Origin of the sequence: Pandoraea eparura (assembly GCF_902459725.1) — a bacterium.
Taxonomy (GTDB): domain Bacteria; phylum Pseudomonadota; class Gammaproteobacteria; order Burkholderiales; family Burkholderiaceae; genus Pandoraea; species Pandoraea eparura.
In genome coordinates this window covers 56,839-114,509 of record NZ_CABPSH010000009.1, presented here as the reverse complement: position 1 = coordinate 114,509, position 57,671 = coordinate 56,839, and the positions used below count along the sequence as shown (strand labels likewise).

Genomic DNA, 57,671 nt, shown 5'->3' with positions numbered 1-57,671 from the left:
CGACAAGGTGGCCGAGCTGCAATACGGCAAGCTGCCACAGCTCGAAGCGCAGTTGAAGGACGCCGATGCGGCCGAAGCGGCCGGTCAGCAGGCGCATCCGCGTTTGTTGCGCACGCAGGTGGGCACCGAAGAGATTGCCGAAGTGATCTCGCGCGCCACCGGCATTCCGGTCTCGAAGATGATGCAGGGCGAGCGCGAAAAGCTGCTCCACATGGAAGACAAGCTGCATGAGCGTGTGGTCGGGCAGGACGAGGCGATTACCGCCGTGTCCGACGCCATCCGGCGGTCGCGTGCCGGGCTGTCGGATCCAAATCGTCCGTATGGGTCGTTCCTGTTCCTCGGGCCGACCGGTGTGGGCAAGACCGAGCTGTGCAAGGCGCTGGCGATGTTCCTGTTCGATGCCGAGGATCACCTCATCCGCATCGACATGAGCGAGTTCATGGAGAAACATAGCGTCGCGCGGTTGATCGGCGCGCCGCCGGGCTATGTCGGTTATGAAGAGGGTGGCTACCTGACGGAAGCCGTGCGTCGCAAGCCGTACAGCGTGATCCTGCTCGACGAAGTCGAAAAGGCGCACCCGGACGTGTTCAACGTGTTGCTGCAGGTGCTTGACGACGGACGCATGACCGATGGTCAGGGCCGCACGGTGGACTTCAAGAACACCGTGATCGTGATGACGTCGAATCTTGGGTCGTCGATGATCCAGTCGATGGTCGGCGAGCCGCAGGAGCGCATCAAGGACGCCGTGTGGGGGGAGATCAAGGATCACTTCCGTCCGGAGTTCCTGAATCGCATCGACGAAGTCGTGGTGTTCCACGGTCTCGATCAAAAGCACATCGAGTCGATTGCCACGATCCAGATCGAGATCCTGCGTCAACGTCTGGCCAAGCTCGACATGACGCTCGAGGTCAGCAAGGCGGCGCTTACGCACGTGGCACGCGAGGGCTTCGATCCGGTGTTCGGGGCACGGCCGCTCAAGCGGGCGATCCAGCAGGAGATCGAGAACCCAGTCGCCAAGCTGGTGCTGGCGGGCACGTTCGGGCCGAAGGACACCATCCCGGTCGACTGGCGCAACGGGCGATTCACGTTCGATGGCGGCGCTGCCCGGCAGGCGGACGAGGTGAGCCAGGTGAGCCAGGTGAGTCAGGTGAGCGATGAGACTGAACCGGCCGCCAAGTAAGCCCGGGTGTGGCGTTCACCGCGCCTCGTAAGATCAGCACAATCCGCACGCGCTATCCCCGCGTTCCGACAGGCACGCGGGGATTTTTTCGTCGACCGGTGACGCGCGCCGCGCTCAATCGTGCAGGAAACGTCGTCTTGCCGGCGGTCTGCGGGTGCATCCCCATCCGCGCGACGGGATGTCGCAACGTGATCCATGATGCGCACCGTCGTGCAGCTTGCCAAGGCCTCGCCGTCGGGTGGTCGACGTGGGACTCACTCGTTTATGGGGCTGTCGGCGCGCACGGAGGGCGCGTCGGGTGCGGTGGCGAAGAACTCGCTGGGGGTGCGGCCGAAAGTGCGTTTGAACATCGCGGAAAATGCGCTCTGGCTGCGATAGCCCAATTCTCGGGCGATGCGCGCCAACGGATATCCCTTCGACGCCATCGGAATGGCCTGTGCCAGCACGACCTGCTGGCGCCACTGCACGAAGCTCATGCCGAGTTCCTGCCGGAACAGCCGGCCGATGGTGCGTGGGCTCGCGCCGGCGTAGCGGGCCCATTGATCGAGCGTCCAGGTGCGGGCCGGGTCGGCCAGCATGGCGTTGCACAGCGTAAGCAGCCGCTTGTCGCGCGGTAGCGGCACCGCCAGCGGCAGCGGCGACGCGCGCCGCAGTTCGTCGAGGATCAGTGCGCCCAGCAACTGTTCGCGAGGGGCATCGAGTGCGGCCTCGGGCACGTCAATGGCGGCGATCAACTCGCGCAGCAGCGCCGAGACTTCCACGACGCGGCAATGATCCAGACCCGTTGGGACGACGTCAGGATGGACGTACAGCGTGCGCAAGTACGAGGGCTCGTTGACCTGCAGACTGTGCATGACGTTTGGCGGAATCCAGATGGCACGAGAAGGCGGCACGATCCACGCCGCGTCGGCCACCGCGATCTGAATGACGCCGCGCGGCGTGTACGCGACCTGAGCCCAGGCATGCTGATGATCGGGGACACGGATGCCGTCGCGCAGCGGCCGCGCGCGCAATCGCACCGGACGCTCGCGAGTCGGCGTGAACGCCATCGGCACGACGTGCGCTCCGGGGTCGGCCGGTGTGTCGGCGTCGAGATCGAGGTTGGGCGGTTGGACGTCCCACGGATCGGACGGCGCGGGCATGGGGGTGGGCATGGCGTAATCGCGACAATTTGGGTTTCATCAGTGTAAATCAGCCGTGCGTGGCAGTTCGCGCGAGTTGGGCTGCCATGAGAAAACTTGACCCTGTGCAGCCAACACGTCCTTCGCAGGACGCATGCGCACCGTAGCTTTCCGAGCGGCAATGACGTTATGCTTGATGGCAGTGCGCGGCAGACGACGTGTGGTCCGACGCGTCGCCGTCGTTTCCGCGTTCCCGCTTTTTCCAATCTGAATGCTCGTGATGAACACTGCAACGCGTGACCGGTATGACGCCCATGTCGCCGATGACGCCCACGGCTTGCTAGGCACGCAAGATTCGAACGACGAGGCGATCTACGTTTTCGTCTATGGCACGCTGCGTGCTGGGGAAATCAACGACGTGACGTATGCGGCCGAGCGTCACGGCATCGAGGCGCCCGTGTATGTCGGTACCACGTCTCTCGGCGGGCGGCTCTACGATTTCGGTGACTACCCGGGCATGGTGTTCGACGCCGCCGCGGGTGACGGCCACGACGCGGGCCGTGTGATCGGCGATGTTTATCGCATCGCGGCGGCGCTGGTGCCCGTGCTCGACGAGATCGAAGCGGTGTATCCGGGCGAGGCCGGGTTGTTCGTTCGCGAAATGCACGACGTTGCCTGTGAAGGCGCCACGTATCCCTGCATCGTCTATCCGGTGAGCGAAGCGGCCGTGCGCCAATTGCCGCGGATTGCCGGCGGGGACTGGGTCACGTATCGCCTTGCGCGCGACGGCAGCGCGGCCTGACCCTGGCGTCGCTACGGCTACCTTTGCTGCCACTGCCGTCGCTGCTGCCCGGGAGTCCCGGGAGTCCCGACAGTCCCGACAGTCGTCGCGCGTGAGCGACACGTGCTATCGGAGGTCAGCGGATGGCTGCGGCAACGATGCCCGAAAGCGGAACGGATTCAGCGAGGTGCCGACGTCGTAGTGATCGATGCCGTCCACTCGCTTGAGCCCCCGCGCCAGTCCGACCGTGAGCGGCAGTACCAGCCATTGCATGGCGCACTTGAAGACGAATTCGAGTCCGGCCATGCGGGCCATCGCGTCCAGGTCGAGCACGTAGGCGAACGCCACCACCACGAAGACGACCGTATCGAGCAGCGCGGCAAGCGCGCTGCCGAGCATGATGCGAAGGCCCGCGAGCCGTCCGCGCATCGCCACCTTCATGCGCGCGAGCGTGGCGGCGTTCGCGAACTCGCCCACGAAGCACGCCGAGACCGACGCCAGGAACATATGCGCGATGGCCTCGTACCAGTGGCGCTGCACCTCGTCCGTGAAGCCCGTTTGTTCCGCCCAGGCCCCTTCGGTCGGCAGCAGGGTCATCAGCCATAGAAAGCCGATCATCACCAGATTGGCCGCGAGACCGCTCCAGATGACGATACGACTGATGCGATAGCCGTAGACCTCCGTGAGCACCGACGCAAACAGGTAAGCAAACGGGAAGCTGATGAGGGCGGCCGAGAACGTCAGGCGCAGCGGCTCGCCTCGGACCGACCAAGGCAGGGTGACCTCGCACACGCGCGCGCCGAGGGCATTCGAGATCAGCAGGAAGCTCACGAAGGCAATCGCGAGCACGATCACGGCCGGCGTCATGCGCGTGGCCTGGCGCGCGGTGAGCGCGGCGGGAAGGGGAGGCGTGCAGACAGTAGCGGTCATTGGCGAATGGTGCGCAGGTTGGTGAGGGCGATGGCGTGCGTCGAGCGTACGGGATTGATATCGAGTCCGTAACGTCGCGTGAAACGTGCGCCGACTGCCAGCCGCGTTGGCGCGCATCGCGCGAGGACGTCGCTGAAGAGTGTCTCCACGCATTGTTCGATGAGCATTGCACTATCGCGAAACGACAGCACATACGCCAACAGCGAGCGACGACAGATCGGCGCGCCCGTGTAGTCGAACCAGACGGTGCCGTAGTCGACGCCCTCGGTGAGCGGGCATCGCACGCTCAGCAGGTCGGAGACCAGGCATTCGCGAAGCGGCGACGCCTGCGTCGTGTCGGCATCGCTGGTCAGGCACAGGAGATCCGCCTGCACGCCGCCGCGTATCACGCTGACCGGCGCCAGATCGAGGCTTTCCGTGTCCGGCCCGCAGGCGGCCGTGGTGCGAACGGCTTGCCTGACCGGCGTCGTGCGCACGAGCACGTAAGCCTGCAGGCAGCGTGACAACTCGCCCGCCACGTGCGCTTCCAGCGCATCGGGTGATTCGAAGCATTGCTCGCGCAGCGCCAGAAAATAGTGTTGCGCGTTCGACATCTCCAGGGTGTAAGGGGAATCGCAGGGAATCACGAGTTCCGCAACGGCGATCTGGGGCCGCTCATGCATGTCGAGCCACGCAACCTCGTAGTGATTCCAGAGGTCGTACCCGCGCGGCACCACTGTCGGCGATGCGTCGGGCGAGGCGTCGGGCGAGGCGGTCTGCGACGTCGCCCGGTGTTGATATCGGGCGCGGGGAATCGGATGAAGGATGGGGTTCTGGCTGAGCGGCGGCGGGGCGCACAGGGGCCGCGCCTCCTGAGGGGAGAGGGCGCGCGAATCGTGATACGTCATGGATGTGAAATCTCCGATCGATCGGTCAATCACCATATCGCGCGGCATCGGGTTTGTTCAATGCGAGGATTCCGAAAACTGGCTGGCCGTGAGTGACTCACGACGGGCGGCAATCAGGTTTGACGACGAACGCAACCGTGCCAGCGTCGCCATGTCCGATTTTGACCAGCAGGCCGGGCGCCGATGTGGGACGATTCACGCGTTCCCATCCTTCCCGACGGTCATTGGTGCCGTCTTCCCGACCATGCGTTCGTCCGACATTGCCCGTTTGCTGACGCTCTCCGCCATCTGGGGCGCGAGTTTTCTTTTCATGCGCATCATTGTCCCGGTGCTCGGGCCGCTGCCTACGGCGTTCCTGCGTGTGACCCTCGGCGCCATCGGTCTGGCAGTGATCCTGCTCGTGTTGCGCGTGCGCTGGACGTTCAAGGGACGGCTCGGCGCGTCGATGGCGCTCGGCGTGATCAATTCCGGCATCCCGTTCGTGATGTACTGCCTCGCCGCGCGCGTGCTGCCGGCCGGATACTCGGCAATTCTCAACGCGACCACGCCGCTCATGGGCGTCGTTATCGGCACGCTGTTCTTCCGGGAGCGTCTGACCGGGGCCAAGGGGCTGGGCGTGTTGCTCGGACTCGCCGGGGTTGCGGTACTGACACGCACCGGGCCGGTCACGATGTCGGGGCCGGTACTCATGGGGGCGCTGGCATGCCTCGTGGCCACGTCCTGCTATGGGCTGGCGGGTTATCTGACCAAGCGCTGGATTTCCGAGCGCGGCGGCCTCGATGCGAAGCTGGTCGCCTTCGGCAGCCAACTGGGCGCGGCCGTCGTGCTGCTGCCGTTCTTCGGCTACGTGTCGGCGACGTCCGGCATGCCCGGCCCAGCCACCGGCGGCGTCTGGGCCGCGATGGCCGCGCTCGGCTTCCTGTGCAGCGCGGTGGCCTATATGTTGTTCTTCCGGCTGATCGCGGATCTGGGCCCGCTGCGCTCGCTGACCGTCACGTTCCTCATTCCGCCGTTCGGCGTGCTGTGGGGCGCGTTGTTCCTGAATGAAGCGGTGACGATGGCGCACGTCTTCGGCGGCTGTTTCATCGCGCTCGCCGTGTGGCTCGTGTGCAAGCCGCCCAAGTCGCTGCCGGCGCCCCGTCGGGCGGCATCGTAATCACCGTTCCCGGGCGCGTTCGCCCGGTCGCGCACCCCGTTGATAAAGCCGGGACGCGCTGTCACCGGCTTTTTTCATGATGTGGAATGGTCTTGCGGTGCGTAAAAATTTGCGCTGCTTGGCACAACGGTGTAATTTCAGGAGGGGAAATATCATTTCATATAAAGAAATTATTCTCATATATCATTGATTAATATCGATAAAAAATATTCGATGACATCGTAATTCGTTCTGTTGCGTTGCGTGAGAAATCTCTAAACTCTTATACAAGACCTGCCGATTTTGAGACCCCGACAGCGGTCAACCGCGGTTCCGGCGATGCCCAGGCAGCGAAGCGTCACCCGCTTGATTTGTATCGATACACCAGGAGAGATCATCATGACGACGCGCCAGGAGCAAGTGGAGCAACTCGAGCAGGACTGGGCGACCCATCCGCGCTGGAAGGGCATCAAGCGCGGCTACTCGGCCGACGACGTGGTGCGCCTGCGTGGTTCGATCCAGCCGGAACAAACGCTTGCCCGCCGCGGTGCGGAGCGTCTGTGGCGCATGATCAACGACGAGCCGTTCGTGAACGCGCTGGGTGCGCTGACTGGCAACCAAGCCATGCAACAGGTCAAGGCGGGCCTCAAGGCGATCTATCTGTCGGGCTGGCAGGTGGCCGGCGACGCGAACATGGCGGGCGAAATGTACCCCGATCAGTCGCTGTATCCGGCCAACTCGGTGCCGCAAGTCGTGCGCCGCATCAACAACACCTTCACACGTGCCGACCAGATTCAGTGGTCGGAAGGCAAGAATCCGGGTGACGAGGGCTATATCGATTACTTCGCGCCGATCGTGGCCGATGCGGAAGCCGGCTTCGGCGGCGTGCTCAACGCCTTCGAGCTGATGAAGGCCATGATCGAAGCGGGCGCCGGCGGCGTGCACTTCGAAGACCAGCTCGCGTCGGTCAAGAAGTGCGGCCACATGGGCGGCAAGGTGCTCGTGCCGACGCGCGAAGCCGTGGCCAAGCTGGTGGCGGCGCGCCTGGCGGCCGACGTGCTTGGCGTACCCACTGTCCTGATTGCGCGCACCGACGCCGAAGCGGCTGACCTGATCACCGCCGATGTCGATCCGCTCGATCAGCCGTTCTGCACCGGCGAGCGTACGGTCGAAGGCTTCTACCGCACGCGCAATGGCCTCGATCAGGCGATTGCCCGCGGTCTGGCCTACGCGCCTTACGTCGATCTGGTGTGGTGCGAGACCGGCAAGCCGGATCTCGAATTCGCCAAGCAGTTTGCCGAGGGCATCCACAAGCACTTCCCGGGCAAGATGCTTTCGTACAACTGCTCGCCGTCGTTCAACTGGAAGAAGAACCTCGACGACGCAACCATCGCCAAGTTCCAGAAGGAACTCGGTGCGATGGGCTACAAGTTCCAATTCATCACGCTGGCTGGCTTCCACAGCCTGAACTACTCGATGTTCAACCTGGCGCATGGCTATGCCCGCCGTCAGATGAGCGCCTTCGTGGAGTTGCAGGAAGCCGAATTCGCGGCGGCCGACAAGGGTTTCACCGCCGTCAAGCACCAGCGCGAGGTGGGGACGGGCTACTTCGATGCCGTCACGCAGACGATTGAGCGTGACGCCTCGACCACGGCCCTGAAAGGTTCGACGGAGGACGAACAGTTCTTCGACGAGAAGAAGGCACAGGTCAAGGCAGCCTGACAAGGCTGAGGGAGGGCGCGGTGCGCCCCCTCGCGGCGATGCGCGTGGGGGCACATCGTCAGCGAGGGGGGAACGACACTGCGCCATGACCGCGCGTCCGGCCTATCCGGCCGGGGCGGTCCTGACAGCGGTCCCGTCGCGGTCAGGGTTGCGATGCACGCCTGAACGAGAGGAGGCTCGTGAGCGTATCCCGCTCACGGGCCTTTTTTCATGCGCCGCCGAGTCGGCGGCCCGCGATCAGCGATAGACGAGGACCGGAATCTTGGAGTGCACGAGAACGCGTTGCGTCTCGCTGCCGAGCAGCAGACTGGTGAGCCCGCGCCGTCCGTGGGAGGCCATCAGGATGACATCGCAGCCATGGCGTTGCGCCGCGTCGATGATGCCCAGATAAGGCGCCGGGAAGGTGGAACTGTCGCGCTCGAACGGCACGCCCGCCGCCGCGGCGGCTTCGGCCAGCTTGTCGAGATGCGCGCATGCCTCGTCGGCAATGCGTTCGCTGAAGGTGGCCGGCGCTTCCAGCACATACTCGCTGAAAGGGGAGTACGGATACTCCGCAAGACAGCAATAGCCCGTCACCTTTGCGCCGAGCGCGCGCGCCAGTTCGAGTCCGCCCGTGACCGCTTTTTCGGAAAGCTCCGAGCCGTCGGTCGGAATGAGGATGTGGGTAAACAGCATATGACCTCCCGCAGTTGGCGTTGCTGAACACGCGTTCACAGGCTCGCGCAGGTATCACGGTCTTGCATCCCGTCCGCCGTCCCGAGGCAGTCGATGCCATTCGGTGCCATTCAATGCCGTCGAGCCTGCGCATTGCCAGCGGACCCTTCGTTTCGATTCTATGGCTTTGGCGCGACGCAACAACGGGGGCAAACCCGATAGTCCCGATAGGGCGGTGATTCCTCACGCCCCCTCACACCGCCGCGCGTCGCCGCTCATAGGTCCGCGCTGGGCGACGCGATGGGCACCGCGTCATCTTGCCAGTAGACCGAACTGCTGTAGTGATGCTTGAGGTGGTCGATGAACAGGCGCACGCGCAGCGGCAGATGGCGGCGTTGCGGGAACACGGCATGAATGCCGATGGGCGGCGCGGCAAAGTCGTCGAGCACGCTCATGAGCCGGCCCGCCCGGATGTCGTCGCCCACCTCCCACCACGAGCGCCACGCGAGGCCGTAGCCGTCCAGGCACCAGTCGTGCAGCACGGCGCCGTCCGTGCATTCCATCGTGCCGTTCACACGGATGGTCACGACCTTGCCGTCCTGCGAGAAGGTCCAGCCGCGCTGTTGATTAGCCGTCGATCCGAAGGCGAGGCAGTTGTGACGGGCGAGGGCGTCGAGCGATTCGGGGCGTCCGTGTCGTGCGAGATATCCCGGCGACGCCACGCACACGCGCCGGTTCTCGCCCAGGCGCAGCGACACGAGGCTCGAATCGGGCAACTCACCCAGCCGGATCGCGCAATCGAAGCCTTCGTTGACCAGATCGACAAGACGGTCGGAGAGGTCGAGCGTGAGCGTGACGTCCGGATGCGATTCGATGAACACCGGCAGCAGCGGGGCGACGTGCCGTCGCCCGAACCCGGCCGGTGCCGAGAGCCGCAGATGGCCGCTGGCCTTGACCCCGCCCGCCGATACGGCGGCCTCGGCGTTGTGCATCTCGTTGAGAATGCGTTGGCAGTCCTCGAGAAACGCCGATCCTTCGAACGTGAGCGTGACCCGCCGCGTCGTGCGCACGAGCAGCTTCACGCCCAGGCGGGACTCGAGCGCATCGATGCGCCGCCCGATCACGGCCGGCGCCACCCCTTCGAGTGCGGCGGCCGCAGACAGACTCCCCTTGGCGGCCACGGCGACGAACGTTTCGATTTGTTTGAAGCGATCCACGCGGCGGATTATGTACTAAAAAGTCAAAGATAAAGTGATTTTTGTGCGCTTTTATGGCGCCTGCCATCAATAATACAATTGGCAGGCAATGACAAGTGATATTGAGTGATACCCAGGTTATGGCTTCGCGTATTCAGGCAGTGATTTTTGATGCTTACGGCACGTTGTTCGACGTATATGCCGTCGCGGCGGCCGCCGAGCAGCAGTTCCCGGGCCGCGGGGCGGCGCTTGCCGAGCTGTGGCGGGCGAAGCAGATCGAATACACGCAACTGCGCACGCTGTCGGGCCCGCGTGGCGAACGCTACCGCCCGTTCTGGGACATCACCATCGACGCGCTGCGCTATGCCGCCGCCCGCCTGAACCTCACGCTCTCGCCCGTCGCCGAGAAGCGGTTAATGGACGAATACACCTGTCTGTCCGTTTTCCCCGAGAACCCGTCCGTGCTGCGCGCCTTGCGTGCGAAGGGTCTCAGGCTCGGCGTGCTCTCGAACGGCGATCCGCGCATGCTCGACGTGGGCCTGAAGAGCGCCGGGATCAAGGACTTGTTCGAGCACGTGCTGTCGGTCGACGCCGTACGCAAGTTCAAGACCGCCCCGGAGGCCTATCAACTCGGCCCCGACGCGTTCGGCCTGCCTGCCGACGCCATCGTTTTCGTCTCCAGCAACGGCTGGGACGTGGCCGGTGCCACCTGGTTCGGTTACCCGACGTTCTGGGTCAACCGGGCCGGGCTGCCGGTCGAGCAACTCGGCGTGACGCCGCAAGGGATGGGGCGCGACATGCGCGACTTGCAGCGGTTCGTCGACGCAGTGACGGGAGCGCGCGCCTGACGCCCAACGCGGCGTGAGGCCTTGTGCAAAGCCCCTGACGTTTTTCCTTGCGGCGCACTCCCTTATATAAATCAAGATCGTTGGAGATCCCCGATGTCCCTGATTCTGCCCCCCGGCATGCAACTACATGTCGATGCCAGCACCGATATTCGTCCTGAGTACGAAGCGATCCTGACCCCCGAGGCGCTTGCGTTCATCGTCAAGCTGCACCGCGCCTTCGAGCCGCGCCGTCAGGCCTTGCTCGCCGCCCGCACGGCGCGCGCTGCACGACTCGACGCCGGCGAGGTGCCCGACTTCCTGCCCGAGACGAAAGCGATCCGCGACGGCGACTGGCGCATCGCGCCGTTGCCGGCGGCGTTGCAATGCCGTCGTGTGGAAATCACGGGGCCGGTCGAGCGCAAGATGATCATCAACGCGCTGAACTCGGGGGCGGACAGCTACATGACCGACTTCGAGGACTCGAACACGCCGAACTGGCATAACCAGTTGCAAGGGCATATCAACGTGCGCGACGCCGTGCGCGGCACCATCAGTCTCGAACAGAACGGCAAGCGTTACGCCTTGAACGACAAGGTCGCCACACTGATCGTGCGTCCGCGCGGCTGGCATCTCGACGAGAAGCACGTGAGCGTGGACGGTGTCCGCATGTCGGGCAGCCTGTTCGACTTTGGTCTGCATGTGTTCCATAACGCCAAGGCGTCGCTCGAGCGCGGCTTCGGGCCTTACTACTATCTGCCGAAGCTGGAGAGCCACCTCGAGGCGCGTCTGTGGAACGACGTGTTCGTGCTTGCTCAAAACGAGCTGGGCCTGGCGCAGGGCACGATCAAGGCGACGGTGCTCGTCGAGACCATTCTCGCTGCGTTCGAAATGGACGAGATCCTCTACGAGCTGCGTGAGCACAGTGCGGGCCTGAACGCCGGCCGCTGGGACTACATCTTCTCGTGCATCAAGAAGTTCAAGGTCGATGCCGACTTCTGCCTGGCCGATCGCAGCCGCATCAACATGACGGTGCCGTTCATGCGCGCCTACGCGTTACTGCTGCTCAAGACGTGCCATCGTCGCCATGCCCCGGCCATTGGCGGCATGAGTGCGCTGATTCCGATCAAGAACGATCCGCAGGCCAACGAACTGGCGATCGCCGGTATTCGTGGCGACAAGGCACGCGACGCTGCCGACGGTTACGACGGTGGTTGGGTGGCGCACCCGGGTCTTGTGCCCGTGGCGATGGAAGAGTTCGTCAAGGTGCTGGGCGATCGCCCGAACCAGATCGACAAGCAACGCGACGATGTGAGCGTCAAGGGGCGCGACCTGCTCGCGTTTCAGCCCGAAGGGCCGATCACCGAGGCGGGCCTGCGCAACAACATCAACGTCGGCATCCACTATCTCGGGGCGTGGCTGGCCGGCAATGGCTGCGTGCCGATTCACAACCTGATGGAAGACGCGGCAACGGCCGAGATTTCGCGCTCGCAGGTGTGGCAGTGGATCCGCTCGCCGAAGGGCAAGCTCGACGACGGCCGCAAGGTCACCGCCGAGCTGGTGCGCGAGCTGATTCCGCAAGAGCTTGCCAACGTGAAGGAGCTTGTGGGGCAAGTGGCGCCGACGTACGACCGGGCGGCCATCATCTTCGAGCAGATGAGCACAAGCGACGACTTTGTCGAATTCCTCACGCTGCCGCTGTACGAAGTGGTCTGACACGCTGAGCCGGTTCGACGAGCGCCTAAGCGGGCCGGGATCGACGGGTAGTGCCGCAGTGATGCCGTGGTAGTGCGGCGGTAGTGCAGTGGTAGTGCAGTGGTAGTGCGGCGAGCTTCGCCGCCTGAATGGGACGATGGCAACATCGTCCCATTTTGTATTGGGCGCGCGCTTTGTCTTGTTCGAGAGGCCGCGCTACACTGAACGCCGACGTATCTGTCCTCGTCCAGCTCGTCCGAATTTTCAGGATTGCCGTTGCGCTCGCGCGCGACGTTGACGACGCCCCGACCTTTGTTCACGTGAGGATGCCGATGTCGCTCGACTCTCCCGATGATGCCCCCCGAACCCTGCCGAACGGTTCACGCGCGCAGCCCCTTGCGCCGCATCGTGCGCCGCGTGGTCTCGGCAAGGTCGTAGAGACGCGCCCGGATGTGCTGCGCGGCCTGTACCCACCGATCGAACCCTTCGAGAGCGGCATGCTCGACGTCGGTAATGGGCACCGCATTTACTGGGAGCGGTGTGGCGATCCGAACGGCAAGCCGGCGGTGTTTCTGCATGGCGGTCCGGGCGGAGGATGCTCGCCGGAGCACCGTCGGTTGTTCGATCCGGCGCAATACTGCATCACACTATTTGATCAGCGTGGCTGCGGGCGCTCGGTGCCCCATGCGAGTCTCGAGCACAACACCACATGGGATCTGGTGGACGACATCGAGCGCTTGCGCGTCAAGTTTGGATACGAGCGTTGGCTGGTGTTGGGCGGCTCGTGGGGCAGCACGCTGGCCCTGGCCTATGCGCAGGCGCATGTCGAACGGGTGAGCGAATTGATCGTGCGCGGTATCTTCACCGTGCGCCGCGACGAGTTGCACTGGTACTACCAGAAGGGTGCGTCGTGGCTGTTTCCGGATCGCTGGGAGTCGTTCCTCGCGCCGATCCCGCTCGAAGAGCAGGGCGATCTGATGCGCGCGTACCAGAAGCGCCTGACGCATCACGATGACGCGGTGCGCATCGAGGCGGCACGCGCTTGGAGCGTATGGGAGGGGAGCACCATCACGCTTCTGCCTGACGAGCCTCTTGCCGAGGCGTTCGGCGATCCGCGCTACGCGATTGCGTTCGCGCGCATCGAGAACCATTACTTCGTCAACGATGGTTTTTTCGTGCCGAATCAGTTGATCGACGGCGCGCACCGACTGCGCGACATTCCGGGTGTGATTGTCCAGGGGCGCTACGACGTGGCCACGCCCGCGCGCACCGCGTGGGAATTGCACAAGGCCTGGCCGGAAGCGGATTTCTACTGGGCGCCCGACGCCGGGCATGCCTTCAACGAGCCCACCATCCTGCACTGGTTGATCGAAGCGACCGATCGGTTTGCATCAGCACCGTGAGATCGACGGCGATGCCTGACGATGATCGAATGGCGCGGCTTGTGTCTGCGCCCCGTCATCTCGCGACCGAGCGTGCATAAGCAAAAACCCCGGCGTTGACGGTTGACGTCAACATCCGGGGTTTTCGCGGATTTGCGCAGGACCGAGGTATCACCGGTCCTGTCGGCATCCTACCGCTCAGTCGTCGCGACGCTTGTTGAAGCCGCCGCCGTTGCCGTTGCGATTGCCGTAGCCGCGGTCTTGACGCGGGGCGTCGAAGCTGCGGTTGCCACGATCCTGGCGGTAGCCGCCTTCGGCCTGGCGCGGAGCGCGACGCTCGAAGCGGTCGGTTGCGCTGCCGTTCGAGAAGCCGTTGCCACCATTGCCGCCATTACCCGCGCCGCTCTGCTGGTAGCCCTCTTGGAAGCCATTGCCCTCGCGACGCTCGAACGGCGCACCGGCCGGCTTGTTGCCGCCGAAACGCTGACCGCCCTGATAACCGGCGCTACCGCTGCCGCCATTGCCGCTGCTGTTGGCGTGACGCGGGCCGTTATTGCTCCAGCGGCCGCCGCCGTTGCCTTGGCCGTGACGCGGACCGCCGCGGCCCTGGCCCGGACGCTTGCCGCCGGCACCGGCCTTCGGCGCGGCACGGCGCGGTTCGAAGCCGGCCACGACGTTCACCGGCAGCAGCTCACGCGTATAGCGTTCGATGCGACGCACCGCACCGATTTCGGCGTGTGCGGCCAGGCTCACGGCCACGCCACGACGACCGGCACGGCCCGTACGGCCGATTCGGTGAACGTAGTCTTCCGCGAACTTCGGCAGATCGTAGTTGAACACGTGCGTGATGCCCGGCACGTCGATGCCGCGTGCGGCCACGTCGGTGGCGACCAGCACGCGCACACGACGCTCGCGCAGCGCGCGCAGCGTCCGGTTACGCACGCCTTGCGGCATGTCGCCGTGCAGGGCGGCGCTGTCGAAACCGGCTTGTTCGAGCTGGTCGGCGATCAGATCGGCGTCGCGCTTGGTCGACGTGAAGACGATGGCCTGGTCGAGCGAGTCGTTGCCGAGCAAGTGCGTGAGCAGACGATCCTTGTGGGCGCGGTCGTCCACGTAGTGGAGCGTTTGCTCGATGTTGGCGTTGGTGCGCTGATCGGAACCGCGCGTGATCTCGATGGTTTCCGGATCGCGCAGCAGACGACGCGTGATTTCGCCCATGCGGCCGTCGATCGTTGCCGAGAACAGAAGCGTCTGGCGCGATTCGGGCGTGGCGTCGACAATGGTCTGGATGTCGTCGATGAAGCCCATGTCGAGCATGCGATCGGCTTCGTCGAGCACCAGCATCATCAGTTGCGACAGATCGATCTTGCCGCTGGAGATGTGATCGAGCAGACGGCCCGGCGTGGCCACGATGATCTCGGGCTGCTTGGCCAGCATTTCAAGCTGACGCGGGTAGGGCATGCCGCCCAGAATGCTCACCGTGCGCAGACGGCGCAGTTGCTTGCCGTACGTGTCGGCAGCGGTCGACACCTGTTGCGCCAGTTCACGCGTCGGCGTGAGCACGAGCAGCAGCGGTTGCGCGGCAACGCGACGCACGCGTTGGCCCTTGCGCGGCTTTTCACCCGGCTCGGCCGGCTGGTTGCGCGGATGCGCGGCCGGGGCGCGGCTGTTCAGCTCGCCGCTGGCCTGCATTTCCGCGAAGCGGTGGATGGCGGGCAGCATGAAGGCGGCCGTCTTGCCGGAGCCCGTCGGGCTCGACACGAGCAGATCGCGACCGGCGAGCGCAGCGGGAATCGCGCGCTGCTGCACCGGCGTCGGGTGGGTGTAGCCGGCGGTGGTGAGTGCCGACAGAATCGCTGCGTTCAGGCCGAGTTCGGCGAACGTGGGCTTGCCGTCTTCGCTGGCTGCCGGCGCGGCATCAGCAACAATAGCGTCGATGTTTTCTTCGGACGAAGGGAAATACGTCTGCGCGAGCGCAGACATCTTGGAAGTTTGTTCCATGAAGCCTCTTGCGGATCAAAAAGGTGATGTCGGGGCGTTGGCGCCAATCGGCAAACCCAATTCGTCGCAAGCAGGAAGCAAATCGCGGATGGGGCAGAAAGCGGATCGAAATCCGTATCGTAAGCCAGGGACGGTGGCGGGTCGTTCCTTGTCAGGAACGCCAGTACCGGCAAGAACTACAGCGGCTTATCACAGGATTGGGGCAAAACGCAGTTTTTCGTCACTTTACGGGAGGTTCACTAACGTCCCGCGAAGCGAAGCGCGGATTATAGCAGCGTTTTGAGAAAAGTGCACGTTCGGATTTGCACGGGGTGATGTGGGGCGTGGGTGTCGGTGAGCGACAGGCGATGCGCGATGTCGCGTCGGTCCCGCTAGGTGGCTCGCGGTTCACCCGATTACAATAGCGCCATGTCTTCGATTACGCTTCTCGCCCTCGACACCTCGACCGAATTCTGTTCGGTTGCCGTATACCGTCACGATCCCGCCAGCGGTACGCCGGCCCTTGTGGTCGAGCGTCACCTCGATACCGGTCCGGTCTCCAGTACGCATATCCTGCCCGCCGCACGCGACGTGCTGCGCGAGGCCGGCATTACGCTTGCCGAATGCAACGCGATTGCCTTCGGCGCGGGCCCGGGGTCGTTTACCGGGTTGCGCACGGCCTGCGGTGTCGCGCAAGGTCTGGCGTTTGGCGCCGGGCTGCCCGTGGTGCCGGTCGGTACGTTGCTCGCGTGTGCCGAAGCCGCGCGCGCGTTGCACGCCGACACGCAACGCGTGCTGGTGGCGCTCGATGCGCGCATGAACGAGGCCTATTGGGCCGATTACGTCTGGGACACGGCAGCGGGAGACTGGCGCGAAGTGCAGCCGCCATCGCTCGATGCTGCCGAGCAGGTGTGCGCGCCCGACGCGGCATTCGTCGTCGCGGGCAATGCTGCGGTGGCGTTTGGCGATCGTCTGCAGGCGAGCGCGCAGGCGCAAGCGGTGTTGGCCGACGCCATGCCGCGAGCCCGTTACGTCGCCGCGCTCGCCGCCCGCGCCTTTGTGCGGGGCGAGGCCATTCCCGCCGATCAGGCGATGCCGGTGTACATCCGCAACAAGGTGGCGCAAACGACGGCCGAGCGCGAGGCGATCAAGCAGGCGGCTGCAAAGGCGGCTGAGGCGACTCAAGCCGAGCAGGCCGAGCGGGCCAAGCCGGCAAACGGCCCGGAGGTGCGCTGATGCGCCAGGCCGGCCCGAACCATTATTCGCCGATGACGTTGGCCGATCTCGACGAGGTCGTGTCCGTCGAAGTGCGCGCGTACCCGTATCCCTGGACGCGCCAGAATTTCACCGATTCGCTCGACGCCGGGCATCAGGGCGTTTGCCTGCGCGCGGTCGACGGCACACTGCTTGGTTATTTCCTGTTGATGCCGGTCGTCGACGAGTCGCATTTGCTCAACGTGTGCGTCGCCCCGGAAATGCAAGGCAATGGGCTGGGCGTGCAGTTGCTCGAAGAGGTGGTGCGCGTCTCGCGTGCGCAGGGCATGGGCGGCGTGTTGCTGGAGGTGCGCCCGTCGAACGTGCGGGCGCTGCGCATCTACGAGCGTTTCGGCTTCGTGCAGATTGGCCGCCGCAAGGGATACTATCCGGCGAACGGGCGTCGTGAAGACGCCATTGTGATGCGTCTGACGTGGGAGACCGACCGTGCCGTGGCCTAAAGCGATTCTGGAAGAGTTCGGGCTATGGCCAGTGTGGATGTCGCACGAGGCTGTGGCCAAGGCGGCAACGGCCGCCGGGCAGGAGAGCGACGTGGCAACAGTCGCCGATGTGTCGGCCCCGCAGGGCGACGTGCCCGCCGACGATCTGCCGCCGTGGGACGTGGCTCCGGGCGTCGCCCCGACGATGGCGCGTCCTGCCGCACGTGCCGCGACGTTGGACAACGTGCCGGTTGCGCCTGCCCGACGTGAGACAGCCCCGGCGATGGCGCCGACACCGATATCCGCGCCGCGCAGCGGCAATCGTCGCGTGACGGATCTGCCCCCCGACGACAGGCCGATGTGGCTCGACAGCGATGGCAACGGTGACGGCGATGCGGCCGCCGATGCCGCGTTGTGGTCGATCATGCGCGATGCGGGCGAGACCGAGGCGCCGTCGCGTCCTGCGCTGCCGGGTGTCGAGACGCTCGATTGGGAGGCGCTGACGGAGCGCGTCGCCAATTGCCGCCTGTGCGGCTTGTGCGAGACGCGCACGCAGACGGTGTTCGGCGTGGGCGACCGCGAGGCCGATTGGCTGCTCGTGGGGGAAGCGCCGGGCCAGCAAGAGGATTTGCAGGGCGAGCCGTTCGTCGGACAGGCCGGCAAGCTGCTCGACAACATGCTGCGCGCCGTGACATTGCAGCGCGGCGAGAACGTGTACATCGCCAACGTGCTCAAGTGCCGTCCGCCGAACAACCGAGATCCCGAAGCGGACGAAGTGGCGAGCTGCGAGCCGTACCTGAAGCGCCAGGTGACGCTGCTCAAACCGCGCGTGATCGTGGTGATGGGCCGCTTCGCCGCACAGAGCCTTTTGCGCACGCAGGCGAGCATTGCCAGCCTGCGCGGGCGAGTGCATGAGTATGAGGGCGTGCCGGTGATCGTGACCTACCATCCGGCCTACCTGCTACGCAGTTTGCCCGACAAGGCCAAGGCCTGGACGGATTGGTGCCTGGCGCGGGCCACCTACGAGACCGTGTGCGAATCGACCCCGTCCAACCCGCCTACGGCGAACTGATCGAGACGCTGCGCGAGGCGCCGGTGCGCGACCTCGCGTGGCTGCTGTTGTCCGCCGACCTGCTCAGCGCCAGCCGCTTTCCCGCAGCGCTGGCGCAGTTCGATGGCGCGCCGGCGGTGGCCAATGCGACCGGCGAGCCTGCCGCCCCGGTTGATCCGGCTGCCCCGACTACCCCGACTACCCCGGCTGATCGGGTGGATCCGGCAGCGGGCATCGCGCCCGCGGCGCCCCCCGGCATCGCCGAACCCATCCCCCATTCCCGGCATCACACGCGTTTGCAAGACTGGCTGCTGACGTGTGATGCCGACGTCGACCCGTTGCGCGAATTTCTGGCGCGTGGCGAAAGCCACCGCCTGGGCCGTTACGCGGAGCAGCTATTGCATTTCGCTCTGCTGCACAGCCCTCGATTCGACCTGCTCGCAGCGGGTTTGCAGGTGCGCGACGCCCGGCGCGGCAACATGACGCTCGGCGAGTGCGACTTCCTGCTGGCGCGTCGCGCAGACCGACAATTGCTGCATTGGGAATTGGCGGTGAAGCTGTACCTGTTCGTGCCGCCCGCGACACCGTCGCCGGCGCTTGACGAGCGCGCCGTGCAGTTCCATTGGCTTGGGCCGAACCTGGCCGACAGTCTGGCCGACAAGGTGGCGCGGTTGCTCGATCATCAGTTGCGCCTGACAACGCTTGAAGCCGCGCGAAGTGCCTTGCCCGCCGTCGGTCCGTGGTTGCCGCAAGTGTATCTGAAGGGCTGGTTGTTCCATCCGCTCGCGCAACCAGGACAGTTGCCGGCAGTCGCGTCCGAAGCGCACGGTCGCGGTTGGTGGGCAACGCTCGATGCGTGGTGGGCGCACGCGCAGTCGACGCCCAGCGAAGCCGTCGCAGCGCGCGAGCGCCGATGGGCATTGCTGCCGCGTGCTCGTTGGCTGGCGCCGGCGCGTGTCAGCGATTCAGCGGCGCTCTCGCTTGCCGCGATGCATGCCCGAATCGAGACGCATTGGCGCGAGCGCGGCATTGCCGAGCCGTTGCTGATCGTCTCGTTGACCCGGCCGGCAGGCGAGGGGGATTGGTTCGAAGGCGAGCGCGGCTTTATCGTGCCGGATTTCTGGGCGCCGCGTGCCCGGCATCGCATTGAAGAATTGAGCGAACGCGCCGATGCGGCGGCGCGACGCGCGCTCGCACAGAGTGCTGACGATGGCGCGCCGTCGATCTGATTCGGTGCGATGCGCGGGTTAGCGCGTCATGACTTGGGCCAGACGGCGTGAAAGTGATGCACGGGACCGACACCGTGGCCGATGTCGAGGGTGTCGCTGGCGGCAAGCGCACCGTTGAGGTACGACTTTGCGTCGCGCACGGTGTCCGACCAGTCATGGCGGCGCGGTCGCAACGCGGCCAGCGCGGCGGAGAGCGTGCAGCCGGTGCCGTGAGTGTTGTGCACGGCGATGCGCGGGGCGGTGAAGCGCTCGACCCCTGCCGCGCTCACGAGCCAGTCCGGGCTGAGATCGCTGGCCAGGTGGCCACCTTTTACCAACACATTGCGCGCACCCAGCGCGCGTAACGCTTGCGCTTGTTGCTCCATCTCGTGTTCGTCGGTCGCCGGCTCGACGCCGAGCAAGGCCGCGGCTTCCGGCAGGTTGGGGGTGATCAGGTCTGCCAGAGGCAGCAGCTCATCGCGCAGCGCGGCGACCGCGTCCGGTTGCAGCAACGCATGACCGCTCTTCGAGATCATCACGGTATCGAGCACGACGAAACGCGGCTTGTACTGCCGCAATCCAGCGGCGACGGCACGCACGACCTCGGCATTGGCCAGCATGCCGAGCTTGACGGCGTCGACGCTCAGGTCCTGGAAAACGGCATCCATCTGCGCCGTGACAAAGCTCGCCGGCGGCGTGTGGATGCCGGTAACGCCTTGCGTGTTCTGCGCGGTGAGGGCCGTGATCACGCTCGCACCGTAGGCGCCGAGCGCGGAAAACGTCTTCAGGTCGGCTTGGATACCTGCGCCGCCGCTGGAATCCGATCCGGCGATGGTGAGGGCAATGGGGACGGACGACTGACGCAATGCCATATCAATGCTTGATTTCGCCGATGAGCGCGACCGAATCGAATTCACGCTGATTGGCCTGGTGACGCTTCATGACGAGCCACATCGTGCCCGACACAAACACGCCGAAGAGAATGATGACGACCCCGACCGGCACGTTGCACCAGATCAGCAGTGCGTAGAGGCACAGCATGATGAGCACGGAGAGGTTTTCATTGAAGTTCTGCACGGCGATGGAATGGCCGGCCGAGAGCAGGACGTGGCCGCGATGCTGGAGCAGGGCGTTCATCGGCACCACGAAGAACCCCGCGAGCGCGCCGACGATGATGAGGAAGATGTACGCAATGATCAGGTACAGCGGCACGGCCCAATCGGTGCCCCACGGCAGCAAATCCTTCGAGAAGAAGGCCATCGCCATGACCGCGATGCCCATGGCGATGCCGACCGGCAGCACCGAGAGCGAACGCTTGAGCGGAATGCGCGAGGCGGCGGCGATGGCGCCGATGGCTACGCCCACGGCCGACACGGCCTGCAGGATGGCGCCCTCGGACAACGTCATGCCCAGCGCCTTTTCGGCCCAGCGCAGCACGATGAACTGCAGCGTCGCCCCCGCGCCCCAGAACAGCGTGGTGACGGCCAGCGAGATCTGACCCAGCTTGTCGCGCCACAGCGTGACGAAGCAGTCGGCGAAATCGGAGACGAGCCGGATCGGATTGTGTTGCTGACGCGCGTAACGCGCGCCCGTATCGGGGATACGCAGGTTGAACAGCGCGGCAATCACGTAGATGACCATGATGACCACCATCGAGGCCATCGCCGGCGTATTGATGACGTCGGGCGTGCGATGAAGCACCCATTCGGAGATATGCGGACTGATCAGGGCGCCGCCGAGCACGGTGCCAAGAATGATCGAACTGACGGTCAGCCCTTCGATCCAGCCGTTGGCCGCGACGAGTTTCTCGGCGGGCAGCAGTTCGGTCAGAATGCCGTACTTCGCGGGCGAGTAGGCTGCCGCACCGAAGCCGACTACACCATACGCGATCAGCGGGTGTGAGCCGAACAGCATCATCAGGCAGCCGGCGACCTTGATCGAGTTGCTGATGAACATGACCTTGCCCTTGGGCATCGAGTCGGCGAAGGCCCCGACGTAGGCGGCGAGAATGACGTACGAAAGCACGAAGAAGAGCTTGAGCAGCGGCGTCATCCACTGCGGGGAGTGCAGGTCTTTCAGGAGCGCGATTGCGGCGATGAGCAATGCATTGTCGGCCAGCGACGAAAAAAACTGCGCGGCCATGATGGTGTAAAAGCCTTTCTTCATCGGTACTTGAGTCGATCCCGTGCTGCGTAAAACTTGCGTGTCTCGGTTGTCGGTTTCCGCAGTGGCCGCAACGGGCGCCCCTTCGGAAAGAAACCGGGCTTAAACATCGGGGTATCGGCGCGCTTCGGCCGCTCAACTGTCGCTATTCGACCGTATATTCGGTCTTGGTGCTCCCCCGTGTCGGGCGCCCGGTCGCCCTCGGTCTGAGACCGATCTTGTTATCGGGAGAAAGATTTCGGCAAAACAAGTTGTGCGCACGGCTTTATAACACGAAAATATGCCGATGCGTTATGCCGCCAGCCCGTCCCGGCGCGCGTCTCCTTCGATTCCGTATTCGCTTATGCCTCGTCCAATCAAAGTCTCGATTCATACCGCAGCCCTTGCCCACAATCTCGATGTCGCCCGCCGCAGCGCGCCCAATGCCAAGGTATGGGCCGTCGTCAAGGCCAATGCCTACGGACATGGCATCGAGAACGCGTATCCCGGATTGCGCGACGCCGATGGCTTCGGCCTGCTCGACCTCGACGAGGCCGTGCGTGTGCGCGAACTCGGCTGGGCCGGCCCGATTCTACTGCTCGAAGGGTTCTTCAAGCCCGAAGACCTGGCCATCGTCGACAAGTATGGTCTGACGACCACCGTGCACAGCGACGAACAACTGCGCATGCTGGAGATGACGCGTCTGAGCAAACCGCTCAACGTGCAGCTCAAGATGAATTCGGGCATGAACCGTCTGGGCTTCGCGCCCGAGCGTTTTCGCGCTGCATGGGAACGGGCTCGCGCCATTCCCGGCGTCAGCCAGATCGTGTTGATGACACACTTTTCGGATGCCGACGGTCCGCGCGGGATCGCCTATCAGATGGAAGCGTTCGAGCGTGGCGCATGCGATGTGCCCGGCGAGCGCAGCCTTGCCAACTCGGCCGCCACGCTGTTCCATCCGGAAGCGCACGGCGCGTGGGTGCGCCCGGGCATCATGCTCTATGGCTCGTCGCCGAAGGGTGTCGACGTGCCGGCGGCGGCGCTCGATCTTCAACCGACCATGACGCTCGAAGCCGAGCTGATCGGCATTCAGGATGTCCCGGCAGGTGGCACGGTGGGCTACGGCAGCGCCTTCACCGCCGAGACACCGATGCGGGTGGGCACGGTCGCCTGCGGCTATGCCGACGGCTATCCGCGCGTCGCCCCCTCGGGCACGCCGGTGCTCGTTGACGGGGTGCGCACGCGCACGGTGGGCCGCGTGTCGATGGATATGTTGGCGGTCGATCTCACGCCGGTGCCGCAGGCACGTGTGGGCACGCCCGTGACGCTGTGGGGACGGGGCCTTTGCATCGACGAAGTCGCGGCGTCGGCCGGCACGCTCGGCTACGAGCTGATGTGCGCCGTGGCGCGCCGCGTGCCGGTGCACGCGAACTGAGCGTCACGACGGGATCGCCACGCATGGCCAAAGCCAAGACTGTCTATATTTGTACCGAATGCGGCGGGCAGACGCCCAAGTGGGCGGGGCAATGCCCGCACTGCAACGGCTGGAATTCGCTCGTCGAATCGGTGGCGGAAGCGTCGACCGGTCATCGCTATCAATCGCTCGCCAAGAGTACGCCGGTGCGCAAGCTGGCGCAGATCGAGGCGGCCGATGTGCCGCGCTTTTCCAGCGGCGTGAGCGAATTCGACCGCGTGCTGGGCGGCGGTCTGGTCGCGGGTGGCGTGGTGCTCATCGGCGGGGATCCCGGGATCGGCAAGTCGACGCTGCTGCTCCAGTCGCTCGCGCATCTGGCGCGCGAGCGGCGCGCGCTGTATGTCAGCGGCGAAGAGTCGGGCGCGCAGATTGCCTTGCGCGCGCAGCGCCTGGGCCTTGGTGCTTCGGGCGAGGGGGGCGGCGAACTGGATCTGCTGGCGGAAATTCAGCTTGAGAAGATCCTGGGTGCCATCGAGTCGGAGAAGCCCGACGTTGTCGTGATTGACTCGATCCAGACGATCTACTCCGAAGCGCTCAGTTCGGCCCCGGGCTCGGTGGCGCAGGTGCGCGAATGCGCGGCGCAACTCACCCGCAGTGCGAAGCAAAGCGGCGTGACCGTGATCATGGTCGGTCACGTGACCAAGGAAGGCAGTCTGGCGGGGCCGCGCGTGCTCGAACACATCGTCGACACGGTGCTGTATTTCGAGGGCGATACGCACTCGTCGTACCGGCTGGTGCGGGCGTTCAAGAATCGTTTCGGCGCCGTCAACGAGTTGGGTGTGTTCGCGATGACGGAGAAGGGGCTGCGCGGCGTGGCGAATCCGTCGGCACTGTTCCTCTCGCAACACGAGCAAAGCGTGCCGGGCTCCTGCGTGCTCGTCACGCAGGAGGGCACACGGCCGTTGCTCGTCGAGGTGCAGGCGCTGGTCGATACGGCGCAGGTGCCCAATCCGCGGCGGCTGGCGGTGGGGCTGGAGCAGAACCGGCTGGCGATGTTGCTCGCGGTGATGCACCGTCATGCGGGCATCGCCTGTTTCGATCAGGACGTGTTCCTGAACGCCGTCGGCGGTGTGAAGATCTCGGAGCCGGCGGCCGATCTGGCGGTGTTGCTGGCGATCCATTCGTCCCTGCGCAACAAGCCGCTGCCGCGCGGCATCGTGGCGTTCGGCGAGGTTGGGCTGGCGGGCGAAATCCGGCCGAGCCCGCGAGGTCAGGATCGCCTCAAGGAAGCCGCGAAGCTCGGCTTTTCGATAGCGATCATCCCGAAGGCGAATGCACCGAAGCATCCCATTGACGGCCTCGAAGTGCACGCCGTCGATCGCCTGGAGCACGCGATTTCTGCGGTGGCAGGGTTGTAGTGCCTCGCGCTCGGGGCCACTGACCCGCCGCCTCATCTCTGTCAGACGATCTGTTCGAGCGCTTCCTGCGCGTCGAGCCACTCGGCTTCGATGTCCGAGAGTTTGGTCGTGATGTCCACCTGCTGCTTGAGACTGTCGGTCAGCAAGGCCTTTTTCGCGTCTTCGTAGGTACTGCTGTCGGCGAGGATCGCGTCGAGGCGCGCCTTCTCGTCCGAGAGCTTCGCCATCGACTGTTCCAGCTTCTCGATCTTGCGTTGCAGCGGTTTGCGAAGCTGCGACAGCCGCTGACGCTCCTGCGCCTCGGCACGCTTCTGATCCTTGCGATTGACGCCGTCGCCGCCATCGATCCCTTCAGCGCTACCGCCCCCCGCGCTGCTGGCGTCGCGCGCCGCGGCGCGTTGGTCGGCCGCATGTTGCAGCAACCAGTCGCGGTAGTCGTCGAGATCGCCGTCGAACGGCGTCACTTCGCCGCCGGCCACCAGCAGGAACTGGTCTGTGGTCGCACGCAGCAGATGTCGATCGTGTGAGACGAGAATCAACGTACCGTCGAATTGCGCGAGGGCCATCGTGAGCGCGTGGCGCGTTTCGAGGTCCAGGTGGTTGGTCGGTTCGTCGAGCAGCAGCAGGTTCGGCTTGCGCCAGATGATGAGCGCCAGCGCCAGACGCGCCTTCTCGCCACCGGAGAACGGGGCGATCGACGATGTGGCCATGTCGCCGCGGAAGTTGAAGCCCCCCAGGAAATCCCGCAGCTCCTGCTCGCGCGTATCCGGCGCGAGACGCTGCAAGTGCTGCAACGGCGAATCGTCGTGGCGCAGCGTTTCAACCTGGTGCTGCGCGAAGTAGCCAATCTGCAGGCCCTTGCCGGTCTTCACCGGGCCGGTGAGCGTCGCAAGCGTGCCGGCAAGCGTTTTGATCAGCGTCGATTTGCCCTGGCCGTTTGCGCCGAGCAGGCCGATGCGTTGCTCGTTCTGCACCGACATCGTGACGTGCGGCAGGATTACCTTCTCGCTGCCGTCCTCGAGCGGGTAGCCGCAGCGTACGCCTTCGAGCACGAGCATCGGGTTCGGCGCGCTGTCAGCGGGACGGAATTCGAACGTGAACGGCGACGCAATGTGCGCGGGCGCGATGCGCTCCATCTTTTCGAGCGCCTTCATGCGGCTTTGCGCCTGACGCGCCTTCGTCGCCTTGGCCTTGAAGCGCGTGATGAACGACTCCAGGTGCGCAATCGTCTTCTGCTGCTTCTCGAAAGCGCTTTGCTGCAGCGTCAGTTGCTGGCCGCGCAGGATTTCGAACTGGCTGTAGTTGCCGCCGTAACGCTTGATCTGCTGGTTCTCGATGTGCAGTGTGACGTTGCAGACCTCGTCGAGAAACTCGCGGTCGTGCGAAATCACGATGAGCGTGCCCGGATAACGCTTTAGCCAGTCTTCGAGCCAGACGATGGCGTCCAGATCCAGGTGGTTGGTCGGTTCGTCGAGCAGCAGCAGGTCGGACGGGCACATGAGCGCCTGCGCCAGGTTCAGACGCATGCGCCATCCGCCCGAGAATCTGGCGACGGGCAACTGCGTTTGCGCCAGTGTAAAGCCGAGGCCAAGCAGCAGCGCTTCGCCACGCGCCGGGGCGGTATAGCCGTCGGCATCGGCAAACGCCGCGTGGGCGTCGGCCTGGGCATGGCCGTCGTGCGCGTTCTCGGCGGCCGCGATGTTCGCTTCGATCTCGCGTAGCCGCGTGTCGCCGTCGAGCACGTAGTCGAGCGCACTCCGCTCGACCGCCGGCGTCTCCTGCATCACGTGCGCGACACGCCAGCGGCTGGGCACGAAGACATCGCCACCATCGGCGTGCAACTGCCCGCGCAACAGCGCGAACAGGGTGGACTTGCCGGCGCCGTTGGCGCCGACGAGGCCGACGCGCTCGCCCGGATTGAGCGTGACGGAGGTGTCCTCGAAGAGCGGCTTGGTGCCGCGCGCGAGGGTAAGGTGTTCGAATCGGATCACGAAAAAGGCCGTGGGGAAAAGCAGGTCGGAGCGTCCTGGGTCTGCGCGGTACGCAGGCGTCGCCGATCCGATCCGGATCGAACGCGCACTGCCGGCGAACTCGCGCGCAGAGGACGGCAAAACCGGTATTTTACCGGTCCGCGCAGGCGAATGCGATGTGCGCCGTCGGCGGGCTACAGAATTGGGGCGAAAAGCCGCGCCACGCGCATCACAATCTGGCGCCATTTCGGAATCGTCCGAAAGTCGTCCTTGTTCAGCAGGGTGGCATGCGCGAAGTCGTGCGTGAGCATGAGCGCGACGTCATCCGCGAAGGCGCGGTCGACGCTCAGCAGCATGATCTCGAAATTGAGGCGGAACGACCGGTTGTCGAGGTTGGCGCTGCCGACGGCGGCCGCGCTGTCGTCAATCAGGACGACCTTCTGGTGAACGAAGCCGTGTTGATACCGATAGACGTTGATGCCGCTGCGCGCGGCCTCGAAGGCATACGACGTGGTGGCTTCGAACACCACGCGGTGATCGGCCCGGTCGGGGATCAGGATGCGCACGTCCACGCCGCGCAGCACGGCCAGGCGCAACGCGGAGAACACCGCTTCGTCGGGCACGAAATAGGGCGTGGTGAGCCAGACCCGTTGTTGCGCGGCGTTGATGGCGGTGACGAAGAAGAGCGACGACGTTTCGAGTCGGTCAGCCGGGCCGCTGGGCACCACCTGGCAGTGCATGTCCTCGCCGGAGGCGACCGGCTGAAGGTTGAGTTCCGGTACGGTGCCCGTACTCCAGTGCCAGTCTTCGGCGAAGGCGCGTTGAATGCCGACCACTGCCGGACCGCGCACGGCGATGTGCGTATCGCGCCAGGGCGCGAGTGGCGGCTTCTCGCCGAGATACTCGACGCCGACGTTGTGGCCGCCGATGAACGCCTCGTTGCCATCGATCACGACGATCTTGCGGTGATTTCGAAAGTTGAGCTGGAAGCGATTGACGAAGATGCCGCGCCTGGCGGCCGCGAACTCGTGCACGAGAACGCCGCCTTGGCGCAGCGTCTCGCAAAAGTGGCGCGGCAGGTCGTGGCTGCCGATCCGGTCGTACAGGAAGTAGACCTTCACGCCCGTGGCGGCGCGTGCGAGCAAGCGCGCGGCAAGGGCGCGTCCGAGGGTGTCGTCCTTGACGATGAAGAACTGAATGACGATGTAGTCGCGCGCGCGGTCGATGGCGGCGAAGATGGCGTCGAACGTGGCGTGGCCGTTCACCAGCAGACGCACGCGATTGCCGGCGACGAATGGCATGCCCGTCATCGCGGTGAGCGCGGCAAACTCCGGGTGAGCCTCCACGGCGACGGGCGGCTCGCCGTGCCATTGTGTGTCGCCGATGCGCGACTGTAACGCCTGATTACGGGCCCGACGGGCTTCGACATAGCCGATGAACTTCGACCGGCCAAGGAACAGGTAGGGGATCAGCGTGAGGTAGGGCATCGTGACGAGCGACACCGCCCACGCCACCGCGCCCTGCGAGGTCCGCACCGTCAGCACGGCATGGATCGCAGCGATCGCCCCCAGTGCATGGATACAGGCGACGGCAAAGCCGACGTCGAGCCAATTGAGCACCATGACGGACAATCTTCCTCCATGCCGAGAGTCGCGCGGACCCGGGAACCCGAGTGTAACCGGGCTGCATGACCTTGGGCGAGGGCTCGCTGCAACGGGCGAGCCCCGAGGGGATTATGGCAGGTCGGCGGCCTGCACCAGGAACACCATGTCGTCGCCGGCACTGGTGGCCAGCCACGTGATCGGCAGGTCGGGGAACGCCGCTTCGACAAAATGACGTTCGTTGCCGATTTCCACCACAAGGACGCCGTGGTCCGTCAGGTGCTCGCGTGCGCCGGCAATGATACGCCGTACCACGTCCATCCCGTCGTTGCCCCCCGCCAGGGCAATCCGGGGCTCGTGGCGATACTCGGCCGGCAGCACCTGCATCGAGCCTTCGTTCACATATGGCGGATTGGTCAGGATGACGTCATAGCGCTTGCCCGTGGGCAGCGGCGCGTACAGATCGCCCAGGTGCAGCGCGATACGGTCGTCGAGGCTGTAGTCGGCCACGTTGATCTTCGCCACGGCGAGCGCGTCGGGCGAAATGTCGACGGCATCGATCTGTGCGGCCGGGAAGGTCTCGGCGGCCAGGATCGCCAGGCAGCCCGAGCCGGTGCACAGTTCGAGGACGTCGGACACGTCGTCGGCGTGATCGACCCACGGTTGCAAGGCATCTTCCAGCAACTCGCCGATGAACGAGCGCGGCACGATGACGCGCTCGTCCACGTAGAACCGGCGGCCGTGCATCCACGCTTCATTCGTGATGTAAGACGCCGGCACGCGCTCGCCCGCGCGACGGTTGACGACCGACAGCACGCGCTCGATTTCGTCGGGCAGCAAACGGGCGTCGAGAAACGGATCGAGCGTATCGATGGGCAGGTGCAGCGTATGCAGCAGCAGGTATGCAGCCTCGTCGTACGCCGTGGCGGTGCCATGCCCGAAGGCCAGCTCGGCCTCGGTAAAGCGCGAGACGGCGTAGCGCAGCAAGTCGCGCAGCGTCTGGAAGGGATGGGGTGCGTGTGTCGTCATGGGGATTGCCGCGTGCGCCTCAGGCCACCAGGCGCGTCAACACGCCCCGATAGATGTTCTTGAGCGGCTCGATGTCGGCCACTGCAATGTGTTCGTCGATCTTGTGGATGCTCGCATTGCACGGGCCGAATTCGATGACCTGCGGGCAGATGCGCGCGATGAACCGGCCGTCGGACGTGCCGCCCGTGGTCGAGAGTTCGGTCTCGAGCCCCGTCTCCTCGCGGATGGCGCTCGAGAGCGCGGCCGACAGGTCGCCGCGCGGCGTGAGGAACGGCTGGCCGCTGATCGACCAGTCGAGCGTATAGGTCAGGCCGTGACGGTCGAGCAACGCGTGCACCTGTTGCTGGAGGCCGTCGGACGTGCTGGCCGTCGAAAAACGGAAGTTGAACATCACCGTCAGTTCGCCGGGAATGACGTTGGTCGCGCCGGTACCCGCGTGAATGTTCGAGATCTGCCACGTGGTGGGCGGGAAATAGTCGTTGCCGTTGTCCCAGACGGTCTGCGTCAGCTCGGCCAGCGCCGGGGCGAACAGATGCGTCGGGTTCCGGGCGAGGTGCGGATAGGCGATGTGGCCTTGCACGCCCTTGATGACGAGCTTGCCCGACATCGACCCGCGACGGCCATTCTTGACCATGTCGCCCAGCCGCTGGCTCGAGGTCGGCTCACCGACGACGCAGTAATCCAGTCGCTCGCCGCGTGCGGCGAGCGCTTCGACGACCTTCACGGTACCGTCGGTGGCGGGGCCTTCTTCGTCGCTGGTCAGCAGGAAGCCGAGGGTGCCGGCGTGATCCGGATGTTGCGCGACGAACTCCTCCGAGGCGACCACGAACGCGGCGAGCGACGTCTTCATGTCGGCGGCGCCACGGCCATAGAGCATGCCGTCACGATGCGTCGGGGCAAACGGATCCGAATGCCATTGCTCCAGCGGACCGGTCGGTACCACGTCGGTGTGGCCCGCGAAGACGAGCAGCTTGCCGTCGGTGCCCCGCGTGCCGCGCTTGAGCGCCCAGAGGTTGGTCACGCCGTTCGACGCGATGGTCTCGCACACGAAGCCGATGGCTTCGAGGCGGCGCGCCAGAATGGCCTGGCAATCGCGGTCTTCGGGCGTCACCGAATGACGGGCGATCAGTTGCTCGGTAAGCGCCAGCGTGGCGCCTTGGGAGAAGGTCATGAAATCAGAATCGTGAGGCGTAACTGTCGGGCGTGAAGCCCACGGAAACCTGGCCGTTGGCCACCAGCACCGGGCGCTTGATGAGCGACGGGTTTTCGATCATCAGCGTGCGGGCCACCGACGCGTCGGCGGCCGCCGCCTGTTGTTCCGGCGAGAGTTTGCGCCAGGTCGTGCCCTTGCGGTTGAGCAGCGTGGCGAGCGGTACCTGAGCGAGCCAGACGCCGAGCAGCGCGTCGTTCACGCCGGCCTTCTTGAAGTCGTGAAAGTCGTACGCCACGCCGTGCTCGTCGAGCCACGTGCGCGCCTTCTTCACGGTGTCGCAGTTGGGAATGCCGTACAGCACTGCCGTCATCGCCGGAACTCCTGGTGTCGCCATTGCAAAAATGCGCCGAGGCGTCGCCGCAACAAGCGTGGCGACGCCTCGGGGGCTGCGTTGTCTTACTCGCCGCGCAGCAGGTCGTTGATCGCGGTCTTGGCGCGCGTTTGCGCATCGACCTTCTTCACGATGACGGCGCAGTAAAGGCTGTACTTGCCGTCCTTCGAGGGCAGGTTGCCCGGCACGACGACCGAGCCGGCCGGCACGCGGCCATAGTGCACTTCACCGGTTTCGCGGTCGTAGATCTTGGTCGACTGGCCCAGGTACACGCCCATCGAGATCACCGAGTTCTCTTCGACGATCACGCCTTCCACGACTTCCGAGCGGGCGCCGACGAAGCAGTTGTCTTCGATGATGACCGGGTTGGCCTGCAGCGGTTCGAGCACGCCGCCGATGCCGACGCCGCCCGAGAGGTGAACATTCTTGCCGATCTGGGCGCACGAACCGACCGTGGCCCACGTGTCGACCATCGTGCCTTCGTCAACGTAGGCGCCGATGTTCGTGTACGACGGCATCAGCACCACGTTCTTGCCGATGAACGAGCCACGACGCGCCACGGCCGGCGGCACGACGCGGAAGCCGCCACGCGCGAAATCGTCGGCGGTGTAGTTCGCGAACTTGCTCGGCACCTTGTCGTAGAACTGGCTGAAGCCGCCCGCGGGCATCACGGCATTGTCTTCGAGGCGGAACGACAGCAGCACGGCCTTCTTGATCCATTGGTTCACGATCCATTGGCCGTCTTGCTTCTGGGCCACGCGCAGGGCACCCTGGTCCAGTTCGGCGATGACGTGGGCGACGGCCTCACGCACCTCGGCAGGTGCCGACTTGGCCGAGATCTCGGCACGGTTGTCCCAGGCTTGGTCGATGATGGTTTGCAGTTGTTGCGACATGGCGAGAATCGGTTGCAGTGAGAATTAAAGGGATTGGCAGAACTGCACGATGCGCTGGGCGCCTTCGGTGCATTCGTCCACATCGGCCACGAGGGCGATGCGCACATAGTTCTCGCCCGGGTTGGTGCCGTGCGCCGCGCGGCCCAGGTACGCCCCGGGCAGTACGGCCACATTGTATTGCGCCAGCAACTGGCGCGTGAATTCCGTGTCGGACAGGCCGGTTTTCGCGTCGACCCGGGCCCACAGGTAGAAGCCCGCGTCCGGCAGACGCACGTCGAGCACGTCGGCCAGCATCGGCGTGACGGTCTGGAACTTCTTCAGGTACTTGCTGCGGTTCAGTCGCACGTGGGCTTCGTCGTTCCACGCGGCGACGCTCGCCGCCTGCACGGCCGGGCTCATGGCGCAGCCGTGGTAGGTGCGGTACAGCAGAAATTTCTTGAGGACGGCGGCGTCGCCCGCCACGAAGCCCGAGCGCATACCCGGCACGTTCGAGCGCTTCGACAGGCTGGAGAATACGACCAGACGGTCGAAGCCCCGGCCCAGTCGATGGGCAGCCGCGAGGGCGCCCAGCGGGGCGTGCTCTTCGTCGAAGTAGATCTCGGAATAGCATTCATCGGACGCAATCACGAAGCCATATTCGTCGCAGAGATCGAACAGACGCTTCCAGTCGGCCAGGCTCAGCACGGCGCCGGTCGGGTTGCCCGGCGAGCAGAGATAGACGAGTTGGACGTCGCGCCAGACATCGGCCGGCACGGCGTCGTAGTCTGGGGCGAAATTACGCGCGGGGTCGCTGTCGACGTAATAGGGCGTCGCCCCGGCGAGCAGCGTGGCGCCTTCGTAGATCTGGTAGAACGGGTTCGGACACACCACGCGTGCGCCGGGTTTGCTGCCGTCGACGACCGCCTGTGCGAATGAAAAGAGTGCCTCGCGCGAACCCGTGACCGGCAGGACTTCCGTGGCCGGGTTCACGTTGGGCAGTGCGTACCGGCGCTCCAGCCACTCGGCGATCGCCGCGCGCAGCGGTTCGCCGCCCGCGGTGGCCGGATAGTTCGAGAGGCCGCCCAGCCCTTCGATCAGGGCCTCCTTGATGAACTGCGGCGTCGGGTGCTTGGGCTCCCCGATGCCGAAGCTGACGGCCTTGTACGCGCTGGCGGGCGTGATGTCCGCCACCAACGACTTCAGGCGTTCAAAGGGGTAGGGCTGGAGCTTGTCGAGTAATGGGTTCACGAGAATTCAAACAGACTCAGGACTAGGGTTCGCGCCGCCATGCAGGGCAACGTTCGAGACAATTCGGGGCCGTGCCGCCCGGCCGGGTGTTGCGCCGAGCCGACGCGCCGCGCACGACAACCGCTTTCCGGGGCCGCGCTTGCGGGCATAGCCCCACAGGTCGGCGAGCATCGTTCGTCACAACCCGCGAAGGACGGTTCCCGAACGCGCTAAAGAATGGCAAGATCGGCAAAGCGAAAATTATACCGTCATGGCGCGTACAAAGCGCGACCGCCGCGTAATTCAGCCTATTCCGAGGCGCCGATGGGGCAAGCCCGCGGAATATCCCTCTGTTTTCAGGAGTCAATCGTATGACCGCAGCCGGCAACGGCACGCGCGACCCGGCGTCGATGTCGGGCGCTTCGTTGCGTGCCCGGGCGGCGCCCGCCTTGGCCATTCTCATCGGGTCGTCGGTGTGGGGGCTGGCCTGGTTTCCCTATCGTTGCCTCGCCCAGTGGAGGGTGGCAGCTGTTCCTGCGCAGATGGCTACCGCAGGCGTTGCGCTGTTGCTGCTCACGCTCGTGTACCGCCGCTCGCTGGCCACGCTGCGATGGTCGTGGCTGCTCGCGGGTGTGGCGTTCGCCGGCGGCGCGACCAACGTCGCCTTCGTCTGGGGCACGACGCACGGCCATGTGATGCGCGTACTGCTGCTGTTCTACCTGACCCCGGTCTGGACGGCGTTGTTTGCGCATTGGTTGCTTGGCGAGCGAGTCGGGCTGCGCGGTGTGGGGCTGATCGCGCTGGCGCTTGGCGGGGCGGGGCTGATGCTCTGGTCGCCCACGCTGGGCTGGCCGGTGCCGAACAACCCTGGCGAGTGGGCGGGCGCCATCGCTGGGGCGGCCTTTGCGCTCAATAACGTGCTCCTGCGGCGCGTCAGTCAGGCGTTGCCTGACGTGCGTGCCGAAATGCGCAGTTGGACGCTGTATCTCGGCTGCGTGGTCGGCGGGTTGCTGGTGTTGCCGTTCGATGGCGGGGCCGACACGGCGCGCGCTGCCGTCTCTGCGCTCACCTCGGGCGCGGCAGCCGTGAGCGTGGCGGCCGTTGCGCTCGCCCTGGGGTGCACGATTGCGCTGACCAACGTCGTGGTGCAGTTCGGCCTGGCTCGGGTGCCGGCCAACCAGGCGGCGCTCATCATGCTCTTCGAGATCGTGGTGGCGGCGATATCGTCGTGGTGGCTGGCCAGCGAAGCGCTCGGCGCGCGCGATATCGCCGGTGGACTGTGCATTGTCGCGGCTGGCGTGCTGTCCGGTATTTTGCCGGATTCCGGGCGTTGTAAATCCGCGACGGCGGAGGATGCGATGGTATGATGCGAACCGATGTTATGTCGATGTCAGCGGCCGGTGCGCGGCAGTTCGCGCAAGGCCCGACAGGACCAGCTAAACGCGTCTGCGTCTTTCCCACCATTCCATGACCGATAAAGCGAACCTGCCGTGCGTCTGACCTCCATCAAACTCGCTGGCTTCAAGTCATTCGTCGATCCGACGAACTTTGCGGTGCCCGGCCAACTGGTCGGGATCGTCGGCCCGAACGGGTGCGGCAAATCCAACATCATCGACGCCGTGCGCTGGGTGCTCGGCGAATCGCGCGCCTCGGAGCTGCGCGGCGAATCGATGCAGGACGTGATTTTCAACGGGTCGACGGCCCGCAAGCAGGCAAGCCGCGCCAGCGTCGAACTCGTGTTCGACAACAGCGCCGGGCGTGCCGCCGGGCAGTGGAGCCAATACGCCGAAATCGCCGTCAAGCGCGTGCTCACGCGCGATGGCACCTCCAGCTACTACATCAACAACCTGCCGGCCCGCCGCCGCGACATTCAGGACATCTTCCTCGGGACCGGTCTCGGGCCGCGCGCCTACGCCATCATCGGGCAGGGGATGATCTCGCGCATCATCGAGGCCAAGCCCGAAGAGCTGCGCGTGTTCCTCGAAGAAGCCGCGGGCGTCTCCAAGTACAAGGAGCGGCGTCGCGAGACCGAGAACCGTCTGCAGGACACCCGTGAAAACCTCACGCGCGTCGAAGACATCCTGCGCGAACTCGGCACCAATCTCGAGAAGCTGGAATCGCAGGCCGTGGTGGCCAATCGATTCAAGGACTTGCATCGCGACGGCGAAGAAAAGCAGCAATTGCTGTGGCTGCTGCGCAAGAATGAAGCGCAGAACGAACAGGCGCGTCAGCAACGGGCGATCGAGTCGGCCCAGGTCGATCTCGACGCGCAGATGGCGCGACTGCGCGGCTCGGAATCGGATCTCGAAACGCTGCGCGCCGCCCACTACACGGCCACCGACGCCGTCCAGGCGGCGCAAAGCGCCATGTACGAGGCGAATTCGGAAGTCAGCCGGCTGGAAGCCGAGATCCGCTACGTCGTCGAGTCGCGCAATCGCGTGCAGGCGCAACTGGCGGCGCTCACCTCGCAGCGCGAGCAGTGGCAGGCCCGCTCTGCGCAGTCGGAAGAGGCCCTGGCGCTTGCCGAAGAAGAACTCATCATCGCCGAAGAGCGCGCGGCCACGGCACAGGATCAGGCGGCCGATCAGAACGACGCCCTGCCGGCGCTCGAAGCCGGCTGGCGCGATGCGCAGACCCTGCTCAACGAGCAGCGCAGCGAGATTTCGCAGGTCGAGCAGAGTCTGAAACTCGAAGCCGCGCATCAGCGCAATGCCGATCAGGCGTTGCAGCAGTTGCAGCAACGTCAGGAGCGGCTGCAAGGCGAGGCACGCGGGCTCGACAAGCCCGACGAAGCCGAACTGGAGATGCAGCGCGCCGATCTCGCCGAACATCAGGCGATGCTCGAAGACGCGCAAGCCGAACTCGCCGACGCCCAGGAGCGGCTGCCGCGACTGGAAGCCGAGCGTGCCGAGGCACAGGCGCGTGTGCAGGCCGAAGCGGCGTCCATCGCGCAGCTTGAAGCGCGTCTCGCAGCGCTCAAGCAACTCCAGGAGAGTGTGCAGACGGAAGGCAAGGTGCAGCCATGGCTAGACAAGCATGAGCTGGCGCAATTGCCGCGGCTGTGGAAGAAGTTGCATATCGAGCCGGGTTGGGAAAACGCGCTCGAATCGGTGTTGCGCGAGCGCCTTGCCGCCCTGGAGATCAGCAATCTCGACTGGGTGAAGGCGTTTGCGAGCGATGCACCGCCGGCCAAGCTGGCGTTCTATTCGCCGCCGCCAGCCGCGCGATCGCTCGACGCCCCGGCGTCGCTGCGCCCGCTGCTTTCGTTGCTACGCATCGACGATCCTGGCCTTCGCGCCGTGCTGCAGGAGTGGCTCGGTCACGTGTTCGTGGCCGACGATCTCGCGCAAGCGATGGTCGCCCGGGCGCAACTGCCGGAAGGCGCGTCGCTCGTTGTCAAGGCGGGGCATCAGGTCACGCGCGTGGGCGTGCAGCTATATGCCGCCGACTCAGAGCAGGCGGGCTTGCTCGCGCGCCAGCAGGAAATCGAGAACCTGGGCAAGCAACTGCGTGCGCAGGTGTTGCTCTCGGACGAAGCCAAGGCCGCCGCCGTGCGTGCTGAGGCTGGCTACAGCCAGGCTGCGCAGTCGCTGACGGAGGTGCGGGGCCGTGCCGAGCGCGCCACGCAACGCGTGCACGCGTTGCAGATGGATGTGCTCAAGCTCACGCAAGCGCATGAGCGCTTCAACGCCCGCAGCACCCAGATCGACGAAGAGTTGCGGGAAATTGCCGCGCAGATCGAGGAGCAACTGGCACTGCGTGCCGAGTCCGAGGCGAACTTCGAGCAGAGCGATGCCCGACTGGCCGAATTGCAGGCAACGTTCGAAGACGGACAGCTCGAATTCGAATCGCTCGACAGCCGGCTCTCGGACGCGCGCAACCGCGCACGTGAGCTGGAGCGCCTGGCGCAGGAGGCGACGTTCGGTCAAAAGGGGATTTCGAGCAAGATCGATGAGCACCGCCGCAGCATCCAGACGGCGCTCGAGCAGGCCGAACGTCTGGTGGTGTCGATCGAGCAGGCGCAGGCCGAACTTGCGCAGATCACCGAGCAGACCGTTGAAAACGGCTTGCAGGACGCGCTTGAACTCCGCTCGGAGAAGGAAGCGATTCTTGGTGCCGCACGCATCGAACTCGAGGCGCTCACGCAGAAGTTGCGCCAGAGCGACGAAGAGCGCCTTGCCGCGGAGCGCGGACTGCAACCGCTGCGCGACCGGATTACGGAATTGCAGTTGAAGGAACAGGCGGCACGCCTGAACGGCGAGCAGTTCGTCGAGCAACTGGCGGCCGCCGAAGTCGACGAGGAAGCCCTCGCCGTCAAGCTGACGCCCGACATGAAGCCGTCGTATCTGCAAGGCGAAGTCACGCGCATCAACAACGCGATCAACGCGTTGGGTCCGGTCAACATGGCCGCGCTCGAAGAGTTGGAGACGGCGCGCGAGCGCAAGGTCTTCCTCGACGCGCAGTCGGCCGACCTGAACGACGCCATCGACACCCTTGAAGGCGCGATTCGCAAGATCGACGAAGAGACGCGGGTACTGCTCCAGGGCACGTTCGACGAGGTGAACAAGCATTTCGGCGAGCTGTTCCCGATGCTGTTCGGCGGTGGACAGGCCAAGCTCATCATGACCGGCGACGAAATTCTTGACGCCGGCGTGCAGGTCATGGCGCAGCCGCCGGGCAAGAAGAACTCCACGATTCATCTGCTGTCTGGGGGAGAGAAGGCGCTCACGGCCATTGCGCTGGTGTTCGGCATGTTCCAGCTCAACCCGGCGCCGTTCTGTTTGCTCGACGAGGTGGATGCGCCGCTGGACGACGCCAACACCGAGCGCTACGCCAAGATGGTGGCGCGCATGTCGGACCGTACCCAATTCGTATTTATTTCGCACAACAAAATCGCGATGGAAATGGCCAATCAGCTCATCGGCGTCACCATGCAGGAACAAGGGGTGTCGCGGATCGTTGCGGTGGACATGGAGTCTGCGATCAATCTGGCCGAGATCGTCTGACCCCGCGCCCACGATGGAGAAGAGAGAGGAACGCCGCGCATGAATGAACTGCAGCTCAGCTTGATTGGCGCAGGGGTAGTGGTACTGCTGGGGGTCGTGGCCTATAACGCCTGGCAAGGCAGCAAGGCGCGAGCCCGAATACCGCGTCGCATGCCGGTCGACGGTGCCGGCATCGATGCGACCGCCGGCGTGCCGGATGCCGACGACGATCGTCCGTTCATCGAACCGACGCTTTCGCCGCCGCGGGTGCCGGCGCAGTCGGGCGAGCGCCGCGAGCCGACGCTGGGGCCGGCCGTGGCGGCGAGCACGTCGATGCAGGATGCATTCGCGATCAACGAGGATGCCTGGGACGCGCCGCCGGCGTCGCGCAAGCGCGCCGCGCAGGACAATGCGGCCCATGCCGCGCATGCCACCCGCGCTCCCCACGCGGACGAACCCGTCGCCGAGATGGCCGCGATGGCGACGACGGCCGACGGCATCGATCTGGACAAGCAAGCGCAGGCCCGTGACGCGCAGCAAGCCGCGGCCGCGAGCGCGGTCGCACGCCTCGATGCGGAACTGGCGTCCGATGACACGGTAGACGCGGCAGCGGCCGGTGCGGTCGCTACGGCGGCCGGGGCCCCCGATGCCCCCGATGCCCCCGATGCCGACATTGTCGAGTCCGTCGCGAACGCTCATGAAGGCACGGCGCATGCCGACGCGCCCGAAGCTTCGGCTGCCCCGGTGGTGCCGGTGGCGGCGCAGCCGGCGGTGCCGAGCGGTCCGCCCCCGGTCATTGACGAGCGCATCGACTGCGTGGTCTGCCTGCCGTTGGCGAACGTGATTGCAGCAGAGCGCTTGATGCCGCTGACGGTGCGCATGCGCCGCGCGGGCAGCAAGCCGGTCAACATCGAAGGTCGGGCCGACGAACATTCGCCGTGGGAGTTGATTCGCTCCGGCGGGCGCTACCACCAGTTGCGCATGGCCGTACAGTTGGCCAACCGCGCCGGCGCCCTCAATGAAGTCGAGTTCTCCGAGTTCTCGAATCTCGTGCAGACGCTCGCCGATGCGGTCGATGCCTTGCCCGAACTGCCGGACATGATGGAGACCGTCGCCCGCGGCCGTGAACTCGACAGCTTTGCGGCGCAATGCGACGCCCAACTGTCGGTCAACATCCTCTCGGACGGCGCGCCGTGGTCGGCCAACTACGTGCAGGCGGTCGCCACGCAAGACGGACTGCTGCTCTCGCGCGACGGCATGCGTTTCGTCAAGCTCGATACGCGCCAGAATCCGGTGTTCATGCTGCAGTTCGGCGACACCAACTTCCTGCGCGACGATCTGACGTACAAGGGCGGCGACCTGATCACGATGCTGCTCGATGTGCCGGTGGCCGACGAAGACCTGTTGCCGTTCCGTCTGATGTGTGATTACGCGCGCTCGATCGGGCAGCGCATTGGCGGCCGTGTGGTGGACGATCAGCGTCGGCCCCTCTCGGATGCTGCGCTGCAAAACGTCGACAAGCAGTTGCTCAAGCTCTACGAACGTCTGGAGGCGCGTGGTCTGCCGGCGGGCTCGCCGGTCACGCGCCGCCTGTTCAGCCAGTAAAGTCGAGGCGATCGTTCAGGCGATCGCCAAGACGATTTGCGGCAGACGACGAATCGTCGCATGCCGCGTTCGATGCACGCCGTTCACCGTCGGGTGAACGGCGTTTTTGTTCTGATCGATGTATCCGTGCTTTCGATCGCGCGCAGGGGGCGTGCGTCGAAGGCATAATGTTCTCACTTCCCGTATCCCGAGTCTCCTTGCATGTCCCAAACTTCTGTTCCGGGTCAGGGCGCGAACGCCCCTACCGCTACCGATGCAACGCTCGCCGCCCGCCGCGCGACCGAGTTGCGTGCCGAGTTGGTGCGTCACAACCGCGCGTATTACGAAGAGGATGCGCCGCTGATTCCCGATGCCGAGTACGACCGCCTGTTTGCCGAACTGGTCGCGCTCGAGACAGATCATCCCGAATTGAAGCGTCCCGATTCGCCCACGCAACGTGTGGGCGGCAAGCCCGTGGAGGGGTTCGCGCCGGTGGTTCACCGGGTGCCGATGCTCTCGCTGAATAATGGCTTTGCCGACGAGGATGTTGAAGCGTTCGACCGTCGCGTGTCGGACGGGTTGCGCGATGGGGGGGCGCCGTCGGGCGATCTGTTCGGTGCGCCGGTCGAATATGCGGCCGAGCTGAAGTTCGATGGGCTGGCAATCGCCTTGCGCTACGAGCGCGGCGTACTCGTGCAGGCGGCCACGCGCGGCGACGGCACGACCGGTGAGGACGTGACGGCGAACATTCGCACAATCAAGAAGATTCCGCTGCGCCTGTCGACCGACACTCCTCCCGAAGTGCTGGAGGTCCGGGGCGAAGTGCTGATGTTCCGGGCGGACTTCGACAAACTCAATCGGGCGCAGGAAGCCGCGGGCGAGAAGGTGTTCGTCAATCCGCGCAATGCAGCGGCGGGCAGCCTGCGACAGCTCGATTCGAGGATCACGGCGAAGCGACCGTTGTCGTTTTTTGCCTACGGGGTGGGCGAACTGGTGGGCACCCCGATGCCGGAGACGCATTCGGCATTGCTCGACTGGTACGTCACGCTTGGCATTCCGGTCAATGAGCGGCGTGAAGTCGTGCAGGGCGCGCCGGGCTTGCTGGCGTTTTACCGCGCGGTCGGCGAGGCGCGTGAGTCGCTGCCTTACGACATCGATGGCGTGGTCTACAAGGTCAACCGTCGCGACGAGCAGGATCGTCTCGGCTTTGTCTCGCGCGCGCCGCGCTTCGCGTTGGCGCACAAGTTCCCGGCGCAGGAAGCGCTGACGACCTTGCTCGACATCGAAGTGCAGGTAGGGCGAACGGGAGCGATCACGCCGGTGGCGCGGCTGGCCCCGGTCTTTGTCGGCGGGGCGACCGTCACCAATGCTACGCTGCACAACGAGGACGAGATTCGCCGCAAGGACGTGATGATCGGCGATACGGTGATTGTGCGCCGGGCGGGCGACGTCATTCCGGAAGTCGTCGGGTCGGTGCTTGAACGCCGGCCGGCGGATGCGCGGGCGTTCGTCATGCCGACGGCCTGTCCGGTGTGCGGGTCGGCCATCGAGAAGCTGCCCGACGAGGTCATCGCACGCTGCACGGGCGGTTTGATTTGCGCGGCACAGCGCAAGCAGGCGTTGCTGCACTTCGCGCAGCGCCGGGCGCTCGACATCGAGGGGCTCGGCGACAAGCTGGTGGAGCAACTGGTCGACCAGCACATCATCCGCACGCCGGCGGATCTGTTCAAGCTGGGCGTCGCGAAGCTGGCGGCGCTTGACCGGATGGCCGACAAGTCGGCGGCCAACCTCGTGGCGGCGCTCGAGGCGGCCCGGCACACGACACTGGCGCGGTTCATCTTCGCGTTGGGCATTCGCCATGTGGGCGAGGCGACGGCGAAGGATCTCGCGCGTCATTTCGGCACGCTCGACAACGTGATGGCGGCGAGTGCCGAGGCGCTTCTGGCAGTGCCGGACGTTGGTCCCATTGTGGCGCAGTCCATCGCCAATTTCTTCGGCGAACCGCATAATGTCGAAGTGATCGAACAGTTGCGGGCGGCGGGCGTGACCTGGGCGGAGGCCGAGCCGGCGGCGGCGGCACCGCTGCCGCTGGCCGGCAAGACGTTCGTGCTCACGGGCACGCTGCCGACGCTCTCGCGCGACGAGGCGAAAGCCATGCTGGAGGAGCGGGGGGCGAAGGTTGCCGGCTCGGTCTCTGCGAAAACCGACTATGTGGTCGCCGGCGCGGAGGCGGGGAGCAAGTTGGCGAAGGCCGAGGCACTGGGGGTGCCCGTGCTGGACGAAGACGCTATGCGGGCGATGTTGGCCGCGCTTTGATGGGAGGATCCAATCGATGATTCGCGACATCCTGAAGATGGGCGATCCGCGCCTGCTGCGCATCGCCAAACCCGTGGAGCAGTTCGATACGCCCGAGCTGCGTGAGCTGGTTGCCGACATGTTCGACACCATGAAGCACGCGAACGGCGCGGGACTGGCGGCCCCGCAGATCGGCGTCGATCTGCAGGTGGTGATCTTCGGCTTCGAGCACAACGAGCGCTATCCGGACGCGCCTGAAGTGCCTGAAACCGTGCTCATCAACCCGGTCGTCACACCGCTCACGCAGGACATGGAAGAGGGCTGGGAAGGCTGCCTGTCGGTGCCGGGGCTGCGCGGCATGGTCAATCGCTATTCGATGCTGCGCTATGAGGGGGTCGATCAGTACGGTCGGGCGATCGACCGCGTGGCAGAGGGTTTCCATGCCCGGGTCGTGCAGCACGAATGCGATCATCTGATCGGCAAGCTCTATCCGATGCGGATTACCGACTTCAGCAAGTTCGGCTTTACCGAGATTCTCTTTCCGGGGCTTGACCCCAAGAGCGACGACTGACGGGTGGGGCAATAGGGTGAGGTAGCGTCAGTTGGCTCGTGTCCGGGCGAGGCGGGATTGCCGGTCAATCCAATATCGCGCTCGCCGGAACGACGATTTCTGGCTGCATCACGTGATGCATGATGGCCTCCAAAATGAGAAAAACCCTACCGCGTTACCCGCGTGTAGGGCGGAATGGCCACCTACTTAACCCCATGCGCCGAAACACATGCGGTTTGTCAGGCAGCCAAGCCCGCCTCGATGGCGGGCGCTTTCATGGACTGTGTCGCCGACTCAGAAGCCTTCGCCAGCACGAAGGTAGCGCCACTCACCCACGGGCAGGTTGCCCAGCGTGATGCGTCCCATGCGAACGCGCTTGAGGCCGGTCACGTGCAGGCCAACCAGCTCGCACATCCGGCGGATCTGGCGTTTCTTGCCTTCCTTGAGCACGAAGCGAAGCTGCTCCGGGTTTTGCCAATCGACCTGTGCGGGCTTGAGCGGTTGATCGTCGAGTTCCAGACCATGACGCAGCAGGGCCAGGCGGTCGGCCGGGAAGTGCGCCTGAACGTTCTCCACATGCTCGTTGTAAGCGACGCGCACGAGGTATTCCTTCTCGATCTCCGAATCTTCCCCGATCAGTTGCTTGGCGATGCGACCGTCCTGTGTCAGGACGAGCAGGCCGGTTGAGTCGATGTCGAGGCGTCCGGCCGGCGCGAGACTGCGCAGATGTGACGGCGAGAAGCGCACGCCGGCATCGTCTTCGGCCCAGTGATGCTCACGCGTGACCAGGACGACGGCCGGCTCGTAGCCGTCTTCGGCCTGACCGGAGACATAGCCGATGGGCTTGTGCAGCAGGATCGTCATGCGATTGGCTTGCTCCTTGCGAGCGGCCTGCACGACGGTGATTTCCTGCGTCGGCAGGATCTTCGTGCCGAGTTCCGTCACGACCTTGCCGTCGACGCGTACCCATCCCTTGGCGATCCACTCGTCGGCTTCGCGACGCGAGCACAGTCCGAGTTCCGACATGCGCTTGGACAGGCGCAGCGATCCGGCGGCGTCGTGGTGAATCTTGACGTCGTCGGCATCGTGTTCGACGCGTGGCGCGCGCGTGGGGCGTGCCTGGCGTGCGGGTTGGGTGTCGCGATCGTCGCGGGCATAGCGGCCGCTCGGTGCACCTTCAGCGCTGCGACGCGGGCGGTCTTCGTCGAAACGACGCGGAGCACGGTCATCAGCGCCGCGCTTCGCCGGGCGAGCGAAATCGCCACGGGCACCGCCTTCGGGGGCGCGGCGCGGGCGGTCTTCATCGAAACGACGCGGTCGCGATTCGTCGTCAAAACGCGCCGGACGTGCACCGGCAACACGCTCGCGCTGGCCACGTGCGGGCGGGCGCGCTCCCGTGGGACGCTTTTCGTACGGCGTTGCGCTGCCGGCTGCGGGCTTGCGCGGTGCGGCACCACTGCCCGCCGGACGACGTGCCCCCGCGGGCGCGGGCGCCTCGTTTACCGGGCGCGGGCGCGCCGGTTTCGCGGCGGGCTTCTTTTTTGCGCCGCTGGCATCGAGCATCGACGCGGGCACGGCTTTGGTCGGACGGCTCAACGCGCCGGACGAACGCACCGGGGCGCGAGTCTTGTCGAGAGTGCGGGGATGTTTGGCGCTCAGTTTGGCGCGCGGGGTATCGCTCATGATTCCAATGCTTCGAGTAATTCGGTCTCGACGGCGATTTGCAGACGACTGTCTTGCAAACGGCTGCCATCGAGCAGGAACGTGTCTTCGACACGTTCGCCGAGAGTGTTGATGCGGGCGGTACGCACGCTTACGCCGTGACGCGCAAGCACGCGAGCGACCGCGTACAGCAGACCGGTGCGGTCGTTGGCCGACACCGATAGCAAGTAGTACTGACCGCGATCGTCGGGCCGCAGGTCGACGCGCGGGGTGACCGGGAAGCTGCGAGAACGTCGCGGCAGCCGGCCTTTGCTGGGCTCCGCCAACGGCTCGGCACGGGTAAGCAGCGACACCAGTTCGCTCTCCACCAGATTGATGATGTCGCGGTAACTCGTGTCGAGACCCGGATCGGTCAGCAGAAAGCTGTCCAGCGCAAAGCCTTGGCTGGTCGTGTGGACCTTGGCATCGAGAATCGACAGCCCTTTGCGCTCGAAATAGCCGCAGATGCGCGCGAACAGGTCGACCTGGTCGCGCACGTAGACCATTACCTGCAATCCTTCGCCAATCGGCGAAGGCCGCGCCTTGACGATGGGGGCCGCACTGTCCACGTGCCGCCAAAGATGGCGTGTCTGCCAGGCGACATCCGCCGGGTCGTTGCGCAGGAAGTACGCGACGTCCAGCGTGTTCCAGAGCGCCTCCTGCGCGCGTTCCGGCACAGTGTACAGCCGCAACAGCCCGAGGGCCTCTTCCTTGCGCGTTTTCAGTTGCGAGCGCGGGTCCGGGTTGGCGCCGCCGAGCACCTGCAACGTTAGCCGGTAGAGGTCTTCGAGCAGCTTGCCCTTCCAGGCGTTCCACACTTTCGGGCTGGTGCCGCGAATATCGGCGACGGTCAGGAGATACAACGCCGTCAGGCGGCGCTCGTTGCCCACCTTCGCCGCAAAACGACGGATAACCTCCGGATCGGTGGTGTCCTGCTTCTGCGCGACAGTGCTCATCGTCAGATGTTCGCCCACCAGCCAGGCGATCAGTTCCGTGTCCTCCTTGTCGACGCCGTGACGCGTACAGAAGCGTCGGGCGTCGGTCATGCCGAGCGTGGAGTGATCGCCGCCGCGGCCCTTCGCGATGTCATGGAAGAGGGCCGCGATCGTCAGCGCCCAGGGGCGATCGAAGTTTGCGATCAACTGGCTGCAGAACGGGTACTCGTGGGCATGTTCCGCCACGGCGAAACGGCGGATGTTGCGCACGACCATCAGGATGTGCTGATCGACCGTGTACACGTGGTAAAGATCGTGCTGCATCTGGCCGACGACGCGCCGGAAGTTGATCAGATACCGGCCGAGCACACTCGTCTGGTTCATCAGGCGCAAGGCGTGCGTGATGCCCTGCGGCTGCTGCAGAATGCCGAGAAACGTGTTGCGATTTTCGGGGTCGGCACGCCACTGCGCGTTCATCAGCTCGCGGGCGTTGTACAGCGCGCGCAGCGTGCGCGCCGACAGCCCCTTCACGCCGACGACCTGCTCGTAAAGCAGGAATGTTTCGAGGATGGCATTCGGGTGACGCTGGTACAACTCGTCGTCCACGATCTCGATCATCCCCTGCTTCTCGACGAAACGGTCGTTGATCACGCGCGTGACCCCGCTGGATTGCGGGAACAGGCGGGCTTCGACGTTGAGCAGCAGTACCGTATTGAGTTGCGAGACGGCCTTGGCGGCCCAATAGTAGCGCCGCATGAGCTGCTCGCTGGCCCGTTTGGTGGTCGTGGCGTCGAAGCCAAGACTCTGGGCGAGCGGTGTCTGCATGTCGAACACGAGCACGTCCTGACGCCTTCGCGCCAGCAAGTGCAACCGCGCGCGAAGGCCTTTCAGGAACTGCTCGTTGCGGCGCAACTCCTTGAGTTCGCGGTCGGTTAGCAGATCTCGCGCGAACAGTTCCGACCAGCTATTGCCGAGGCCGGCCGCCTTCGTCATCCAGAGAATGACCTGCAGGTCGCGCAGTCCGCCCGGGCTTTCCTTGCAGTTCGGTTCGAGGCTGTAAGGGGTGTCCTGATATTTGGCGTGACGCTGGCGGATTTCCAGTTGTTTGCTGCGGAAAAAAGCGCGCGGATCCAGATCGGCCGAGAAACGATGCTCGAATTCGTCGAACAGCGTCGCGTTGCCGGTGAGCAGGCGCGCTTCGAGCAGACTGGTTTGCACCGTGACGTCGGCATGGGCTTCGGTGATGCATTCGTCGACGGTGCGGACCGACGATCCGATCTCGAGTCCGATATCCCACAGGAAGCCGATGAACGGCTCCACGTGCGACGTGAGTGCCTCCGGGTCGGCATCGTGGTGCAGCAGGAGAATGTCGACGTCCGAGTGCGGGTACAGTTCACCGCGCCCGTAGCCGCCCACGGCGACCAGCGCGAAACCGTCGGGCATCTGGCACTCGGCCCAGGCGTCGCGCATGGCCTGATCGACGGCCTGGCACAAGCCATGCAGCAGCACGTCGATCTTGCCGTGTGTGGAAAAGCGTTCGACGAGTTCGGCCTTGCGGTCCTTGAGGGCCTGACGTAGCGGAGACGGGGCGTGCGCACGCGCGTGCATGGCGGCTTCCTGGTGGTGAAGGTAACGAGTCAGGCCGAATGGCCGCCGTGATGACGGGCGGCCGCGCGACGGTGGCTCAGGCGGCAGTGGCGAACGATGTCACGTACGACGATCCGGGCGGCGGCGGCGGCGCGAGGGCCGAATGCGTGAGCACCTCGTGGCCCGTTGGCGTCACCAGCACCGTGTGCTCCCATTGCGCCGACAAACTGCGATCGCGCGTCTTGACCGTCCATTGATCGGGCATCGTCCGAATCTCGCGCTTGCCCGCGTTGATCATCGGCTCGATGGTAAAGATCATGCCGGCCTGCAATTCGAGACCGGTGCCTTGACGACCGTAATGCACGATCTGCGGATCCTCATGGAACACTTGGCCGATGCCGTGCCCACAGTACTCGCGCACTACGCTGTACCCCTGGGCTTCGGCATGCGTCTGGATCGCATGGCCGATGTCGCCCAGATGCGCGCCGGGGCGTACCTGATTGATGCCGAGCCACATGCATTCATATGTCACCTGCGCCAAACGCTTCGCGAGGATCGAGCCTTCGCCAACCATGAACATGCGGCTCGTATCGCCAAAGTAACCGTCCTTGATGACGGTGATGTCGATGTTCAGGGCGTCGCCGTTCTTGAGCGTCTTGTCGCCGGGAATGCCGTGGCAGATCACGTCGTTGACCGAGATGCAGGTGGCCTTGGGGTAGGGCGGATAGCCCGGCGGCTGATAGTTCAGCGGTGCCGGCACCGTGCCCTGCTCGTTGAGCATGTACTCGTGGCAGAGCCGGTCGAGTTCCCCGGTCGTGACGCCGGCACGCACGTGCGGCGTAATGAAATCGAGCACCTCGCTGGCCAGTCGGCAGGCGACGCGCATCATTTCAATGTCGTGAGCATTCTTGAGGGTGATGGCCATTGCGGAATCGGAGAAATTGCGTAAACAGTGGCGCATTATCGCACCAAAGGGCGGTGTTCGCCCCGTCCGGCGTGGATTTCGGAGCGTTCCGACGATGAAATTTCAAGGTTCCGAGCACATCACGCCGTGGCGAGGCGAAATGGCCGGCGCGCCGCGCAAACCGGGCGTTTCCGGGTTGTCATCGCAACTTCACGCGTCGCTTGAGTGATGGTGCGCTGCGATGCTATAATCTCGGGCTAAGTCGAGGACGAATTGCTGGCAAACCCAAGGGTTTTCCCTTGTGTTTCAACGGTCTTCGCTGGGTTTTTGGGGAGATTTTGCCCCAGTGTGGTGCCAAAAGGCGCTGCGTCCGGCGATGTTCGGGGGGGCATGTTTGTCATCGGCTTGGAAATTTTGAAATCGCGGGCCGGCGCACCCAGGGTGCCCGATCTTCGCAGGCGGGTCATGCAAAGCTGTGTGGCAGTCTGGCGAAACGGGTACGGCAGCCGGTCTAAGACCTAACCCTCACGGAGAATCACATGTCTGTCACGATGCGTCAGATGCTGGAAGCGGGCGTCCACTTTGGTCACCAAACCCGTTTCTGGAACCCCAAGATGGCCCCCTATATTTTCGGCCATCGCAACAAGATTCACATCATCAACCTCGAAAAGACGTTGCCGATGTACCAGGACGCCCTGAAGTACGTGCGTCAACTGGCAGCAAACCGCGGCACGATCCTGTTCGTGGGCACGAAGCGTCAAGCGCGTGACATCGTGGCGGAAGCCGCAGGTCGCGCCGGCATGCCTTACGTCAACAACCGTTGGCTGGGCGGCATGCTGACGAACTTCAAGACGCTGAAGTCGTCGATCAAGAAGCTCAAGGACATGGAGCAGGCGCTGGAAGCCGGCGAGCAAGAGCGCATGAGCAAGAAGGAAGCGCTGCTGTTCGATCGCGAAATGGCCAAGCTGCAGAAGTCGATCGGTGGCGTGAAGGAAATGGGCGGTATGCCCGACGCCATTTTCGTCGTCGACGTCGGCTACCACAAGATCGCCATCACGGAAGCCAACAAGCTGGGCATTCCGGTGATCGCCGTGGTCGACACGAACCACTCGCCGGAAGGTGTGGATTACATCATCCCGGGTAACGACGACTCGAGCAAGGCGGTTGAGCTGTACGTGCAAGGCGTTGCCGACGCCGTCCTCGAAGGCCGTGCAAACGCCGTCAAGGAAGTCGTGGAAGCCGTGCGCGGCGATGGTAACGACGAGTTCGTCGAAGTGAACGAAGAGGCGTAAGCGGCCACCGCTGCGTAACAAAAGGGGCTGCTGGTGGCGCCCCTTTTTTTTAGTCCGATTTTCCCGCGTCGGGTGCGCGGGGCGCCAGGGGGCGGGCAGTGAGGCCGTCCGGGTGCCAACCTCTCCCGACTGATTCGATATACAGGAGTAACGAGATGCCGGCAATTACTGCAGCAATGGTGGGCGAACTGCGCGCCAAGACCGATGCGCCGATGATGGAATGCAAGAAGGCGCTGACCGAAGCCGACGGCGACATGGTCCGTGCTGAAGAAATCCTGCGTGTCAAGCTGGGCAGCAAGGCCAGCAAGGCCGCCAGCCGTATCACCGCCGAAGGCGTGATCGCTGCCTACATCGACGGCGGCAAGGGTGCCGTGGTCGAAATCAACTGCGAAACCGACTTCGTCTCGAAGAACGACGATTTCCTGAAGTTCGCGAACGACGTGGCCAAGCTGGTCGCCGAGCACAACCCGGCCGACGTGGCCGCCCTGTCGGCGCTGCCGCTCGACGGCAAGACCGTTGAGCAAGTGCGCGCGGACCTGATCGGCAAGATCGGCGAAAACATGACCATTCGCCGCTTCCAGCGTTATGACACGGCAGGCAAGCTGGCGGCTTACCTGCACGGCACGCGCATCGGTGTGGTCGTCGAGTACGAGGGTGCCGACGCCGAAGTGGGCAAGAACGTCGCCATGCACATTGCCGCCATGAAGCCGGTGGCCGTGTCGGGCGATCAAGTCGCGCCGGAACTGATCGAGAAGGAGCGCAAGGTCGCGGCCGAGAAGGCTGCCGAATCGGGCAAGCCGGCCGAGATCGTGGCCAAGATGGTGGAAGGCAGCGTGCAGAAGTTCCTCAAGGAAGTCTCGCTGTTCAACCAGGCTTACGTGAAGGACGACAAGTCGAGCGTCGAGCAGATGCTCAAGGCCAACAACACCACGGTCAAGGGTTTCACCATGTTCGTGGTCGGCGAAGGCATCGAGAAGAAGCAGGACGACTTCGCGGCGGAAGTGGCGGCGCAAGTGGCCGCGGCCAAGCAGTCGTAATTCGCGCAGTACCGCAGTATCCGGGGGCGGCGGTGCCGTCCCCGTTGTTTCATCCAGAATACCCAACAGTGCCCGACCAGACTTCTTAAGGACCGCCATGTCTACTCCTTACAAACGCGTACTTCTCAAGCTCTCTGGTGAAGCCCTCATGGGTGACGATGCTTTCGGCATCAACCGCGCGACCATCGAACGCATGGTCGGCGACATTGCCGAGGTCGTTCGCCTGGGCACGCAATTGGCTGTCGTAATCGGCGGTGGCAATATTTTCCGGGGTGTGGCAGGCGGTGCCGCCGGTATGGACCGTGCAACGGCCGACTACATGGGCATGTTGGCCACCATGATGAACGCGCTGGCGCTCCAGGATGCCATGCGCCATGCCGGTATCGAAGCGCGTGTACAGTCCGCGCTGCGCATGGACCAGGTGGTCGAGCCCTACATTCGCCCGCGCGCGATCCGACAGCTCGAAGAGGGCAAGGTCGTGATTTTCGCCGCCGGTACCGGCAACCCATTCTTCACGACCGACACGGCGGCTGCGCTGCGCGGGTCGGAAGTCGGCGCCGAGGTGGTGCTCAAGGCCACCAAGGTCGACGGCGTATACTCCGCAGACCCCAAAAAAGACCCCAACGCGGTAAAGTACTCGACCATCAGCTTCGATGAAGCCATCTCGAAGCACCTGCAGGTCATGGACGCGACGGCTTTCGCGCTGTGCCGCGATCAGAAGATGCCGGTGCGTGTCTTCTCGATCGTGAAGCCGGGCGCGCTCAAGCACGTCATTCTCGGCGAAGACGAGGGAACGCTCGTCCACGTTTGAGCTCAAATTGCGGCGTCGGCGTGCATGGGCGCGCCGACGCCGTATTATTTACGTTTGCGTAACAATTCAAGGTTTGGAGGTTGTCATGAGCGTTGCTGACGTCAAGAAAGGTGTCGAGCAAAAGATGAAAAGCTCGATCGAGTCGTTCAAGAACAACCTGGCGAAGATTCGTACCGGTCGCGCGCATGCCGGCCTGCTCGATCACGTTCAGGTGGACTACTACGGCTCGATGGTGCCCATCTCCCAGGTCGCCAACGTGAACCTCGTCGACAGCCGTACGATCGGCGTGCAACCGTGGGAAAAGAAGATGGTTGGCGTGGTCGAGAAGGCCATCCGTGAATCGGATCTGGGCCTGAACCCCGCCACGCAAGGCGATCTGATCCGTGTGCCGATGCCGATGTTGACCGAAGAGCGCCGTCGCGAACTGACCAAGCTGGTCAAGTCGGAAGGCGAAGCCGCCAAGGTTGCGGTGCGTAACCTGCGTCGCGATGCCAACGAGCAACTCAAGAAGCTGGTCAAGGACAAGGAGGCGTCGGAAGACGACGAGCGCCGTGGCAGCGACGAAGTGCAGAAGCTCACCGACAAGTTTGTTGCCGAGATCGACGAACTGGTCAAGCAGAAGGACGCCGAGATCATGACGGTCTGAGTGCCCCGGCACTCACTGCACGATCTCCGCTGACTTTCGCGCTCGATTCCCGCGCCGTACCTCAATGGGTTTTCTCAGCTCTACGCGCTCCGTTCCCCAGACAGCGAGCATTCCGCGCCACGTCGCCATCGTCATGGATGGCAACGGGCGTTGGGCTACCCGTCGCAAGCTACCCCGTGTGGCCGGCCACAAGCGCGGCGTCGATGCCGTGCGTGAAGCGGTGACGGCCTGTGCCGAACTCGGCGTCGAGTATTTGACGCTGTTCGCGTTCAGTTCCGAGAACTGGCGTCGACCGCAGGACGAGGTGTCGACGCTGATGCAACTTTTCATTCTCGCGCTCGAGCGCGAGGTCGGGAAGCTGCACAGCAACGGGATTCGCCTGCGCGTCATCGGTGCGCTCGACGCCTTCGAGCCGCGCATTCAGGAGCTGGTCCGGCGTGCGGAAGTCCGTACGCAGGACAACACGGGCCTCACGTTGACCATCGCCGCCAACTACGGCGGGCGGTGGGACATCCTGCAGGCGGCCCGTAAGCTTGCGGCCGCGCGCCTGGCGAGTGGCGGCCCGGCAGCGCTCGAGACGTCGTTTTCCGAGGACGATCTCGCGCCCTACCTGAGCATGGCCTATGCCCCGGAGCCGGATCTCTTCATTCGCACCGGCGGCGATCAGCGCATCAGTAATTTTCTGCTGTGGCAACTGGCGTACACTGAGTTGTATTTCACCGAAGAATTCTGGCCGGACTTCAACGCCAATACCCTCAAACGGGCCGTCGCCGAGTTTCAGCAGCGCGAACGCCGTTTCGGCCGTACCAGCGCGCAAGTCCAGAACCCTCCGGGACATTCCGCCTGATGCTCAAGACACGCGTCATTACCGCTGTCGTACTTCTCGCCATTCTCTTGCCTGTGATCTTCGTCGGTACGCCGGCGCAGTTCGCTTTACTTGCCGCCGTGATCGTGGCCGCCGCCGGCTGGGAATGGGGGCGGCTCGTCGGTCTGAACGGGGTGGGCGCCGTTTTTTACGGGGCGCTCGCGTTGCTGGGCGTGGGTCTGACATGGGCGGGCGGCTGGATGCTCTCGTCGATCTGGCTCAAGCCCGCGGCTATTTTCTGGGTGCTTGCCGGCCCCTACACGCTCGCGCGCAAGCCCGCGACCCGCGGCGCATGGCGCGGTTTGCTGCTCGTCGCGGGCCCGGTATTGCTGATCGCGGCATGGCAGGCGCTTTGCCTGGCGCGTGATCGCGGCGTGGCGTTCCTGCTTTCGGTGCTCGTGATCGTGTGGCTTGCCGACACGGGGGCGTATTTCGCTGGCCGTGCGTTCGGCCGTCGCAAGCTTGCCCCGTCGATCAGTCCCGGAAAGTCCTGGGAAGGGGCGGTCGGGGGATGGCTACTGGTGCTCGTGGTCGCGGCGGGCGTGCTCGCGAGCGGCTTGCAGGCCCCGACCCTCGTCTCTCATTTCGCCGCCACGCAGGGCCTGGCACTCGGCGCGTTGGCGTTGACGGTGCTGGTGGCTTTCTCCGTCGTGGGCGATCTGTTCGAATCTCAACTCAAACGGCAGGCCGGCGTGAAGGATTCCAGCGCGCTGCTGCCCGGCCACGGGGGCGTGCTCGACCGCATCGACGCGTTGCTCCCGGTGCTCCCGCTGGCTTTGCTCTTCGTCTGATCATGTCGCAACGACTCTCCATTCTCGGCTCCACCGGCTCCATTGGCGTTAGCACGCTAGACGTCGTGGGGCGTCATCCCGGCCGATTCTCCGTCTACGCGTTGTCGGCGCACCGTAACCTGGATCGCCTGTTCGAGCAGTGCGTCGCCCATCGCCCGAAGGTGGCGGTGGTGGCCGACGCCGACGGCGCTCGCTCGCTGGCGGCGCGTCTGATCGATGCTGGCCTGAAGATCGATGTGACCTACGGTCCGCAAGCCCTGGTTGACATCGCGCAGGCGACCGAGGCTACGATGGTCGTCGCGGCCATCGTCGGCGCCGCAGGGCTGCAGTCGACGCTTGCCGCCGCCCGTGCCGGCAAGCGCATTCTGCTCGCGAACAAGGAGTCGCTGGTGCTCTCCGGCGCCCTGTTCATGGCGACGGCCGAGCGCGCCGGCGCAACCTTGCTCCCGCTCGACAGCGAGCACAACGCCATCTTCCAATGCTTGCCACAAGTGGCTGGCGAGAACCGGGTGTCGACGCGCGGCGTCGAAAAACTGGTGTTGACCGCCTCGGGTGGACCGTTCCGCGAGCGAGCGCTGGCGTCGCTCGAGAACGTGACGCCGGACGAGGCGTGTGCGCACCCGAACTGGGTCATGGGCCGCAAGATTTCGGTCGATTCCGCCAGCATGATGAACAAGGGCCTCGAAGTCATCGAGGCGCACTGGCTGTTCAATGTGCCGCCCGAGAAGATCGAGGTGCTGATCCATCCGCAGAGTGTGATTCACTCGATGGTGACGTACACCGATGGCTCGACCCTCGCACAACTCGGCAATCCGGACATGCGCACGCCCATCGCCCACGCACTGGCGTTCCCGGATCGCGTGACGTCGGGCGTGGCGAGCCTGAATCTGGCCGATATTGGCAAGCTGTCCTTCGAGGCGCCGGATTTGCGCCGTTTTCCATGCCTGCGTCTGGCGTTCGACGCCCTGCATCGCGGCGGCACCGCGGGCGCGTTGCTCAACGCAGCCAACGAGGTGGCGGTGGCCGCCTTTCTCGAGGGGCGCATCCGCTTTACGGCCATCGGTCAGGTGGTCGAGCAGGTGCTCGACACGGTTGCCGTCGGTGAGGCGACGTCGCTCGATGTCGTGCTCGACGCCGATCGTCATGCGCGTGAACTGGCAACGGCGATCGTCGCCAAGCTGCCGGCCCGGGCGTCGTCCTGACGCCTGACCCCTGACCCCATGTCGTAACGTCTTCGCGGCCCCCTTCGCTCATGACTCTGCTGACCACGTTGCTTGCGTTTGCCGTCGCCATTGGCGTGCTGGTGGTATTCCATGAGTTGGGCCACTACTCGGTTGCACGGCTCTGCGGGGTCAAGGTTCTGCGATTTTCGGTCGGCTTCGGCACGCCCTTGCTCAAGTGGAAGATGGGGCGCGATCGTACGGAGTGGACTGTCTGCGCCTTGCCGCTGGGTGGCTATGTCCGAATGCTCGACGAGCGCGACGAAACTCAGGTCGTTGCCGCGGAGGATCGCGCGCGGGCCTTCAATCGACAATCGGTCTACAAGCGCTTTGCCATCGTGGCGGCGGGGCCGGTCGCGAACTTTCTGCTGGCGATCGTCCTGTACGCGGGCCTGAATCTGGCGGGCGTCACCGAGCCCGTCGCGCGCATCGCGCCGCCGGCGGCCGGCACGCTGGCGGCGCGCGCGGGGCTGTCGGGTGGCGAGTTGATCGTCGGTGTTCGCGAAAACGGGAGGAGTCCTGACGAGGCCGTCGGCGACGAGACGCCCGTGCGGTCGTGGGAAGACCTGCGCTGGCGTCTGGTCGACCCGATGATCGAGGGACAGCGTGTCACGCTCGTGGCGCGCACCCGCGACGGGCGCGCGGAATACATGCTGGACGCCGCCGGTCAGCACTTCGATGCCGATGGCGAGCAGGACTTCATGCAGCGCCTCGGTCTGGCGCCCTCGGCGCGGGTCACGGTGGGCCAGCTTCTGCCGGGGGGCGCGGCAGGGCCGGCCGGCCTGCGTGTTGGCGACGAGATCACGGCGGTGGACGGCAGTCCCGTCGCGTCGGCCAAGGGGCTGGTGGATGCCGTGCGCGCCCACCCGGGCAAGCCGATGACCCTCACCGTGCGGCGCGATGGCACCCTGCACGACGTGACGCTGACGCCGAGCGCAGAAGTCGATCCGGCTGGGGCGCGCGTGGGCAAGATCGGAGCGGCGCTGGCGACTCAGGTCGATACCGTGACGGTTCGATATGGGCTGCTCGAGGCGATCGGCAAGGGCGCGCAGCGCACGTGGGACGTCACGTCGTTCAGCGTGCGGATGTTTGGAAAGATGTTGACAGGGCAGGCGTCGCTCAAGAATCTGAGCGGGCCGGTAACGATTGCGGACTACGCGGGGCGTTCGGCCCGGCTCGGGCTGGATTATTTCGTCGCCTTTCTCGCGCTTGTCAGCATTAGTCTCGGGGTATTGAATCTGTTGCCGATTCCCGTTCTGGACGGTGGCTATCTGTTATATTATGCGGTCGAAGCGATTACCGGTCGGGCAGTTTCCGAGCGGTGGCAGGGCGCACTGCAACGAGTGGGCATCGTTTGCATCCTCGCGCTGTCTGCCGTAGCCCTATTCAACGACCTGTCGAAGTTGTTGCACTAGACAGCGTCACGCGCCTGCCGTCGCAGGCAAATCCGAGTTGTTACGATTCAATTGTTTCTTGGGGAAGCAAGTTGTCGAATAAATACCACCTTGTTCCGAAGACCCTGGTGATTGCGGTTCTGGCGGCACACAGTTTCCTGGCGCGGGCCGTCGAGCCGTTCGTGGTCAAGGATATCCGAGTGGAGGGCTTGCAGCGCATTGAACCCGGTACGGTGTTCTCGTACTTGCCGGTCAAGCCGGGTGACAAGTTCAACGACGATAAGGGCACCGAAGCAATTCGTGCCCTTTATGCAACGGGCCTGTTCTCGGACGTGAGCGTTGAAGCGCAAGGCAACGTGCTGGTGGTGCACGTCAACGAGCGTCCCGCGATTTCTACCATCGACTTCCTCGGCATCAAGGAATTCGACAAGGACGGTTTGAAAAAGGCATTGCGCTCGGTCGGCCTGACCGAAGGCCGCAGCTTCGACCGTAACCTGCTCGAAAAATCGGAACAGGAACTCAAGCGTCAATACCTCACGCGCGGTTACTACGCTGCCGAGGTGAAGACGACGATCACGCCACTCGAGCGCAATCGCGTAGGAATCCAGTTTGCCGTGACGGAAGGCCCGAAGGCCACGATCCAGCAGATCAACTTCGTCGGCAACAAGGCGTTTTCCTCATCGGATCTGATGGCCGAGATGCAACTCGGTACGCCGAACTGGTTGTCGTGGTATTCGAAGAACGACTTGTACTCCAAGGACAAGCTCACGGGCGATCTGGAAAAGGTCCGTTCGTTCTACCTGAACCGCGGCTATCTGGAATTCAACATCGACTCCACCGACGTTTCCATCACGCCGGACAAGGACGAGATGTACCTGACGATCAACCTGCACGAAGGCGAGCCGTACAAGGTGTCGGACGTCAAGCTCACGGGCGAGATGCTGGGCAAGCAGGACGACGTGCGCAAGCTTGTGCAACTCAAGGCCGGCGATACGTTCTCGGCAGCCAAGCTGCAAGCCAGCACGAAGGCGATTTCCGACATGCTCGGCAACTACGGCTTCGCGTTCGCCAACGTGAATGCCCAGCCGACGATCGATCGAAACAACCACACGGTGGCGCTGACGCTGACGGTCGAACCGGGTCGTCGCGTGTACGTGCGCAAGATCAACATCGTGGGCAACTCGCGCACGCGTGACGAAGTGATTCGTCGCGAAATGCGCCAGCTCGAAAGCTCGTGGTACGACGCCGACCGTCTCAAGCTGTCGCAGGACCGTATCAACCGTCTGGGCTACTTTACCGACGTGAACGTGACGACCGAGCCCGTGGCCGGTTCGAACGACCAGGTCGATCTCCAGGTGAAGGTCGAAGAAAAGCCAACCGGGACGATCAACGTGGGGGCGGGCTTCTCGTCGACCGACAAGGTCGTGCTGCAAGCCGGTATCAGCCAGGACAACGTGTTCGGGTCGGGTACGTCGCTGTCGGTCAACGTGAACACCGGTAAGACGTACCGGACGTTGGCTGTCACGCAGGTCGATCCGTACTTTACGGTCGATGGCGTGAGCCGCATCACGGACATTTACTACCGCACGTACCAGCCGCTGCTGCTCACGAGCGATTCGGATTTCCGTATCAACACGCTGGGCGGCAACCTGAAGTTCGGCGTGCCGTTCTCGGAAGTCGACACGGTGTTCTTCGGTCTGGGCTTCGAGCAGACGCGCCTGCACCTGACGAGCGATGGCTCGACGCCGCAACGCTATATCGACTACGCCAACCAGTTCGGCTACGTCAGCAACAACTATCCGCTGACCATCGGCTGGTCGCGCGATTCGCGCGATAGCGCGTTGATCCCGAACCGCGGTCACTACCAGCAGGCCAACATCGAAGTCGGTACGCCGATCGGTACGACCAAGTACTACCGTGCCTACTACCAGCACCAGTACTACTACCCGGTGAGCCGCGGCTTTACGCTGGCACTCAACGGCGAAATCGGCTACGGCCACGGGATGGGCGGTCAGCCGTTCCCGATCTTCAAGAACTACTTTGCCGGCGGTATCGGTTCGGTGCGCGGCTATGAGCCGAGTTCGCTGGGGCCGAAGGACACCAACGGCGAGCCGCTGGGGGGCGCGTCGAAGCTGATCGGTAACATCGAACTGACGTTCCCGCTGCCGGGAACGGGCTATGACCGCACGCTGCGTATCTTCACGTTCATGGACGGCGGTAATGTGTTCGATAACGGCCAGGCGATTACCCTCAATAACCTGCGCTATTCTTACGGCTTCGGCTTGTCGTGGATTTCGCCGATTGGCCCGCTCAAGCTCTCGATGGGCTTCCCGCTGACCAAGAAGGTGGGCGATCAGTATCAGAAATTCCAGTTCCAGGTCGGTACGTCGTTCTAACGACGGCGCGTCGATCGGTTC

At 64.6% G+C, this 57,671-nt stretch carries 45 protein-coding genes (1 of these 45 running past the window's edge); 27 read left to right on the top strand and 18 right to left on the bottom strand.

Annotated elements, in window-relative coordinates; translation table 11 throughout:
• Positions 1–1,180, top strand: the final stretch of a protein-coding gene (gene clpB / locus PEP31012_RS17280; RefSeq protein WP_246171354.1) for an ATP-dependent chaperone ClpB. 1,484 nt of this gene lie to the left of the window's left edge; 1,180 of the gene's 2,664 nt are visible here — the last part of the coding sequence; its start codon lies beyond the left edge, outside the window; the stop codon is at positions 1,178–1,180.
• A gap of 254 nt (positions 1,181–1,434) precedes the next feature.
• Here the strand turns inward: clpB and PEP31012_RS17275 are convergent, their stop codons facing one another.
• Complete coding sequence (locus PEP31012_RS17275) at positions 1,435–2,334, bottom strand: AraC family transcriptional regulator (protein ID WP_425494968.1); 900 nt, start codon at positions 2,332–2,334, stop codon at positions 1,435–1,437.
• 247 nt (positions 2,335–2,581) lie between these two features.
• On the opposite strand from PEP31012_RS17275, the gene PEP31012_RS17270 reads away from it, so the two are divergent.
• The gene (locus tag PEP31012_RS17270) at positions 2,582–3,103 is read left to right on the top strand and encodes a gamma-glutamylcyclotransferase family protein (protein WP_150590537.1); all 522 of its coding nucleotides are present in this window, start codon (positions 2,582–2,584) and stop codon (positions 3,101–3,103) included.
• 105 nt (positions 3,104–3,208) lie between these two features.
• Here PEP31012_RS17270 and PEP31012_RS17265 read toward each other — a convergent pair whose 3' ends face one another.
• Together PEP31012_RS17265 and PEP31012_RS17260 are read right to left on the bottom strand one after the other, a co-directional pair.
• On the bottom strand, positions 3,209–4,012 hold the full coding sequence (locus PEP31012_RS17265; protein WP_174978279.1) for a queuosine precursor transporter: 804 nt from the start codon (positions 4,010–4,012) through the stop codon (positions 3,209–3,211).
• Positions 4,009–4,899, bottom strand: a complete 891-nt coding sequence (locus PEP31012_RS17260) for an NADPH-dependent 7-cyano-7-deazaguanine reductase QueF (RefSeq protein ID WP_174978278.1) — start codon at positions 4,897–4,899, stop codon at positions 4,009–4,011. The genes PEP31012_RS17265 and PEP31012_RS17260 overlap by 4 nt, the downstream gene beginning before the upstream one ends.
• Before the next feature lie 244 nt (positions 4,900–5,143).
• On the opposite strand from PEP31012_RS17260, the gene PEP31012_RS17255 reads away from it, so the two are divergent.
• Complete coding sequence (locus tag PEP31012_RS17255) at positions 5,144–6,055, top strand: DMT family transporter (protein WP_174978285.1); 912 nt, start codon at positions 5,144–5,146, stop codon at positions 6,053–6,055.
• A gap of 378 nt (positions 6,056–6,433) precedes the next feature.
• Positions 6,434–7,756, top strand: coding sequence for an isocitrate lyase (gene aceA, locus PEP31012_RS17250; protein WP_150590533.1), 1,323 nt, complete (start codon positions 6,434–6,436; stop codon positions 7,754–7,756).
• Positions 7,757–7,993: 237 nt separating this feature from the next.
• Here the strand turns inward: aceA and PEP31012_RS17245 are convergent, their stop codons facing one another.
• Together PEP31012_RS17245 and PEP31012_RS17240 are read right to left on the bottom strand one after the other, a co-directional pair.
• Positions 7,994–8,428 (bottom strand): universal stress protein, encoded by a 435-nt coding sequence (locus tag PEP31012_RS17245; RefSeq protein ID WP_174978284.1) that lies wholly within the window; start codon positions 8,426–8,428, stop codon positions 7,994–7,996.
• Between the two features lie 257 nt (positions 8,429–8,685).
• Positions 8,686–9,627 carry a LysR family transcriptional regulator gene (locus tag PEP31012_RS17240; protein WP_150590531.1) on the bottom strand — a complete coding sequence of 314 codons (942 nt, stop codon included), beginning with the start codon at positions 9,625–9,627 and terminating at the stop codon, positions 8,686–8,688.
• Between the two features lie 119 nt (positions 9,628–9,746).
• On the opposite strand from PEP31012_RS17240, the gene PEP31012_RS17235 reads away from it, so the two are divergent.
• The 3 genes from PEP31012_RS17235 (at position 9,747) to pip (ending at position 13,528) form a co-directional block, all read left to right on the top strand.
• Entirely contained in the window at positions 9,747–10,454 is a 708-nt protein-coding gene (locus PEP31012_RS17235; protein WP_150590530.1) for a haloacid dehalogenase type II, read from the top strand.
• Between the two features lie 93 nt (positions 10,455–10,547).
• Positions 10,548–12,146, top strand: a complete 1,599-nt coding sequence (gene aceB / locus PEP31012_RS17230) for a malate synthase A (RefSeq protein ID WP_150590529.1) — start codon at positions 10,548–10,550, stop codon at positions 12,144–12,146.
• Between the two features lie 443 nt (positions 12,147–12,589).
• Positions 12,590–13,528 (top strand): prolyl aminopeptidase, encoded by a 939-nt coding sequence (gene pip, locus PEP31012_RS17225; RefSeq protein ID WP_246171358.1) that lies wholly within the window; start codon positions 12,590–12,592, stop codon positions 13,526–13,528.
• Between the two features lie 177 nt (positions 13,529–13,705).
• Here pip and PEP31012_RS17220 read toward each other — a convergent pair whose 3' ends face one another.
• Positions 13,706–15,490 (bottom strand): DEAD/DEAH box helicase, encoded by a 1,785-nt coding sequence (locus tag PEP31012_RS17220; RefSeq protein WP_150590616.1) that lies wholly within the window; start codon positions 15,488–15,490, stop codon positions 13,706–13,708.
• A gap of 426 nt (positions 15,491–15,916) precedes the next feature.
• Here PEP31012_RS17220 and tsaB point away from each other — a divergent pair, with 426 nt between their 5' ends.
• The 4 genes from tsaB to PEP31012_RS17200 are packed head-to-tail and all read left to right on the top strand — an operon-like array spanning position 15,917 to position 19,461.
• Positions 15,917–16,723: a tRNA (adenosine(37)-N6)-threonylcarbamoyltransferase complex dimerization subunit type 1 TsaB gene (gene tsaB, locus PEP31012_RS17215; RefSeq protein ID WP_150590528.1), complete on the top strand. Its 807-nt coding sequence runs from the start codon at positions 15,917–15,919 to the stop codon at positions 16,721–16,723.
• A complete protein-coding gene (gene rimI, locus PEP31012_RS17210) occupies positions 16,723–17,202 on the top strand; it encodes a ribosomal protein S18-alanine N-acetyltransferase (protein ID WP_150590527.1) in 480 nt (159 codons plus the stop codon). Before tsaB ends, rimI begins: the two co-directional genes overlap by 1 nt.
• Positions 17,203–17,239: 37 nt before the next feature.
• Positions 17,240–18,253 (top strand): uracil-DNA glycosylase, encoded by a 1,014-nt coding sequence (locus PEP31012_RS17205; RefSeq protein WP_425494971.1) that lies wholly within the window; start codon positions 17,240–17,242, stop codon positions 18,251–18,253.
• A complete protein-coding gene (locus PEP31012_RS17200) occupies positions 18,214–19,461 on the top strand; it encodes a DUF1853 family protein (protein ID WP_174978276.1) in 1,248 nt (415 codons plus the stop codon). Before PEP31012_RS17205 ends, PEP31012_RS17200 begins: the two co-directional genes overlap by 40 nt.
• Positions 19,462–19,487: 26 nt before the next feature.
• Here PEP31012_RS17200 and thiD read toward each other — a convergent pair whose 3' ends face one another.
• Together thiD and lplT are read right to left on the bottom strand one after the other, a co-directional pair.
• The gene (gene thiD / locus PEP31012_RS17195; protein WP_150590524.1) at positions 19,488–20,312 is read right to left on the bottom strand and encodes a bifunctional hydroxymethylpyrimidine kinase/phosphomethylpyrimidine kinase; all 825 of its coding nucleotides are present in this window, start codon (positions 20,310–20,312) and stop codon (positions 19,488–19,490) included.
• 1 nt (position 20,313) lies between these two features.
• Complete coding sequence (gene lplT, locus PEP31012_RS17190; protein ID WP_150590523.1) at positions 20,314–21,606, bottom strand: lysophospholipid transporter LplT; 1,293 nt, start codon at positions 21,604–21,606, stop codon at positions 20,314–20,316.
• 340 nt (positions 21,607–21,946) lie between these two features.
• Between lplT and alr the strand changes: the two genes are divergently transcribed.
• Together alr and radA are read left to right on the top strand one after the other, a co-directional pair.
• Positions 21,947–23,017, top strand: coding sequence for an alanine racemase (gene alr / locus PEP31012_RS17185; protein WP_150590522.1), 1,071 nt, complete (start codon positions 21,947–21,949; stop codon positions 23,015–23,017).
• 23 nt (positions 23,018–23,040) lie between these two features.
• Complete coding sequence (gene radA / locus PEP31012_RS17180; RefSeq protein ID WP_150590521.1) at positions 23,041–24,414, top strand: DNA repair protein RadA; 1,374 nt, start codon at positions 23,041–23,043, stop codon at positions 24,412–24,414.
• 41 nt (positions 24,415–24,455) lie between these two features.
• Here the strand turns inward: radA and PEP31012_RS17175 are convergent, their stop codons facing one another.
• From PEP31012_RS17175 to dapC, 7 genes are all read right to left on the bottom strand, one after another.
• Complete coding sequence (locus PEP31012_RS17175) at positions 24,456–26,405, bottom strand: ATP-binding cassette domain-containing protein (protein ID WP_150590520.1); 1,950 nt, start codon at positions 26,403–26,405, stop codon at positions 24,456–24,458.
• A gap of 173 nt (positions 26,406–26,578) precedes the next feature.
• The gene (gene cls / locus PEP31012_RS17170; protein WP_150590519.1) at positions 26,579–28,006 is read right to left on the bottom strand and encodes a cardiolipin synthase; all 1,428 of its coding nucleotides are present in this window, start codon (positions 28,004–28,006) and stop codon (positions 26,579–26,581) included.
• 111 nt (positions 28,007–28,117) lie between these two features.
• Positions 28,118–29,014 (bottom strand): 50S ribosomal protein L3 N(5)-glutamine methyltransferase, encoded by an 897-nt coding sequence (gene prmB / locus PEP31012_RS17165; protein WP_150590518.1) that lies wholly within the window; start codon positions 29,012–29,014, stop codon positions 28,118–28,120.
• Positions 29,015–29,033: 19 nt separating this feature from the next.
• A complete protein-coding gene (gene dapE, locus PEP31012_RS17160; RefSeq protein ID WP_150590517.1) occupies positions 29,034–30,185 on the bottom strand; it encodes a succinyl-diaminopimelate desuccinylase in 1,152 nt (383 codons plus the stop codon).
• 4 nt (positions 30,186–30,189) lie between these two features.
• Complete coding sequence (locus tag PEP31012_RS17155) at positions 30,190–30,537, bottom strand: ArsC family reductase (protein WP_150590516.1); 348 nt, start codon at positions 30,535–30,537, stop codon at positions 30,190–30,192.
• Between the two features lie 86 nt (positions 30,538–30,623).
• On the bottom strand, positions 30,624–31,451 hold the full coding sequence (dapD, locus tag PEP31012_RS17150; protein WP_150590515.1) for a 2,3,4,5-tetrahydropyridine-2,6-dicarboxylate N-succinyltransferase: 828 nt from the start codon (positions 31,449–31,451) through the stop codon (positions 30,624–30,626).
• Positions 31,452–31,475: 24 nt separating this feature from the next.
• Positions 31,476–32,678, bottom strand: coding sequence for a succinyldiaminopimelate transaminase (gene dapC, locus PEP31012_RS17145; protein ID WP_150590514.1), 1,203 nt, complete (start codon positions 32,676–32,678; stop codon positions 31,476–31,478).
• Positions 32,679–33,028: 350 nt separating this feature from the next.
• Between dapC and PEP31012_RS17140 the strand changes: the two genes are divergently transcribed.
• From PEP31012_RS17140 to def, 5 genes are all read left to right on the top strand, one after another.
• Entirely contained in the window at positions 33,029–34,024 is a 996-nt protein-coding gene (locus PEP31012_RS17140; protein ID WP_246171353.1) for a DMT family transporter, read from the top strand.
• A 123-nt stretch (positions 34,025–34,147) separates the two neighbouring features.
• A complete protein-coding gene (gene smc / locus PEP31012_RS17135) occupies positions 34,148–37,663 on the top strand; it encodes a chromosome segregation protein SMC (RefSeq protein ID WP_150590513.1) in 3,516 nt (1,171 codons plus the stop codon).
• Between the two features lie 39 nt (positions 37,664–37,702).
• Entirely contained in the window at positions 37,703–39,247 is a 1,545-nt protein-coding gene (locus PEP31012_RS17130; protein WP_246171352.1) for a cell division protein ZipA C-terminal FtsZ-binding domain-containing protein, read from the top strand.
• 201 nt (positions 39,248–39,448) lie between these two features.
• The gene (ligA, locus tag PEP31012_RS17125) at positions 39,449–41,542 is read left to right on the top strand and encodes an NAD-dependent DNA ligase LigA (RefSeq protein ID WP_150590512.1); all 2,094 of its coding nucleotides are present in this window, start codon (positions 39,449–39,451) and stop codon (positions 41,540–41,542) included.
• Positions 41,543–41,558: 16 nt separating this feature from the next.
• Positions 41,559–42,092, top strand: coding sequence for a peptide deformylase (gene def, locus PEP31012_RS17120; protein ID WP_150590511.1), 534 nt, complete (start codon positions 41,559–41,561; stop codon positions 42,090–42,092).
• A 273-nt stretch (positions 42,093–42,365) separates the two neighbouring features.
• Here the strand turns inward: def and PEP31012_RS17115 are convergent, their stop codons facing one another.
• From PEP31012_RS17115 to map, 3 genes are all read right to left on the bottom strand, one after another.
• Entirely contained in the window at positions 42,366–43,754 is a 1,389-nt protein-coding gene (locus PEP31012_RS17115) for a pseudouridine synthase (RefSeq protein WP_150590510.1), read from the bottom strand.
• Positions 43,751–46,315: a [protein-PII] uridylyltransferase gene (locus PEP31012_RS17110; protein ID WP_150590509.1), complete on the bottom strand. Its 2,565-nt coding sequence runs from the start codon at positions 46,313–46,315 to the stop codon at positions 43,751–43,753. The genes PEP31012_RS17115 and PEP31012_RS17110 overlap by 4 nt, the downstream gene beginning before the upstream one ends.
• Positions 46,316–46,391: 76 nt before the next feature.
• Positions 46,392–47,255: a type I methionyl aminopeptidase gene (gene map / locus PEP31012_RS17105; RefSeq protein ID WP_150590508.1), complete on the bottom strand. Its 864-nt coding sequence runs from the start codon at positions 47,253–47,255 to the stop codon at positions 46,392–46,394.
• A 482-nt stretch (positions 47,256–47,737) separates the two neighbouring features.
• Between map and rpsB the strand changes: the two genes are divergently transcribed.
• The 9 genes from rpsB to bamA all read left to right on the top strand — a co-directional run bounded on the left by rpsB (position 47,738) and on the right by bamA (position 57,650).
• Positions 47,738–48,490 (top strand): 30S ribosomal protein S2, encoded by a 753-nt coding sequence (rpsB, locus tag PEP31012_RS17100; protein ID WP_150590507.1) that lies wholly within the window; start codon positions 47,738–47,740, stop codon positions 48,488–48,490.
• A gap of 155 nt (positions 48,491–48,645) precedes the next feature.
• The gene (gene tsf / locus PEP31012_RS17095; protein ID WP_150590506.1) at positions 48,646–49,527 is read left to right on the top strand and encodes a translation elongation factor Ts; all 882 of its coding nucleotides are present in this window, start codon (positions 48,646–48,648) and stop codon (positions 49,525–49,527) included.
• Positions 49,528–49,624: 97 nt separating this feature from the next.
• The gene (gene pyrH / locus PEP31012_RS17090; RefSeq protein WP_150590505.1) at positions 49,625–50,338 is read left to right on the top strand and encodes a UMP kinase; all 714 of its coding nucleotides are present in this window, start codon (positions 49,625–49,627) and stop codon (positions 50,336–50,338) included.
• 85 nt (positions 50,339–50,423) lie between these two features.
• The gene (frr, locus tag PEP31012_RS17085) at positions 50,424–50,984 is read left to right on the top strand and encodes a ribosome recycling factor (protein ID WP_150590504.1); all 561 of its coding nucleotides are present in this window, start codon (positions 50,424–50,426) and stop codon (positions 50,982–50,984) included.
• A 64-nt stretch (positions 50,985–51,048) separates the two neighbouring features.
• Positions 51,049–51,831, top strand: a complete 783-nt coding sequence (uppS, locus tag PEP31012_RS17080; protein WP_150590503.1) for a polyprenyl diphosphate synthase — start codon at positions 51,049–51,051, stop codon at positions 51,829–51,831.
• The gene (locus PEP31012_RS17075) at positions 51,831–52,640 is read left to right on the top strand and encodes a phosphatidate cytidylyltransferase (protein WP_150590502.1); all 810 of its coding nucleotides are present in this window, start codon (positions 51,831–51,833) and stop codon (positions 52,638–52,640) included. The genes uppS and PEP31012_RS17075 overlap by 1 nt, the downstream gene beginning before the upstream one ends.
• 2 nt (positions 52,641–52,642) lie before the next feature.
• A complete protein-coding gene (gene ispC, locus PEP31012_RS17070) occupies positions 52,643–53,842 on the top strand; it encodes a 1-deoxy-D-xylulose-5-phosphate reductoisomerase (protein WP_150590501.1) in 1,200 nt (399 codons plus the stop codon).
• Positions 53,843–53,892: 50 nt separating this feature from the next.
• Positions 53,893–55,275: an RIP metalloprotease RseP gene (rseP, locus tag PEP31012_RS17065; RefSeq protein WP_150590500.1), complete on the top strand. Its 1,383-nt coding sequence runs from the start codon at positions 53,893–53,895 to the stop codon at positions 55,273–55,275.
• A 71-nt stretch (positions 55,276–55,346) separates the two neighbouring features.
• Positions 55,347–57,650 carry an outer membrane protein assembly factor BamA gene (gene bamA, locus PEP31012_RS17060; protein WP_174978275.1) on the top strand — a complete coding sequence of 768 codons (2,304 nt, stop codon included), beginning with the start codon at positions 55,347–55,349 and terminating at the stop codon, positions 57,648–57,650.
• Positions 57,651–57,671: the final 21 nt, after the last annotated feature.

Bases quoted from the DNA above. Each gene is read 5' to 3' on its own strand.
- PEP31012_RS17275 (WP_425494968.1), bottom strand. From the start codon at position 2,334: ATGCCCACCCCCATGCCCGCGCCGTCCGATCCGTGGGACGTCCAACCG.
- PEP31012_RS17270 (WP_150590537.1), top strand. From the start codon at position 2,582: ATGAACACTGCAACGCGTGACCGGTATGACGCCCATGTCGCCGATGAC.
- PEP31012_RS17265 (WP_174978279.1), bottom strand. From the start codon at position 4,012: ATGACCGCTACTGTCTGCACGCCTCCCCTTCCCGCCGCGCTCACCGCG.
- PEP31012_RS17260 (WP_174978278.1), bottom strand. From the start codon at position 4,899: ATGACGTATCACGATTCGCGCGCCCTCTCCCCTCAGGAGGCGCGGCCC.
- PEP31012_RS17255 (WP_174978285.1), top strand. From the start codon at position 5,144: ATGCGTTCGTCCGACATTGCCCGTTTGCTGACGCTCTCCGCCATCTGG.
- aceA (WP_150590533.1), top strand. From the start codon at position 6,434: ATGACGACGCGCCAGGAGCAAGTGGAGCAACTCGAGCAGGACTGGGCG.
- PEP31012_RS17235 (WP_150590530.1), top strand. From the start codon at position 9,747: ATGGCTTCGCGTATTCAGGCAGTGATTTTTGATGCTTACGGCACGTTG.
- aceB (WP_150590529.1), top strand. From the start codon at position 10,548: ATGTCCCTGATTCTGCCCCCCGGCATGCAACTACATGTCGATGCCAGC.
- PEP31012_RS17220 (WP_150590616.1), bottom strand. From the start codon at position 15,490: ATGTCTGCGCTCGCGCAGACGTATTTCCCTTCGTCCGAAGAAAACATC.
- tsaB (WP_150590528.1), top strand. From the start codon at position 15,917: ATGTCTTCGATTACGCTTCTCGCCCTCGACACCTCGACCGAATTCTGT.
- rimI (WP_150590527.1), top strand. From the start codon at position 16,723: ATGCGCCAGGCCGGCCCGAACCATTATTCGCCGATGACGTTGGCCGAT.
- PEP31012_RS17205 (WP_425494971.1), top strand. From the start codon at position 17,240: ATGTCGCACGAGGCTGTGGCCAAGGCGGCAACGGCCGCCGGGCAGGAG.
- thiD (WP_150590524.1), bottom strand. From the start codon at position 20,312: ATGGCATTGCGTCAGTCGTCCGTCCCCATTGCCCTCACCATCGCCGGA.
- lplT (WP_150590523.1), bottom strand. From the start codon at position 21,606: ATGAAGAAAGGCTTTTACACCATCATGGCCGCGCAGTTTTTTTCGTCG.
- alr (WP_150590522.1), top strand. From the start codon at position 21,947: ATGCCTCGTCCAATCAAAGTCTCGATTCATACCGCAGCCCTTGCCCAC.
- radA (WP_150590521.1), top strand. From the start codon at position 23,041: ATGGCCAAAGCCAAGACTGTCTATATTTGTACCGAATGCGGCGGGCAG.
- cls (WP_150590519.1), bottom strand. From the start codon at position 28,006: ATGGTGCTCAATTGGCTCGACGTCGGCTTTGCCGTCGCCTGTATCCAT.
- prmB (WP_150590518.1), bottom strand. From the start codon at position 29,014: ATGACGACACACGCACCCCATCCCTTCCAGACGCTGCGCGACTTGCTG.
- dapE (WP_150590517.1), bottom strand. From the start codon at position 30,185: ATGACCTTCTCCCAAGGCGCCACGCTGGCGCTTACCGAGCAACTGATC.
- PEP31012_RS17155 (WP_150590516.1), bottom strand. From the start codon at position 30,537: ATGACGGCAGTGCTGTACGGCATTCCCAACTGCGACACCGTGAAGAAG.
- dapD (WP_150590515.1), bottom strand. From the start codon at position 31,451: ATGTCGCAACAACTGCAAACCATCATCGACCAAGCCTGGGACAACCGT.
- PEP31012_RS17140 (WP_246171353.1), top strand. From the start codon at position 33,029: ATGACCGCAGCCGGCAACGGCACGCGCGACCCGGCGTCGATGTCGGGC.
- PEP31012_RS17130 (WP_246171352.1), top strand. From the start codon at position 37,703: ATGAATGAACTGCAGCTCAGCTTGATTGGCGCAGGGGTAGTGGTACTG.
- ligA (WP_150590512.1), top strand. From the start codon at position 39,449: ATGTCCCAAACTTCTGTTCCGGGTCAGGGCGCGAACGCCCCTACCGCT.
- def (WP_150590511.1), top strand. From the start codon at position 41,559: ATGATTCGCGACATCCTGAAGATGGGCGATCCGCGCCTGCTGCGCATC.
- PEP31012_RS17115 (WP_150590510.1), bottom strand. From the start codon at position 43,754: ATGAGCGATACCCCGCGCGCCAAACTGAGCGCCAAACATCCCCGCACT.
- PEP31012_RS17110 (WP_150590509.1), bottom strand. From the start codon at position 46,315: ATGCACGCGCGTGCGCACGCCCCGTCTCCGCTACGTCAGGCCCTCAAG.
- map (WP_150590508.1), bottom strand. From the start codon at position 47,255: ATGCGCCACTGTTTACGCAATTTCTCCGATTCCGCAATGGCCATCACC.
- rpsB (WP_150590507.1), top strand. From the start codon at position 47,738: ATGTCTGTCACGATGCGTCAGATGCTGGAAGCGGGCGTCCACTTTGGT.
- tsf (WP_150590506.1), top strand. From the start codon at position 48,646: ATGCCGGCAATTACTGCAGCAATGGTGGGCGAACTGCGCGCCAAGACC.
- pyrH (WP_150590505.1), top strand. From the start codon at position 49,625: ATGTCTACTCCTTACAAACGCGTACTTCTCAAGCTCTCTGGTGAAGCC.
- frr (WP_150590504.1), top strand. From the start codon at position 50,424: ATGAGCGTTGCTGACGTCAAGAAAGGTGTCGAGCAAAAGATGAAAAGC.
- uppS (WP_150590503.1), top strand. From the start codon at position 51,049: ATGGGTTTTCTCAGCTCTACGCGCTCCGTTCCCCAGACAGCGAGCATT.
- PEP31012_RS17075 (WP_150590502.1), top strand. From the start codon at position 51,831: ATGCTCAAGACACGCGTCATTACCGCTGTCGTACTTCTCGCCATTCTC.
- ispC (WP_150590501.1), top strand. From the start codon at position 52,643: ATGTCGCAACGACTCTCCATTCTCGGCTCCACCGGCTCCATTGGCGTT.
- rseP (WP_150590500.1), top strand. From the start codon at position 53,893: ATGACTCTGCTGACCACGTTGCTTGCGTTTGCCGTCGCCATTGGCGTG.